Source organism: Mesorhizobium sp. P2_D1 (genome assembly GCF_056404455.1).
Window position 1 is genome coordinate 1 of record NZ_JBFUDZ010000049.1, and the last position, 44,146, is coordinate 44,146.

The 44,146-nt window shown below is 64.1% G+C and carries 40 protein-coding genes and 1 pseudogene; 22 read left to right on the plus strand and 19 right to left on the minus strand.

Features of this window, described 5'->3' with window-relative positions; all coding sequences use genetic code 11:
- From AC1D0I_RS26100 to AC1D0I_RS26120, 5 genes and pseudogenes are all read left to right on the plus strand, one after another.
- A pseudogene (locus AC1D0I_RS26100) lies at positions 1-349 on the plus strand (Gfo/Idh/MocA family protein); the annotation flags it as partial.
- Positions 346-1,245, plus strand: coding sequence for a myo-inosose-2 dehydratase (gene iolE / locus AC1D0I_RS26105; protein ID WP_477398722.1), 900 nt, complete (start codon positions 346-348; stop codon positions 1,243-1,245). The pseudogene AC1D0I_RS26100 and the gene iolE, both read left to right, overlap by 4 nt.
- 156 nt (positions 1,246-1,401) lie before the next feature.
- Entirely contained in the window at positions 1,402-2,358 is a 957-nt protein-coding gene (locus tag AC1D0I_RS26110; RefSeq protein WP_477398724.1) for a rhizopine catabolism ABC transporter substrate-binding protein, read from the plus strand.
- 55 nt (positions 2,359-2,413) lie between these two features.
- Positions 2,414-3,511, plus strand: coding sequence for an ABC transporter permease (locus tag AC1D0I_RS26115; RefSeq protein WP_095090981.1), 1,098 nt, complete (start codon positions 2,414-2,416; stop codon positions 3,509-3,511).
- Entirely contained in the window at positions 3,511-4,305 is a 795-nt protein-coding gene (locus tag AC1D0I_RS26120) for an ATP-binding cassette domain-containing protein (protein WP_477398725.1), read from the plus strand. The genes AC1D0I_RS26115 and AC1D0I_RS26120 overlap by 1 nt, the downstream gene beginning before the upstream one ends.
- A gap of 60 nt (positions 4,306-4,365) precedes the next feature.
- Here AC1D0I_RS26120 and AC1D0I_RS26125 read toward each other — a convergent pair whose 3' ends face one another.
- Positions 4,366-4,662 (minus strand): HlyU family transcriptional regulator, encoded by a 297-nt coding sequence (locus AC1D0I_RS26125; RefSeq protein WP_477300550.1) that lies wholly within the window; start codon positions 4,660-4,662, stop codon positions 4,366-4,368.
- A gap of 233 nt (positions 4,663-4,895) precedes the next feature.
- Positions 4,896-5,573 (minus strand): PadR family transcriptional regulator, encoded by a 678-nt coding sequence (locus AC1D0I_RS26130; protein WP_095090978.1) that lies wholly within the window; start codon positions 5,571-5,573, stop codon positions 4,896-4,898.
- A gap of 272 nt (positions 5,574-5,845) precedes the next feature.
- On the opposite strand from AC1D0I_RS26130, the gene AC1D0I_RS26135 reads away from it, so the two are divergent.
- A complete protein-coding gene (locus AC1D0I_RS26135; protein WP_477398727.1) occupies positions 5,846-6,103 on the plus strand; it encodes a DUF2798 domain-containing protein in 258 nt (85 codons plus the stop codon).
- 68 nt (positions 6,104-6,171) lie between these two features.
- Here the strand turns inward: AC1D0I_RS26135 and AC1D0I_RS26140 are convergent, their stop codons facing one another.
- From AC1D0I_RS26140 to AC1D0I_RS26150, 3 genes are all read right to left on the minus strand, one after another.
- Entirely contained in the window at positions 6,172-6,564 is a 393-nt protein-coding gene (locus AC1D0I_RS26140) for a thiol-disulfide oxidoreductase DCC family protein (RefSeq protein ID WP_477398729.1), read from the minus strand.
- 41 nt (positions 6,565-6,605) lie between these two features.
- Complete coding sequence (locus AC1D0I_RS26145; RefSeq protein WP_477398731.1) at positions 6,606-7,664, minus strand: DMT family transporter; 1,059 nt, start codon at positions 7,662-7,664, stop codon at positions 6,606-6,608.
- A 103-nt stretch (positions 7,665-7,767) separates the two neighbouring features.
- A complete protein-coding gene (locus AC1D0I_RS26150) occupies positions 7,768-8,061 on the minus strand; it encodes a GYD domain-containing protein (protein ID WP_095091717.1) in 294 nt (97 codons plus the stop codon).
- Between the two features lie 317 nt (positions 8,062-8,378).
- Between AC1D0I_RS26150 and AC1D0I_RS26155 the strand changes: the two genes are divergently transcribed.
- Positions 8,379-9,437, plus strand: coding sequence for a TauD/TfdA family dioxygenase (locus AC1D0I_RS26155; RefSeq protein WP_477398732.1), 1,059 nt, complete (start codon positions 8,379-8,381; stop codon positions 9,435-9,437).
- A 117-nt stretch (positions 9,438-9,554) separates the two neighbouring features.
- On the opposite strand, the gene rpoD is transcribed toward AC1D0I_RS26155, so the two are convergent.
- From rpoD to AC1D0I_RS26170, 3 genes are all read right to left on the minus strand, one after another.
- Entirely contained in the window at positions 9,555-11,576 is a 2,022-nt protein-coding gene (gene rpoD, locus AC1D0I_RS26160; RefSeq protein WP_095090975.1) for an RNA polymerase sigma factor RpoD, read from the minus strand.
- A 456-nt stretch (positions 11,577-12,032) separates the two neighbouring features.
- Entirely contained in the window at positions 12,033-13,970 is a 1,938-nt protein-coding gene (gene dnaG, locus AC1D0I_RS26165) for a DNA primase (protein WP_477398734.1), read from the minus strand.
- 149 nt (positions 13,971-14,119) lie between these two features.
- On the minus strand, positions 14,120-14,488 hold the full coding sequence (locus AC1D0I_RS26170) for an RcnB family protein (protein WP_477398735.1): 369 nt from the start codon (positions 14,486-14,488) through the stop codon (positions 14,120-14,122).
- Positions 14,489-14,866: 378 nt separating this feature from the next.
- On the opposite strand from AC1D0I_RS26170, the gene AC1D0I_RS26175 reads away from it, so the two are divergent.
- Positions 14,867-16,537, plus strand: a complete 1,671-nt coding sequence (locus tag AC1D0I_RS26175) for a Na/Pi cotransporter family protein (RefSeq protein WP_477228123.1) — start codon at positions 14,867-14,869, stop codon at positions 16,535-16,537.
- 140 nt (positions 16,538-16,677) lie between these two features.
- Positions 16,678-17,862 (plus strand): MFS transporter, encoded by a 1,185-nt coding sequence (locus AC1D0I_RS26180; RefSeq protein ID WP_477398737.1) that lies wholly within the window; start codon positions 16,678-16,680, stop codon positions 17,860-17,862.
- Between the two features lie 19 nt (positions 17,863-17,881).
- On the opposite strand, the gene AC1D0I_RS26185 is transcribed toward AC1D0I_RS26180, so the two are convergent.
- On the minus strand, positions 17,882-20,119 hold the full coding sequence (locus AC1D0I_RS26185) for a heavy metal translocating P-type ATPase (protein WP_477398739.1): 2,238 nt from the start codon (positions 20,117-20,119) through the stop codon (positions 17,882-17,884).
- A 108-nt stretch (positions 20,120-20,227) separates the two neighbouring features.
- Between AC1D0I_RS26185 and AC1D0I_RS26190 the strand changes: the two genes are divergently transcribed.
- Positions 20,228-20,644, plus strand: a complete 417-nt coding sequence (locus tag AC1D0I_RS26190) for a MerR family transcriptional regulator (RefSeq protein WP_477300529.1) — start codon at positions 20,228-20,230, stop codon at positions 20,642-20,644.
- Positions 20,645-20,662: 18 nt separating this feature from the next.
- On the opposite strand, the gene AC1D0I_RS26195 is transcribed toward AC1D0I_RS26190, so the two are convergent.
- A complete protein-coding gene (locus AC1D0I_RS26195; RefSeq protein ID WP_477282514.1) occupies positions 20,663-21,220 on the minus strand; it encodes a GNAT family N-acetyltransferase in 558 nt (185 codons plus the stop codon).
- Positions 21,221-21,411: 191 nt separating this feature from the next.
- On the minus strand, positions 21,412-23,607 hold the full coding sequence (gene katG, locus AC1D0I_RS26200) for a catalase/peroxidase HPI (protein ID WP_477398741.1): 2,196 nt from the start codon (positions 23,605-23,607) through the stop codon (positions 21,412-21,414).
- 264 nt (positions 23,608-23,871) lie between these two features.
- Here katG and AC1D0I_RS26205 point away from each other — a divergent pair, with 264 nt between their 5' ends.
- Together AC1D0I_RS26205 and AC1D0I_RS26210 are read left to right on the plus strand one after the other, a co-directional pair.
- Complete coding sequence (locus AC1D0I_RS26205; RefSeq protein ID WP_477228129.1) at positions 23,872-24,822, plus strand: hydrogen peroxide-inducible genes activator; 951 nt, start codon at positions 23,872-23,874, stop codon at positions 24,820-24,822.
- Positions 24,823-25,003: 181 nt separating this feature from the next.
- Positions 25,004-25,987 carry a hypothetical protein gene (locus AC1D0I_RS26210; RefSeq protein ID WP_477398743.1) on the plus strand — a complete coding sequence of 328 codons (984 nt, stop codon included), beginning with the start codon at positions 25,004-25,006 and terminating at the stop codon, positions 25,985-25,987.
- A 182-nt stretch (positions 25,988-26,169) separates the two neighbouring features.
- On the opposite strand, the gene AC1D0I_RS26215 is transcribed toward AC1D0I_RS26210, so the two are convergent.
- Positions 26,170-26,619, minus strand: coding sequence for a GatB/YqeY domain-containing protein (locus AC1D0I_RS26215; RefSeq protein WP_477398745.1), 450 nt, complete (start codon positions 26,617-26,619; stop codon positions 26,170-26,172).
- Between the two features lie 277 nt (positions 26,620-26,896).
- Between AC1D0I_RS26215 and carA the strand changes: the two genes are divergently transcribed.
- Positions 26,897-28,102, plus strand: a complete 1,206-nt coding sequence (gene carA, locus AC1D0I_RS26220) for a glutamine-hydrolyzing carbamoyl-phosphate synthase small subunit (protein WP_477228132.1) — start codon at positions 26,897-26,899, stop codon at positions 28,100-28,102.
- A gap of 36 nt (positions 28,103-28,138) precedes the next feature.
- Here carA and AC1D0I_RS26225 read toward each other — a convergent pair whose 3' ends face one another.
- Positions 28,139-29,404: a TCR/Tet family MFS transporter gene (locus AC1D0I_RS26225; protein ID WP_477398747.1), complete on the minus strand. Its 1,266-nt coding sequence runs from the start codon at positions 29,402-29,404 to the stop codon at positions 28,139-28,141.
- A gap of 155 nt (positions 29,405-29,559) precedes the next feature.
- Positions 29,560-30,486: a KPN_02809 family neutral zinc metallopeptidase gene (ypfJ, locus tag AC1D0I_RS26230; protein WP_477398749.1), complete on the minus strand. Its 927-nt coding sequence runs from the start codon at positions 30,484-30,486 to the stop codon at positions 29,560-29,562.
- A 193-nt stretch (positions 30,487-30,679) separates the two neighbouring features.
- Between ypfJ and AC1D0I_RS26235 the strand changes: the two genes are divergently transcribed.
- Positions 30,680-32,749: a hypothetical protein gene (locus AC1D0I_RS26235; RefSeq protein ID WP_477398751.1), complete on the plus strand. Its 2,070-nt coding sequence runs from the start codon at positions 30,680-30,682 to the stop codon at positions 32,747-32,749.
- Positions 32,750-32,764: 15 nt separating this feature from the next.
- Here the strand turns inward: AC1D0I_RS26235 and AC1D0I_RS26240 are convergent, their stop codons facing one another.
- Together AC1D0I_RS26240 and mntR are read right to left on the minus strand one after the other, a co-directional pair.
- Positions 32,765-32,953, minus strand: coding sequence for a hypothetical protein (locus AC1D0I_RS26240; protein ID WP_095090960.1), 189 nt, complete (start codon positions 32,951-32,953; stop codon positions 32,765-32,767).
- Positions 32,954-33,062: 109 nt separating this feature from the next.
- Positions 33,063-33,518, minus strand: a complete 456-nt coding sequence (gene mntR / locus AC1D0I_RS26245) for a manganese-binding transcriptional regulator MntR (protein WP_167392353.1) — start codon at positions 33,516-33,518, stop codon at positions 33,063-33,065.
- 231 nt (positions 33,519-33,749) lie between these two features.
- On the opposite strand from mntR, the gene AC1D0I_RS26250 reads away from it, so the two are divergent.
- The 3 genes from AC1D0I_RS26250 to AC1D0I_RS26260 all read left to right on the plus strand — a co-directional run bounded on the left by AC1D0I_RS26250 (position 33,750) and on the right by AC1D0I_RS26260 (position 36,803).
- Entirely contained in the window at positions 33,750-35,114 is a 1,365-nt protein-coding gene (locus tag AC1D0I_RS26250; protein ID WP_457153166.1) for an Nramp family divalent metal transporter, read from the plus strand.
- Positions 35,115-35,188: 74 nt separating this feature from the next.
- Entirely contained in the window at positions 35,189-36,031 is an 843-nt protein-coding gene (locus AC1D0I_RS26255) for a protein-L-isoaspartate O-methyltransferase family protein (RefSeq protein ID WP_477398753.1), read from the plus strand.
- Positions 36,032-36,149: 118 nt separating this feature from the next.
- Positions 36,150-36,803 (plus strand): dihydrofolate reductase family protein, encoded by a 654-nt coding sequence (locus AC1D0I_RS26260; protein WP_477398755.1) that lies wholly within the window; start codon positions 36,150-36,152, stop codon positions 36,801-36,803.
- A gap of 187 nt (positions 36,804-36,990) precedes the next feature.
- Here the strand turns inward: AC1D0I_RS26260 and AC1D0I_RS26265 are convergent, their stop codons facing one another.
- A complete protein-coding gene (locus AC1D0I_RS26265; protein WP_477398756.1) occupies positions 36,991-37,860 on the minus strand; it encodes a LysR family transcriptional regulator in 870 nt (289 codons plus the stop codon).
- Positions 37,861-38,038: 178 nt separating this feature from the next.
- Between AC1D0I_RS26265 and AC1D0I_RS26270 the strand changes: the two genes are divergently transcribed.
- Complete coding sequence (locus AC1D0I_RS26270) at positions 38,039-38,638, plus strand: LysE family translocator (RefSeq protein ID WP_477398758.1); 600 nt, start codon at positions 38,039-38,041, stop codon at positions 38,636-38,638.
- Between the two features lie 21 nt (positions 38,639-38,659).
- Here the strand turns inward: AC1D0I_RS26270 and AC1D0I_RS26275 are convergent, their stop codons facing one another.
- Complete coding sequence (locus AC1D0I_RS26275; RefSeq protein ID WP_477398759.1) at positions 38,660-39,454, minus strand: SDR family NAD(P)-dependent oxidoreductase; 795 nt, start codon at positions 39,452-39,454, stop codon at positions 38,660-38,662.
- Positions 39,455-39,672: 218 nt separating this feature from the next.
- On the opposite strand from AC1D0I_RS26275, the gene AC1D0I_RS26280 reads away from it, so the two are divergent.
- Positions 39,673-40,131 carry a MarR family winged helix-turn-helix transcriptional regulator gene (locus AC1D0I_RS26280; protein ID WP_477398761.1) on the plus strand — a complete coding sequence of 153 codons (459 nt, stop codon included), beginning with the start codon at positions 39,673-39,675 and terminating at the stop codon, positions 40,129-40,131.
- Positions 40,132-40,149: 18 nt separating this feature from the next.
- On the opposite strand, the gene AC1D0I_RS26285 is transcribed toward AC1D0I_RS26280, so the two are convergent.
- A complete protein-coding gene (locus tag AC1D0I_RS26285) occupies positions 40,150-41,328 on the minus strand; it encodes an MFS transporter (RefSeq protein ID WP_477398763.1) in 1,179 nt (392 codons plus the stop codon).
- Positions 41,329-41,534: 206 nt separating this feature from the next.
- Between AC1D0I_RS26285 and AC1D0I_RS26290 the strand changes: the two genes are divergently transcribed.
- The 3 genes from AC1D0I_RS26290 to AC1D0I_RS26300 all read left to right on the plus strand — a co-directional run bounded on the left by AC1D0I_RS26290 (position 41,535) and on the right by AC1D0I_RS26300 (position 43,941).
- Complete coding sequence (locus AC1D0I_RS26290; RefSeq protein ID WP_457152519.1) at positions 41,535-41,891, plus strand: ArsR/SmtB family transcription factor; 357 nt, start codon at positions 41,535-41,537, stop codon at positions 41,889-41,891.
- A gap of 78 nt (positions 41,892-41,969) precedes the next feature.
- Positions 41,970-42,728, plus strand: coding sequence for a metallophosphoesterase family protein (locus AC1D0I_RS26295; protein ID WP_477398765.1), 759 nt, complete (start codon positions 41,970-41,972; stop codon positions 42,726-42,728).
- A gap of 307 nt (positions 42,729-43,035) precedes the next feature.
- Positions 43,036-43,941 carry an SH3 domain-containing protein gene (locus AC1D0I_RS26300; RefSeq protein ID WP_477398767.1) on the plus strand — a complete coding sequence of 302 codons (906 nt, stop codon included), beginning with the start codon at positions 43,036-43,038 and terminating at the stop codon, positions 43,939-43,941.
- The last annotated feature ends 205 nt before the right edge of the window (positions 43,942-44,146 follow it).

Sequence of the window (44,146 nt, forward strand, 5' to 3'; positions counted from 1 at the left end):
GTGGAACATGGTGCATCTGGCCGTACCTGGGCTCGCCGACTACCGCGAACGCATAACGCTCTACTTCGACCAAGCCTCGCTCGAACTGGAATTCCCCTCACCCTATCTCAACCACCAACCGACACGGCTGACCCTGCGCACCAGCGACGGCCACACGCTTTCCAGCCGCGACATCCGCAGCGGATACGAAGAGGCGTTTGTCGAGGAATTGAAGGGTTTCTGGTCGGCGATCGTCGAAGGCACGCCGGTGCGTAACACCGCCGAGCAGGCGCGTCGCGACATGACGCTGCTGGCCGGGCTCACCCGGCGCCACCTTGCCCAGCTCAAGCAATCAGGAGCTCGCCCGTGACGGTTCGCATCGGCATAAACCCGATCACCTGGAGCAATGATGACGTGCCGGAACTCGGCGGCGATACGCCACTTGAGGTCTGTCTCGGCGAGACCAAACAGGCCGGCTATTCCGGCACTGAACTTGGCGGCAAGTTTCCGCGCCGGTCGGCCGAGCTGAAGCCGATCATGGAGCGCTATGGCCTTGCCGTGATTTCCGGCTGGTATGATGGCCGCTGCGACGAGAAGGAAGTCAGCGCGGAAATGGATGCGATCATGCCGCATCTCCAGCTGTTGAAGGATATGGGTGCGGCGCATGTCGTTTATGCCGACACCTCGCGCGGACGCCATGACGCCATCTGGGGACCGATCTCGCAACGCCCGGCACTGAGCCCGCAGGAATGGCCGGCCTACGGCCGCAAACTGACCGCGCTGGCCGAGCGGATGGCCGATTTCGGCGTGCGCATGGCCTTTCACCATCATATGGGGACCATCGTCGAGACCGATGCCGAGGTGGCCCTGCTGATGCGCCACACCGGCGAGGCGGTCGGCTTGCTCTACGACACCGGCCATTCGATATTCTCGGGCGGCGATCCGCTGGCTTTGATCAGGGCGCACGTCAAGCGCGTCGTGCACGTGCATTGCAAGGACGCGCGCAAGGCCGTGCTTGATCGGGCCCGCGCGCAAGACATGAGTTTCATGGGAGCGGTCATGGACGGGATATTCACCGTTCCCGGCGACGGGTTCATCGATTATCCCTCGATTTTGCGCGTGCTTGCCGACAACGGCTACAGCGGCTGGCTGGTCGTCGAGGCCGAGCAGGATCCCAGCAAGGCCAACCCGCTGACCTATGCGACAATGGGATTCCGGAATTTGTCGCGCACGGCTGGGGAAGCCGGATTTACTGTCAGGGAATGATCGAGGCCACTATTCGGCCTCCAGGGAACCAGTGCTGATGAATGAAACTGGACAGAGGTGTGCGAAGATTCAGGTCATGGAATAACAACGCACCTTGAAGGGGCAACTGGACTGYCGACCGTAACTGCGGCGGCGGAAAACAAACAGGAGGTTGTTATGTTTTCGCTTGCGAAATTAATAAAGCCTGCGCTCGGCCTGCTGGCCGGCGTTACGATGATGGCGGCGGCCACCAATCTTGCGGCCGCCGATGATACGCACGTGGTGTTTGTAACCCATGGCCAGAGCGGCGACCCCTACTGGTCGGTCGTGAAGAACGGCATGGACGATGCGGCCAAGACCCTGGGCGTCAAGGCCGAATATCTGGCGCCCGAAACATTCGACATGGCCAAGATGGCGCAAATGATCGACGCCATTACAGCCTCGAAGCCCGATGGGATGGTTGTTTCGATCCCCGACGCCGCGGCCCTTTCAGGTCCGGTCAAGAATGCCGTTGCCGCCGGCATCCCGGTCATCGTCATCGACTCTGGCGGTTCGAAGCTGACCCATGATCTTGGCGGCCTGCTGTTCATGGGACAGGACGAATTTCAGGCGGGCGTCATGGCCGGCGAGCGCATCAAGGCGCTCGGCCTCACCAAGGCGGTCTGCGCCAATCACGAGGTGGGCAATTCCAGCCTTGACGATCGCTGCGCGGGCTTTGCCAAGGGTCTGGGCGTCGATGTTCCGGTGATGAACGGCGTCATCGACCCGACTGAAATGAAGAACCGCATGATCGCCTATATGACCGCCCATGCCGATACGCAGTTCATTCTCGCTGTCGGCGCCAGCGGTGCCGAACCAACGCTGGCCGCGCTCGATGAAATGGGCCTTGCGGGTAAGGTGAAAACCGGCACGTTCGATCTGTCTCCCACCATCCTGCAGGCTGTTGTTGCCGGCAAGATGGAGTGGGGCATTGACGCCCAGCAATATGCCATGGGCTATATCCCGGTCGCGATGTTCGACCTTTGGAAGAAGTATAAGATCATGCCGATCGCCGACTATCCGACAGGCCCCGGTTTCGTCACCAAGGATACTGCCGCCTCGGTCATCGATCTGGCAAAACAGGGCAAGCGTTAACCGCTGGCGGCCGGGCCCCGGCCCGGCCGCTTTCACTGATGAAGGTAACGCATCCATGGCTGCAGAGGTTCGCGACGAGCGGATCCGGTCCGTCTCCCGCCTGAGCCGCCTGTTGAGCAGGCCGGAACTTGGYGCGGCGGCCGGGACCGTTCTGGTCTTTGTGTTCTTCGCCATCACGGCGGGAAATACGGGACTTTTCAGTGCCAAGGGGATCATCAATTTCCTTGAGGTCTCGGCCCAGCTTGGCATTCTCGCCGCACCCGTGGCCCTGTTGATGATCGCGGGCGAGTTCGACCTGTCGGTTGGCTCTATGATTGGCTTTGCCGGAATCCTGATCGCGATCCCATCCGTGTTCTGGGGCTGGCCCATCTGGCTTTCGCTGCTGTTTTCCTTCGCTGTTTGCGGCGGTATCGGTGCGCTCAACGGGCTCGCCGTCGTCAAGACCGGGCTGCCCTCATTCATCGTGACGCTCGGAAGCCTGTTCATGCTGCGCGGCCTGACACTCGGTCTCACCCGCGGCATATCCGGGCGGACCCAGGTTTCGGGCGTGCATGAACTGGCGTTGAATGATCCTCTCAACAGCCTGTTTTCGGGGCAGGTGTTTTCCGGCCTGATCGCCTGGCTTTCGGACATGGGCCTGGTCGGCAAGCGGGCGGACGGACTGCCGTCGATTTCCGGCATTCCGGTGTCGATCGTCTGGTGGATCGCATTGACCTTGATCTGCACCTGGTTGCTGACGCGCAGCCGCTTCGGCAACTGGATCTTCGCCGCCGGCGGTGAAGCCAACGCAGCGCGCAATCTCGGTGTACCGGTGGCGCGCACCAAGATCACGCTGTTCGTCATGACGGCCATGGCGGCCGCGCTCTTTGCGGCGATCCAGGTCCTGGTCACCGGCTCGGCCGACACGCTGCGCGGCACCCAAAAGGAATTCGAGGCCATCATAGCCGTCGTCATCGGCGGCACGCTGCTTACCGGCGGCTACGGATCGGCCGTCGGTGCCATGTTCGGCGCATTGATCTTCGGCGTGGTGCAGATGGGCATCTTCTACACCGGCATAGACACGGACTGGTTCAAGCTGTTCATGGGCGCCATGATGGTCATCGCCGTGCTGTTCAACAGCTATGTGCGCAACCGCGCCATGAGGAGCCGGTGATGGCCGAGCCCTATGTCGAACTTAAGTCGGTCAGCAAGTATTTCGGGTCGGTCGTTGCGCTGAAGGATGTGTCGTTCGACGTATGTCCCGGCGAGGTCCATTGCCTGCTTGGCGACAACGGCGCGGGCAAGTCGACGCTGATCAAGACGCTGTCCGGCGTCTACGCGCCAGACGAGGGTGAAATCCGCGTCCAGGGCAGGCCGACAAGGTTTGCGTCACCGGCCGATACCCGCAACAGCGGCATCGCGACGGTCTACCAAGACCTGGCTCTGGTGCCGCTCATGAGCGTGGCGCGAAACTTCTTTCTCGGGCGCGAGCCGATGCGCAAATTCGGCCCGATCAGCCAGTTTGACGCCGAGTTCGCCAACCGAACCGCCTATGACGAATTGTCGGCGATGGGCATCCAGCTGCGCGATCCGGAACAGCCCGTCGGCACGCTTTCGGGCGGGGAACGGCAATGCCTGGCCATCGCGCGCGCCGTTTATTTCGGCGCCAAGGTGCTGATCCTGGATGAGCCGACATCGGCACTGGGGGTCCATCAGGCATCCGTGGTCCTGAAGCTCATCGTCCAGTCCAAGGCGCGCGGCATCGGCGTCATCTTCATTTCCCACAACGTTCATCACGCTTATGTGGTCGGCGACCGCTTTACCTTATTGAAGCGCGGCAGATGCACCGGCACCTACGCGAAAAGCGAAATCGATCGCGACCAGTTGCTCAATCTGATGGCCGGAGGCAAGGAACTGGTCGATCTGGAACAAGAACTGAATAAAGCGGTCAAAGGCAGCCCCGCGTAAGGGAGCAAAGGTCAAGCAGGTGGCGCAAAGCAGACGGCCGTCGCCTCGACCGGTCCAGCCCTACCCGAAGATCCGCTCGCCCTGCTCGTCGACCAGCTGGATGCCCTTCTTGATCGAGATGTCGACGGCGTCGTCGAGCCCGGCGAAGCGGTCGGCGCGGATGAATTTGTGCTCCTTGATGACGCCATCGACCTCCTTGGAGACGACGCCGCAGGTCTGGTACTGGCCCTCGGCCTTGTAGGGCGTGGCGCTGATCAGGAACCCCTTGTGCTCGACCTGTTTGGCTGGCGCTGCGGTCTTCGGCTCGCCTGCCTCGGCTCCGCCACCACCGCCGAAAAGACGCTTTAGAAAAGACATCGCTCAAATCTCCCTGTTCGCCTTGCAATCGCGGCCTGCCCTGTTCGCGATTCACGACGGCTGTTGTTCCAGCATGCGCGAATGTGCCGCCGCATTCCAGCCCCCTGATGAAGGCGTCGGCTGGCAGATCGATCTCGTCAGCCTGCCGCGGCCCGTCAATCGAAATGACAAAAAGCCCGGGGGTTCCCGAGCTTTTGTCTGTTCTGGCTTTTGGCTGTACTGGACGGGCGGCTTCAGCCGCGCGACAGCGCTTCCAGCGCCTCGGCGGCGCCTTCGAGAATGGCGATCGCCTCAGCCTGCTTGTCCGCCGGGGCATCGACGAAGTCACCGAGTGCCGCACGCAGCCGGTGACGGACGGCGCGGAATTCGTCGCGCGCCTCCGAGCGGCCACCACGACCGCCACGACGACCGCCCTCTTCGCTCTCGTCGTTCCAACCGAACCAGTCGCGCGCCTTGGCCATCTTGCGGCCGAAGCGCTCGAGGTGGTCGAGCACGCCGTCAATCATCTCGCGGTTGTCGTTCAGATGCGCCTGCCCGGCTTCGGTGATCGAAAACACCTTCTTGTTGCCGTCGGCCGCGGAAGCGGCATAGCCGGCTTCTTCCAGGAAGGTCAGCGTTGGGTAGACCACGCCCGGGCTCGGGCTGTAGATGCCGCTGGTGCGCTCTTCCAGCGCCTTGATGATGTCGTAGCCGTGGCGAGGTGCCTCGGCCAGCAGCGACAGCGTGATCAGCTTGAGATCGCCGTCAGCCAGCATGCGCCCGGCGCGGAACATGTCGCCCGGGCCGCCGCGTCCGCCGCCGCGACCGCCATGCCCGAACGGGCCGAAACCACCGCCACGGCCGCCGAACTTGCCGGCCATGTGCATGAATATGCGCTCGCCGAAATGATTGTGCCCGAATTGCTTGTGCATTGATTGCTCCTTGAGTTCTATCTTACGATATATCTTAATTAGGCACACCAATCGCTGGAGTCAAGATATATCTTACGATGTATCTGAATGCCGCGCCAGAGGCTTGCTTTTGCCGGAACGCGCCGCTAGAAGGCCCGCGAGCGCCACGGCTGCTCCGTAAGCGTCTGACGTCAAGCAACGCATCCAACCCCGGTCTTTCCGGGCAATTGCGCCGAAAACCGGCGAATGGATGCCAAATGCGACGGACCGGACACTTCAGGGAACCTCCCAAAATGACTGCAAGAAATCGGCGCAGGAAGCTGCCTGCGCGCTATGCTGCCATCATCAGCCCGCTGGTGCTGTCGCTGTTGATGACCTTCATCGTCTCATTCATCTCGACGCTGAAAAGCCTCGGTTTCCACCCCGGACTGCCATTCATCTGGATGACCGCCTGGGGTCTGTCCTGGCTGGTGGCGTTTCCAACGCTGCTGCTGGTGCTGCCGATGGTGCGCCGCATCGTTGGCGCACTCTGCGAGTCGGCCGGCCGATAGGGCCTGGCAAAGGGAGGTCCGCAAATGGTTCGGGACCTCCATTCGCCCCGGTCACCGACGAGGAACCGCTACCAGCGGCCGTTGCGCCGGTTCCAGGCGTAGAGCAGGTCGGCGAACCGATCATAGGCAAAACGCGTCAGCGGCAAGGCGATCGGATTGCCGAACACGGTCGCCAGCCAGCCCTCGCCCGGCGTTATCAGCCACACGGCAATGGCGACATCGGCGCCGACCAGCAGTCGGCCGTCGGCGTCGGTCGCGTGCAGCCGGCGACGGATATCCTCAAGCGAAGCGCCAAATCCGGCAAGTGCCGCCGGTTCAAGGTTGATGTCGCGAAACACGATCCGTCCGGCCTTGACCGCTTCGATCAGCCGCCGCTTTTGCCGGCTGATGCCGGCATCGCAAACCGGGCAGCGTGTGTTGTACCAGACGGTCAGCAAAGGCTTGGTCCGTTGCTCGGGCATGGATCCTTCCAAAAACCGGCACCTGCTTTCTGGGGTCATGCTCAGCCGTGGCCATGCCTGTGGTGCAGGTCGGGATAATGCGGATGCCGGTGGCGCATGGGCGCATGCCGGTGCCAGTGCGAATGCGGCTCGCTCACCGGTCCGTCATGATGGTGCTGGTGGTGCTCGTCATGCACATGGCTGTGCTCGTGTTCCAGTGCCTCGTGGTCGTGCTCGTGCTCATGGCGTTCCGACAGATGCAGCCAGAGGCCGAAGGCCATCAGAAGCCCGGCGACCGCCAGCTTGAGCGTGACGGCGTCACCCAGGATGACGATTGCCAGCAGCGCGCCGATAAAGGGGGCGAGCGAGTAATACGCCCCTGTCCGTGCCGTGCCGAGATGACGCAGCGCAACGATGAACATCACCAGGCTGACCCCGATGACAAAGAAGCCGACGGCTGCGGTGACTGCGACGATCGACGCTGGCGGAAACGAAGCCCCGCCGGCGAGCGCCAGCCCGATATTGACAGCACCCGCCACCAGCCCTTTGAGCATGGCGATCACCACCGGGTCGGTGGCCGAGATCTTGCGTGTGAAATTGTTGTCCAGCCCCCACGCCAGGCACGCCGCGGCGACGAGCACGGCACCAAGGTTGAAGGCAACGCCCTCACCTTGCCACGACAGCAGAACGGCACCGGCAAGGATGGCGAAGGCGCCCAGGAGCAGGCGGCGGTCGACATTCTCGCGGTAGACGAGCCAGGCGATCGCCATCGTCGCCAACCCTTCGAGATTAAGCAGCAGCGCGGAACTGGATGCGGTGTTGAGGCCGAGGCCGAACATCAGCAGCACCGGTGCGACTATGCCGCCGGCGCCAATCGCCAGCACCAGCCATGGCATGTCCCTGGCGGTCAGTTGCGCCTCGCCAGCGCCGGTGCCGCGCAGCAGACGATAGAGGGCCAGCCCGGCGCCGGCGCCAAGATAGAGCAGACCGGCCAGCATGAAGGGATTGACGCTGTCGAGCAGCAGCTTGCACAGCGGCGGCGCCGCGCCGAACAGGATGGCGGAGCCAAGAGCAAGCGGCACGCCGGGCCACAGATGCGCATGTGAATTCGGTTCGGACATGGCCGCATCCTAGTGCATGTCGCCCAAACTGCGCAGCGGATTTGGGCGACATGCATTAAACAAGGACGTGAAGCGCTTCAGCCTCGGCGCTGTTCTGAGAGCACTACCCGAGCGAGGTGATGATCTCGCGATAGGCAAATTCGGGGAAGGCTTTCAGCGTCCGCGTCCTGATGTTGCCGGCCGCCGCCAGCATCAGCGAGAAGCGAGCCAGGACCGCGTCGTCGGGCGCTTCAACCACGGCCACCATGTCGTATTCACCCATGGTCAGGTAGAACGCCTTGAACGATCCGCCCATGTCTCCCAGCTGCTTCCTGGCGGCGTCGAGTCGCTTCGGTGAATCGCGCACATTTCTGGCGCCCTGTTCCGTCCAGTTCATCAGCACGATGTAGCTTGTCATGCACACCTCCCTCCGGGCCACGGAGCACGGCGGCTTCGCCGGGGCGGGCATCCGGGTTTGTCGCCCAGAAAATGCATCCGACGTCGAAATTATCCTCCCGCAGCGAATATCCTGCAAGGACTACCGCGCCGACGCCCGTCGCTGGGTAAAGGCGAGCCTCGCGAGGCGGCGGCAAAGCGACGGCCGTAAGACGGTCGGCGCCGACCAGAGAAAGCCGGTTTTAAAACCCGCCTGATTGCGGCAATCTCGGTCGTGGCCGTCGATCTGGCGGAAATCCCCGCCGGCAACCGAGACCGATCCAGCCGCCGGAGAGCTTCATGCGCGAAACCATCGACCTGCCGCCGGAATCGATCGAGAGTCCTGCCGCATGGACCGGCGAGGACATGGCGAAACATCCTGAGCGTTGGCTGGTCGAACTGGACGCGCGCGACGTCGCGGAACTGGAGTTGGCGGCAACCGGCTTTCTCGCCCGCTCGCAGGACATCGGCAACCTGACCAAGGCTGACTTCCCCTTGCCCCGGCTTGTCGGCCATCTTGCCGCCCTTCGCGAAAAACTGATCGCCGGCATTGGCTTCGAGGTGCTTCGCGGTCTCCCGGTCGAGAGATATTCAGCGGAAATGGCGGCAACGATTTTCTGCGGGATTGGCGCGCATCTGGAAAGCGCACGATCCCAGAATGCCCAGGGCCATATCCTCGGCCACGTCTGCGACATAGGCGCCGACGCCAGGGACGCCACGACGCGCATCTACCAGACCTCTGAGCGCCAGACGTTTCACACCGACTCCGCCGATGTCGTCGGTCTGCTCTGCCTGCGCGATGCCATGCAAGGCGGCGAGTCCCTGCTGGTGAGCACAGTGACGATCTACAACGAGATGCGCAAGAAACGGCCCGACCTCACCCGCCTGCTGTTTGATCCGATCGCCACCGACCGGCGCGGCGAAATACCGGAAGGGGAAAAGCCCTACTTCGAAATCCCGGTCCTCAACTGGCATGCGGGATTGCTGACCGGCATCTACCAGCGCCAGTACATCGACAGCGCGCAACGCTTTCCGGATGCCATGCGGCTCAGCGCCGCGCATGTCGAAGCGCTGGATCTCTTCGACAGCCTTGCCAATGATCCCAGACTAAACCTGTCGATGCGGCTGCGGCCCGGCGACATGCAGTTCGTCTACAATCATTCGCTGCTTCACGACCGCATGGGCTTTCGCGATTGGCCGGACCCGGACAAGCGCCGCCACATGCTGCGGCTGTGGTTGTCAGTGCCGGGCGACCGACCGCTGCCCGAGTGCTTCAGGCAGCGTTACGGCTCCATAGAGATCGGCAAGCGGGGCGGCATCATCGTCAAGGGGACGCGCCTGAACGTGCCGTTGTGGTAGATCGACAACGGGCGGACGCCCCAGGCCTTTGTGGCGTTGATGCCCTTCGAAGAGCACACCGCAGCAGGCATCGGTATCGGCGTCAATTGAGCTGGCCGGCGACGACGCCGTCCCTGCTCAGCTGTCCAAGAAGCTCCTGAGCTTCCGGCTACGGCTTGGATGCTTCAGTTTCCTGAGCGCCTTAGCTTCGATCTGGCGGATGCGCTCGCGGGTGACCGAGAACTGCTGGCCGACCTCTTCCAGCGTATGGTCGGTGTTCATGCCAATGCCGAAGCGCATTCTAAGCACGCGCTCCTCGCGCGGCGTCAGCGAGGCCAGCACGCGCGTGGTGGTCTCGCGCAGATTGGCCTGGATCGCGGCGTCGATCGGCAGGATCGCCATCTTGTCCTCGATGAAATCGCCCAGGTGCGAATCCTCCTCGTCGCCGACCGGCGTTTCGAGCGAGATCGGCTCCTTGGCAATCTTCAGCACCTTGCGCACTTTTTCGAGCGGCATGGCGAGCTTTTCGGCCAGTTCTTCCGGCGTCGGCTCGCGGCCGATCTCGTGCAGCATCTGGCGCGAGGTGCGCACGATCTTGTTGATCGTCTCGATCATGTGCACCGGAATACGGATGGTGCGCGCCTGGTCGGCGATCGAACGCGTGATCGCCTGCCGGATCCACCATGTCGCGTAGGTCGAGAACTTGTAGCCGCGGCGGTATTCGAATTTGTCGACCGCCTTCATCAGGCCGATATTGCCTTCCTGGATCAGGTCGAGGAACTGCAGGCCGCGATTGGTGTATTTCTTGGCGATGGAGATGACGAGACGCAGATTGGCCTCGACCATTTCCTTCTTGGCGATCGCGGCTTCGCGCTCGCCCTTCTGCACCTGGTTGACGATCTTGCGGAATTCCAGGATCGAGATCGCCGTTTCGGTGGCCAGATGCTGGATTTCGGCGCGCAGGTCGCGGATGGCGTCCTTCTCGTTCTTGGTGAATTCCTTCCAGCCGCGCGAGGTCAGGTTGCCGATCGCGCGCGTCCAGTTCGGGTCGAGCTCCGAGCCCTGATATTCCTTCAGGAATTCCTCGCGGCGCACGCCGTAGCTTTCGGCGAGCCGCAGCAGCTTGCCCTCGTTCTGCACCAGGCGCTTGTTGATGTCGTAGAGCTGTTCGACCAGCGCCTCGATGCGCGCCGTGTTGAGCGACAGCGACTTCACCGCCTTGATCAGCTGGTCCTTCAGCTCCTTCAGCCGGCGGTCCTGGCTGGGCGACAGCGTGCCGGCCGCGGCCAGCCGGTTCTCGACCTGCTGGTCCTGCAGCTTGCGCAGCTTCTTGTAGGTGTCGGCGATGACGTCGAGCGTCTCCATCACCTGGGGGCGGAGTTCCGCTTCCATCGCCGCCAGCGACAGGCTGGCCTCGTCCTCGTCTTCCTCGTCGTCATCGACCAGCCCGCGCGTGTCGGCGCCGACATTGGTGACGTCGTCTTCCTCGTCGCGCGAACGGCGCGGCTTGTCCTCGACCTTGGCTTCCTCGATGCGCTCCACCACCGGCGCCTGCTTGGCCTCGGGGCCGGCATAGGTGGCTTCGAGATCGATGATCTCGCGCAGCAGGATCTTGGATTCGTTGAGCTCATCGCGCCAGATGATGATGGCCTGGAAGGTCAGCGGGCTTTCGCACAGGCCCGCGATCATCGTCTCGCGGCCGGCCTCGATGCGCTTGGCGATGGCGATTTCGCCCTCGCGCGACAGAAGCTCGACCGAGCCCATCTCGCGCAGATACATGCGCACCGGATCGTCGGTGCGATCGGTCGGCTCTTTCTTGGTGGTGGTGGCGGCAACGGCGGTGCCAGTCTGCTCGGCCAGCTCGTTCGCGTCTTCCTCGGCATCGGCCGCGGTGTCTGCGGCCTCGGGCTCTTCGCCCTGCTCGTCGTCCTCGACCACGTTGATGCCCATGTCGGACAGCATCGCCATGGTGTCCTCGATCTGCTCCGAGGTCACTTCCTCGGAGGGCAGCACCGAATTCAGCTCGTCCATGGTGACATAGCCGCGCTTCTTGGCGGCCTTGATCATCTTCTTGACAGCATCATCGGAAAGGTCGAGCAGAGGGCCATCGGTGGCGCCTTCGCGTTCGGTTTCGACCTCTTCCTTTTCCTTTGTCGCCATAGTCTTTATCTTCTCCTAGCGGCCGAACATCAAAGCCGCGTAAGCTGTCGGACCAGTCAAATCGGATGCACTCGCTTATGAGTCGCGCTTCACCGGGCCAGTAACTGCATCTCTCGTTAAGTCCAGATTAACCCTGATATCTGTGGCAGGCAGCTTGCCTGTCCAGTGACCAGTACCTCACATCGTTTATTTCCCGTCGACGCGGGTGCGGGTTAACGTTTCGAATCGTCCTGATTCCGCCATTCTGCCGGAAGGTCAAGCGCCTCTCGCATGATTCGCATGAAAAAAGCGAATCAATTACCCGACTTAGCCCCGCCACGCGCCATTTGGACGCGCAACAGCGCTTTCACATTTCACTCTCTTGCCGAGCCCGTCCCTGCCCTATCGGCCGGCAAAGGCTCTGTCTTTCTTTTGGTGGAAGCACGAAAAACCGTTCCCACTTTTCGGGATCATGCTTTAAGCCCGCCCGGCCCTGCCCGAGGATACACCGAATCCTTCGATCAGCGCTTCCGTCGCTTGTACATCCTGAAATTGCGCCTGAATTTCGATCAGGTGCCGATAGTTTTCGTCTGTGGGATCGGTGGCGAGCGCCGCTTCCGCCTGTTTCAGCTCCTTATGTAAGGTGCGCGCGCTGCGCTGCAAGTGCAGGGCCTGGCTGAAAGCGTCGCGGGCATCCTCGAGGGCTGCGGTCTCCAGCGCCGGCCAATGCCGCATTCGCCGGATCAGCCCGACCGCCCGCTCCCAGATCTCGGCGCAGCCGGCGCGCTCGATCATTGCCACCACGGCCTGACGGTCATTGGCCATGTCATGCGCCATCGCGTCGAGGATGGCAGCGTGCAGCCGCCTCAGATCGGAGTTGGCGAGATCGAGAAACTCGATATGTGCGAAATTCTCGTCGATCAGCACCGGATGGTTGACCAGCGCGACGATGATCGTCGCCTCGCGCATCGACATCCCCTCGCTGCCGCGCTTGACCAGCGCCGAGCGGCCGAGGCTCTCGGTGATCGGTGTGCGTCCGCCGCCGGCCTTGGCGAATTGTCCGCCCGGCGGCGGCGGCGCCTTGCCCTGGCCCGGGCGCCCATCCTCGCGGCCTTGCCTTGTACCGCGCTGCGCGCCGAAGAAGCTCAGCACGCGCTCGCGCATTTCCTGTTGATAGTGATAGCGAAGGCTTTCGTCGCGGATGCGACTGGTCAGTTCGCGCAACGTCTTTTCGAGCTCGGCCCGCCGCTCCGGCGTGTCGAAGACGCCGCCGGCCGTTTCGCGCATCCACAGAAGGTCGGCCAGCGGCCGCGCATCGGCCAGCACGGAACGGAAAGCGTCCGGCCCTTCGGCCTTGACTAGGTCGTCGGGATCCTTGCCTTCCGGCAGCAGCGCAAAGCGCGCCGAGCGCCCTGCCTGCACCGCCGGCAGCGCCATGTCGGCGGCCCGCCAGGCAGCCTTCAGGCCGGCCTTGTCACCGTCGAAGCACAACACCGGCTCGCCGGCCATGCGCCACAACAGCTCGAGCTGGTTTTCGGTGAGCGCCGTGCCGAGCGGCGCCACGACATTCTCGAAGCCGGCCTGCGCCAGCGCGATCACGTCCATATAGCCTTCGACGGCAATGACCGTGCCGCCCTTGGCAAGCGCCTTGCGGGCGCGGGCGAAATTGTAGAGCACGTTGCCCTTGTGGAAGAGCTCGGTGTCGGGCGAGTTCATGTATTTGGCTAGCGCATCGGGCGCCAGCGCGCGGCCCCCGAAAGCAACGATCTTGCCACGCGAATCCGGGATCGGGAACATGATGCGGTCGCGGAACCAGTCATAGGAGACCGGAATGTCGTCGCCATGCCGCACCAGCCCGCAGGCCTCGATATCGGCCTTGGGAACACCCCTGGCGGCGAGATGCTCCTTCAGCGCATTGCGGCTATCGGGCGCGAAGCCGAGCCGGAACGATTGCTGCGTCGCCGGTGTCAGCCCACGATCGCGCAGATAGGCGCGGGCTTTCGCACCCTCCGGTCCCTGCAGGCGCTCCTGGAAGAAGGCGGTCGCCATCTCCATGACATCGGTCAGGCTGGCGCGTTCCTTTTCGCGCCGCTCCTCCTGCGCATCGCGAACCGGCATCGGCACGCCGGCCATGTCGGCGACCTTCTCGACCGCTTCGGGAAAGCTCATGCCGTCGAGTTCGGTGAGGAACTTGAAATGATCGCCCGACACCGAGCAGCCGAAACAATGGTAACGGCCCTTCTTGTCCTCGCAGTGGAAGGATGGGCTCTTCTCGCCATGGAACGGGCAGCAGGCCCAATAATCGCCGCGCGGCGCGTTGGTCTTCTTCCTGTCCCACACGACGCGCTGGCCGATCACCGATGAAATCGGCACGCGGTCGCGTATCTCGTCGAGGAAGGCGGGCGGAAAGCGCATCGGGAAACTCGTTTCCCCACCATATAATCATGCCCGCGGAATCCGACGACCCCTAATGCGGACGATGCCCGGTTTCCACAGGACAAAAAAGGCGGCCGTTGCGGGCCGCCTTTCTTTCACCTCCAACAGGGTGCTGGCCCAGACGGGATCTACTGCCCGGCAAGCGCGCCGAAAATGACGCCGGAGAGGACGCTGACCAGCACATAGTCGTTGCCGACGCGGATCCATTCCTGGCCGCGGCCGGGGCGATGCAGGCCATAGCGGCCATAGTCGCGGATCGGCCGGTGCTGCCTCCAACCGGAATATTTCTGGCCATTGCGCCAATGGCTGCGCTTCACGACGATCTTCTTCTTCACGACACGCTTCCTGACGTCGACGTGCTTACCGGGCTTTTGCCAGTCGACCTGGCTGTAGGTCGACCGCGGAGCGATCGGCGCATTCATCGGCGCGGCCTGGCCGGCGATCGACGTGGCGGCCAGCATCGAGAAAGCGAGAGCGGAAAGGACAATGCGTTTCATGGGAAGTCTCCTTGGTTGTCGATGCCCAAGGGATAGTGATTCACCGATGAACCGAAACTGAACACCTGCATTACAATTGTGTAATGAATTCCTTCGCTTATTTAGGAGAATTGAACATCCTCGCAAAGATCGCAGCCAAACGCGCGCGATCCACCGCGCCACAGCAGCCTCGCTATGCAACCATTTGCGCGTCCGTCCATTTTCCGACACCGCCTGTCGCGGCGCAACGGCCCTTGAAATCGACAAGATTTTATTACCCGGCTAATGTAATATCGTCATCCTGGTCACTGCCATGAATATGATTCGCACCCTCGTTTCCCCCACTGATCGCCGCGCTTGTCGCATCGCGCACCCCGTTGTCCGCATGCGGAAAGCGACATGAGCGGTTCCGTCGTCCTTCTGCATCTGGCCGGCGCCGTGGCGCTGATGCTGTTTGCCACCCGCATGGTGAAAACCGGCGTAGAGCGCGCCTATGGCGACGTGCTGCGCCATCGTCTGCGCGCCACCATGCGCAATCCGATCATGGCGGTGCTGGCCGGCACCGGCCTCGCCATCGCCCTCCAAAGCTCCACCGCTGTCACACTACTGGTCGGCTCCTTCGCCGGCTCCGGCATCGTCTCAGGCGCTGCCGGGCAGCTTGCCGTGCGCGGTGCGGAAATCGGCTCGGCGCTGGTGGTAAAGCTGCTGACCTTCGATCTCACCCTGCTGGTGCCGCTCTGCCTGATCACCGGCACGGTGATGTTCATGGCCACCGAGCGGCGCGACTGGCGCCAGTCCGGCCGCATCCTGGTCGGTATCGGCCTTTTGATCCTGTCGCTGGAAATGATCGGCCAGGCATCGGAGCCGCTGCGCAACAGCCAGCTCATGCCGGTCATCATCAATTACTTCTCCAGCGATTCCATCACCGCCTATCTGTTGGCGGCGCTGATCACCTGGCTGTTCCAGTCGAGTATCGCGGCGGTTCTGTTGATGGCGACGCTGGCCGGCCGTGGCCTGATCACGCCGGAACTCGGCGTCGTCCTCATCCTCGGCGTCAACCTCGGATCCTCGATCATCGCGCCGATGCTGACCCGTTCGGCCGGGCCCGCCGTGCGCGTCGTGCCGATCGGCAATCTCCTGATGCGCGGGCTTGGCTCGCTGGTCGTGCTGATCCTGTTCATGACCTTCAGGCCACACGTCGCCTTCCTTGGCGCGACGGCGGCGGACCAGATCGTCAACGCTCACATCCTGTTCAATGTGCTGATCCTGCTCGCCGGCCTGCCGCTGGCCGGGTTCGTCTACCGCGCCTCGGAGAAGATCGTGGCACTCGGCACCAAACCGGCGCCGGCCGCCACACTCGATGTGGTCGAGCTTTCCGCGCTCAACGAGAGCGCGCTGGACGTTCCAAGCCAGGCATTGGCCAATGCCACGCGCGAGGTGGTGCGGGTCTGCGAGACCGTCGAGATCATGCTCAAGCGCATCATCGAGCTGTACGAGAGCGCCGACGCCGACAAGATCAAGGCGCTGGCAGCACTCGACGACCGCGTCGACCGCAAGCACGCGGCGATCAAGCTCTATCTGGCCAAGCTTACCAGGAATCCGCTGACCGAGGACGAGGCGCTGCGTTGCCAGGAGTTGATCGGCGCCTGCGTCAAGCTGGAGCAGGTCGGCGACATCATCGTGCGCAACATGCTGGTGCATGTGAAGAAGAAGCTCGAGCGCGGGCTTGAGTTCACGCCCGAGGGCTGGCGCGAACTCTGCGCTTTTCACGCTTCGGTGCTGGCCAATGCTCGGCTCGCCTTCAACGTGCTGGTATCACGCGATCCCGAGACCGCCCGCCAGCTGGTGCTGGAAAAGGACCAGCTGCGCGACCGCGAGAAGGAAACCAGCGCCAGCCATTTCGTGCGGCTGCGCGACGGAACCGCCAAGAGCGTCGAGACCAGCTCGATCCACCTCGACACTATCCGCGACCTGAAGCAGATCAATTCGCTGTTGGCGTCGATGGCCTATCCGGTGCTGGAAGAGCGCGGCCTGCTCACTGGATCGCGGCTGAAGGCGAGCGGAGGTTGACCCTGCCGGTCTCCCCGCGAGGGAGATCGGCGTTCCACGCCCGCACGTCCACTCAAGAAAACCTAAAGTCGCGACAAAAATTTCTGGATTGCCCGCAACGCCCATCCGTGGTTTGAGGCCGTTCCAGCTAGGGCCTTCCCATGTCGCTTCCGCTCATCGCCCTGTTCATCGCCGCCTTCGCTTTCGGCACCACCGAATTCGTCATCGCCGGCGTGCTGCCGCAGGTGGCGGAGGGGCTCGGCGTCTCGGTTCCATCGGCCGGCTATCTCGTCTCGGGCTATGCCTGCGGCATCGCCATCGGCGGTCCGCTGCTGGCGCTCGCCACCAAGTCGCTGCCGCGCAAGAGCTTGCTGCTCGGCCTTGCCGTCGCCTTCACCATCGGCCAGGCGGCCTGCGCTCTGGCGCCCGATTTCACCTCGATGCTGTTGCTGCGCATTGCCGTGGCGATAGCGCATGGCGCCTATTTCGGCGTCGCCATGGTCGTGGCGGTCGGTCTCGTGCGCGAGGACCAGCGCGGCATGGCGGTCGCCGTCATCCTGTCCGGGCTCACCGTCTCCAATGTCATCGGCGTGCCGGCCGGCACCGCGATCGGCAACGTCTGGGGCTGGCGCGCGACCTTCTGGGTGATGGGTGCGCTGGGTGTCGCGGCAACGCTTGCCATGGCAGCCCTTTTGCCGCGCACCACCGGATATCAGGCCAAGCCCGCCGGCCTGGCGCGCGAGGTTCGCGTGCTGGCGCGCCAGCAGGTCTGGACTTCGCTGATCCTGATGCTGATGCTGATGATCGGCCAATTCGGCCTGTTCACCTACATCACGCCGACATTGCTCGAAATCACCGGGCTGGATGAAAGCCAGGTGCCGTGGGTACTGCTGCTCAACGGCGTCGGCGCCACGCTCGGCGTCTTCCTCGGCGGCAAGCTCTCCGACTGGAAGCTGATGCCGTCGCTGATCACCATGCTAGCCCTGCAGGCGGTGACGCTGGCGGTGATCTATGCCGTCAGCCCCTACCCCTTGCCGATGGTTGTGGCGATTGTCGTCTGGGGCGGTCTCAACTTCGCCATCGGCACGCCGATCCAGACCCGTATCCTGGCCTGGACCGCCGATGCGTCCAATCTCGCTTCGTCGCTCATTCCATCCGGCTTCAATGTCGGCATCGCGCTTGCCGCATCGCTGGGCTCGGCGATGCTGAATGCCGGCTACGGCTACCGCAGCCTGCCGCTGCTTGGCGCCATCGCCATGCTGGTCGCCATCGCGGTGGCGCTCGCGTCTTATGTCTGGGAAGGACGCAGCAACGCCACGCCGCCGCTCACGGCCCCAGCCGAGTAGAGCACAAGACAAAAGCGCGTCACCCGCGCCAGCGCAGCAGGCGCATGGCGTTGGCGGTGACCAGCACGGTGGCGCCGGTGTCGGCCAGGATCGCCGGCCACAGGCCGGTGATGCCGGCAATGGTGGTGACCAGGAACACCGCCTTCAGCCCGAGCGCCACGGTGATGTTCTGGCCGATGTTGGCCATCACCGCCCGCGACAGTCGCACCATCCGCACGACATCCATGACCCGGCCATGCAGGATCGCCGCATCGGCCGTTTCCAGCGCCACATCGGTGCCGCCGCCCATGGCGATGCCGATGTCCGCGGCGGCGAGCGCCGGTGCGTCGTTGATGCCGTCGCCAACCTTGGCCACCCTCAGCCCCCCGCGCTGCAATTCGCCGACGATGCGCAGCTTGTCCTGAGGCAAGAGCTCAGCCCGCGCCTCGATGCCGAGCGAAGCGGCGATGGCTTCGGCCGTGCGTCGGTTGTCGCCGGTCAGCATCACAGCGCGGATGCCTTCGGCCTTTAGCGCCGCAATGCCGGCCGCCGCATCCGGCCGCGGCTCGTCGCGCATGGCGATCAGCCCGGTCACCACGCCATCGGCCACCAGCACCGAGACGGTCTTGCCCTGGCCGTTGAGGCTGTCGATAGCAAGCCGCTGCGCCTCGGTCATCGCAGCACGTTCGCCCGCCGCCTGACCGGAGCCGAGGAAGACCGCGACGCCGCCGACGCTGCCCTCGACGCCCTTGCCTGAAATCGCCTTCGCGGCCAGGGCCGGCGGCACCGGCGCCTTGGCGGCCTTGGCCTTGTCCAGTATCGCCACCGCCAGGGGATGGCTGGAGCCCTGCTCAAGTGCTGCCGCCAGCGCCAGCACGGTGCGTTCGTCGAGCCCATAGGCCACGATGTCGGTAACCACCGGTTTGCCCGCGGTCAGCGTACCGGTCTTGTCGAAGGCGACGGCGGTGATCCGGCGAAAGCCTTCCAGCACGGCACCGCCCTTCATCAACAGGCCATGCCGCGCGCCGGTGGCCAGGCCCGCGGCGATCGCCGCCGGCGTCGAGATGACCAGTGCGCAGGGGCAGCCGATCAACAGGATCGCCAGGCCTTTGTAGATCCATTCATTCCAGTCGCCGCCGGCAACCAGCGGCGGCAGCAGCGCCACCAGCGCCCCAACCACCAACACAGCAGGCGTATAGTACCGTGAGAAGCGATCGATGAAGCGCTCGGTCGGCGCCTTGGCTTCCTGCGCTTCCTCCACCAGCCGCACCACCCGGGCGATGGTGTTGTCCGATGCTGCTGCCGTCACCCGAACCTTGAGCACACCGTCGGTGCTGATCGTGCCGGCGAAGACACCGTCCGAGACACCCTTGCGCTTCGGCGTGCTCTCGCCGGTCACAGGTGCTTCGTCGATAGCGCTCGCTCCCTCGACAATCGCGCCATCGGCCGGGATACGATCACCTGGCCGCACCACGATCACGTCGCCGACGACAAGGTCTTCGGCTGGGACTTCGACCGTGCCGCCTGCCCGCTCGACAAGTGCCGTCTTCGGCACCAGGTCGGCAAGGCCTTGGATGCTGGCCCGTGCCCGGCCGGCAGCGACGCCTTCCAGCATTTCGCCGATCAGGAACAGCACAACCACGGCGGCGGCTTCCTCGGTGGCGCCGATCATCACCGCACCGCTGGCGGCGATGGTCATCAGCATCTCAATCGAGAACGGCGTGCCGGCCAGTGCCGCCATCAGCGCGCGCCGGGCGATCGGCACCAGGCCAACCAACAGTGCGGCCAGGAAGACCCAGCGCTCGGCCGCCGGAAACAGATGACCGATGCCGTAGGTGGCAAGAAGCGCTGCAGCACAGGCCAGCGTCAGCGCCGCGCGGCGGCTGCGCCACCACGCCTGCCTCGACTCGGCATCGCCGTGGAGATGGGCGGAACCGACGGTCCGCTCGCCGACCGGCTCGCCGCCATGGTCGTGGCCTTCATGATCGTGATCAGCATGATCATCTGCCTTGGCCACTAAAGCACGCCCGTCGATCTTGGCTTCCGCCCTGGCGATGGCATAGCCAAGCCGCGTCACCTGCTGCAGCACCTTGTCTTCGGGCAGTACACCGCCGTGGCTGACCGTCATGCTGGCGCCGGTCACCGAAACCGAGACGTCGGCGACGCCATCGAGACGGCGCACCGCCGTCTCGATCTTGGCCGCGCAGGAGGCGCAGTCCATGCCGTCGATCTTGAACCGTGTCTGCCTGATACTTGGCTGCCTGAGGGGAGCCGTCATCGCATCACCTGTCTGGCTTGCCCGCGCGGCGTGCCGCCGCGTGAGTCTTGAACCCTGATGTCGGACACTGTAATTGCTCTAGTCACTAGAGCTTCAAGAGGCAAAATCATGTTTTCGATCGGCGATCTCTCCCGTCGCACCGGGGTCAAGGTGCCGACCATCCGCTACTACGAGCAGATGGGCCTGGTTGCCGCACCCGAGCGTTCGGAAGGCAACCAGCGCCGCTATGGCCGGCAGGAGCTCGAGCGGCTGGCCTTCATCCGTCACGCCCGCGACCTCGGCTTCGCCGTCGAGGATATCCGCTCGCTCATCGAATTGAGCGGCCACCCCGAGCAGCCATGCGGCCATGCCGACCGGATCGCCGGGGAGCAACTGATCTCGGTGCGGGAAAAGATTGCCCAGCTGCAGCGGCTGGAGGCCGAACTCGAACGCATCGCGTCTTGCTGCCACGGCAATACGGTCGGCGACTGCTACGTCATCCGCGCCTTGTCCGACCACGCGCTGTGCGCCGACGAGCACGGGTGAGGAGGACTCGCGCGCCCGCTACAGCTCGATCCGGAACCGCAGGCTTTCCGCTCCGCCATAGGCGGCATCCTCGAAGAAACGCTCGACCAGCTTGCCGCCATTGGTCAGGATCACCTTGTGCGACGCCGGATTGCCCGGCTTGGCGGTGATCTCGACATAAGGCAAGCCGACCGCCCTCGCCTCGTCCAGCATCAGCCGCAGCGCCTCGGTGGCGTAGCCACGCCGTCGCTTCCACGGCACCACCGCATAGCCGATATGGCCGAGCACATGCGGCGGCAGCGCAGCCGTACCTGGCTGCCAGCGAAAGCCGATCGAACCTGAAGCTTCGCCGTCCCAGATCCAGCGCCGAAAGCCCGGCAGGCGCGGCACCTTTCTGCCGTCGGGCAAGGTTATAGGGCCGCCCTTGGCCAGGGGGTCATCGAGGTCGGCGAGAAAGGCCACCGGATCCTTTTCGATGGCCGCAAGCTGCTCGCGCGTCGCTCGCTCGAGCCGCACATTGTCCGGCGACCAGCCGCGCTCGAGCGCCGCCTTGTAGGACGGTAGATGTTCAAGCGCGGGTTTGACGAGTTCGACCATTTTGCACCGGCGGAGTAGCTGCGCCGATAAAGTAGCAGCATTATCCGCGAAGGCACGGTCCACCAGGGCGCACCCTCTTGCGACAAGGCCGCATTCCCATCGCTGGAAACGCGGCCCTGGTCTTATCCCTTGGGAGGAACCGACGCTCTGGCGCAACCATTCCCAGGCCGCGCCAGTGCCTTCTGCCGAGCTCAGGCGATATCAAAACGGTCGGCGTTCATCACCTTGGTCCATGCCACCACGAAATCCCTGGCGAATTTCGCCTTGGCGTCTGCGGTCGCATAAACTTCGGCCAGCGCGCGCAGCTGCGAGTGCGAGCCGAAGATGAGGTCGGCACGGGTGCCGGTCCACTTGACTTCGCCGGTCTTGCGGTCGCGGCCTTCGAACACATCCTTGGCGTCCGAGGTCGCCTTCCACTCCGTGCCCATGTCGAGCAGGTTGACGAAGAAGTCGTTGCTCAGCGTTTCCGGCAGCTTGGTGAAGACACCGTGCTTCGACTGCCCGGCATTGGCGCCGAGAACGCGCAGGCCACCGACGAGAACCGTCATCTCCGGCGCCGTCAGCGTCAGCAGTTGCGCGCGGTCGACCAGCGCCTCCTCGACGGTCAGCCGCTGCTTGCCGCTGACATAGTTGCGGAAACCGTCAACGGTCGGTTCCAGCGGTGCGAAGGAGTGGATGTCCGTCTGCTCCTGCGAGGCATCCATGCGGCCCGGCCAGAAGGGAACGTCGACGCTGTGGCCACCGTCCTTCGCGGCCTTCTCGACGGCGGCGCCGCCGCCGAGAACGATCAGGTCGGCAAGCGAGACCTTCTTGTTGCCGGTCTGCGAAGCGTTGAACGCCTTGCGGATCGCTTCGAGCTTGTCGAGCACCTTGGCGAGTTCCGCCGGCTGGTTGACGGCCCAGTCCTTCTGCGGCGCAAGGCGGATGCGCGCGCCATTGGCGCCGCCGCGCTTGTCGGAGCCACGGAAGGTCGAGGCCGACGCCCACGCCGCCGACACCAGCTGCGACACCGACAGGCCGGACGCCAGGATCTCGGCTTTCAGTGCTGCAGCGTCCTCTTCGTCGATCAGCACATGATCGACCGCCGGAATGACGTCCTGCCAGGGCAGTTGCTCGTTCGGAACCAACGGACCGAGATAGCGCACGAGCGGGCCCATGTCGCGGTGGGTCAGCTTGTACCAGGCGCGCGCGAACGCGTCGGCGAACTGAGCCGGGTTTTCATGGAAGCGCCGCGAGATCGTCTCGTAGGAAGGATCGAACCGCAAAGCGAGGTCGGTGGTCAGCATGGAGGGAGCGTGGCGCTTGGCCGAATTGTGCGCATCCGGCACGCTGCCAGCACCCGCGCCGCCCTTCGGCGTCCACTGGTGCGCCCCGGCGGGGCTCTTGGTCAACTCCCATTCGAAGCCGAACAGATTGTCGAAGAAGTTGTTGCTCCACTTCGTCGGCGTCGTCGTCCAAGTCACTTCCAGGCCGCTGCCGATAGCGTCGCCGCCCTTGCCGGTGCCGAACGTGCTCGCCCAGCCAAGGCCCTGCTGCTCGATGTCGGCGCCTTCCGGCTCCACGCCGACCAGCGTCGCATCGCCGGCACCATGGGTCTTGCCGAAGGTGTGGCCGCCGGCGATCAGCGCGACGGTCTCCTCGTCATTCATCGCCATCCGCGCGAAGGTATCTCTGATATCGCGCGCGGAGGCCAGCGGATCAGGCTTGCCGTTCGGTCCTTCCGGGTTGACGTAGATCAGGCCCATCTGCACGGCACCGAGCGGATCCTGGAGATCGCGGTCGCCGCTGTAGCGCTCGTCGGCCAGCCACTTGCCTTCCGGACCCCAGTAGATGTCCTCCTCGGGCTCCCAGACGTCGGCGCGGCCGCCGGCGAAACCGAAGGTCTTGAAGCCCATCGATTCCAGCGCGACGTTGCCGGTCAGGATCAAAAGGTCGGCCCAGGAGATCTTGCGGCCGTACTTCTGCTTGATCGGCCACAACAGCCGGCGGGCCTTGTCGAGGTTGACGTTGTCCGGCCAGCTGTTCAGCGGCGCGAAGCGCTGCTGGCCTGCCCCGGCGCCGCCACGGCCGTCGGCGATGCGGTAGGTGCCGGCGCTGTGCCACGCCATACGGATGAACAGCGGCCCGTAATGGCCGAAATCGGCGGGCCACCACTCCTGCGAGTCCGTCATCAGCGCATGCAGGTCCTTGATCACGGCGTCGAGGTCGAGGCTCTTGAATTCCTCGGCATAGTCGAACGCCTCACCCATCGGATCGGACAGCGGCGACTGCTGATGGAGAATCTGGACATTGAGCTGATTCGGCCACCAGTCGCGGTTGACCCTGCCGACGGCTGTGTGCACGACCGGGCATTTGCCCGTGCTGGGGTCGTCAGTTTGTGCGTCCATGTTTTTCTCCGATCGTGGCTGTGTTGAGCTGTTTCAACTGCTGCGTGAACAAGGACAAAGGATGTCCCTGGAAGCGGTCCGTTTCGTGGCTGGCGCATGACCGTATGCCAGATACGCGACCGAATATCTTGGATGTTCCTGTCACTGCGGGCACGCCCCGGACGAAGCCGTCCCGGCTGCTCCTCATCTCCCTTGCAGCTCCTATAGCAAAGCTGCGCGATTAATTTAAGTTGGATTTCCTGATTACAGCGATAAGGTGACATTATGACAAACCTGACGCTGAAGCAGCTGCGCTATTTCGAGGCGTTGGCGCGGCACAACCACTTCGGGCGCGCGGCCGACGCCTGCGCGATCTCCCAGCCTGCCATTTCGGTGCAGATCAGGGAACTGGAGGAAACGCTGGGCACGGAGCTTTTCGAAAGAGGCGCTAGACAGGTCCGGCTGACCAATTTCGGCGAAGAATTCGCCTTGCGCGTCCGCGACATCCTGCGTTCGGTGGACGAGCTCGCCGATCTCGCGCGTTCCTCGCGCGACAGGCTGGTCGGCCGGCTGCGCATCGGCGTCATCCCCACGATCGCGCCCTACCTCCTGCCGACGATCATTGGCAACCTCTCGAGCATGCATGATGGCCTCGATATCCATGTGCGCGAGACGCAGACGCAGAAGCTGATCCAGGAACTGGCGGACGGTCGGCTCGATGCGGCCATCGTTGCCTTGCCGGTGTCCGAACCATCGCTGACGGAAATCGTGCTGTTCGCCGAGGCCTTCGTCCTGGTCCGGCCCGGCGAAGACGAGGGAAAGCCGGTGCCCAATCGCGAAATGCTGCGTGAAATGCGGCTGCTTCTGCTGGAAGAAGGCCATTGTTTCCGCGACCAGGCACTGTCCTTCTGCAACATGCATTCGGCACGGCCACGCGAGTTGCTGGACGGCAGCTCGCTGTCAACCCTGGTCCAGATGGTCAGCGCCGGCATCGGCGTCACCTTGATCCCGGAAATGGCCGTGCCGGTGGAGACGCGCTCGGCGTCGGTCTCCATCGCCCGCTTCAGGAGCCCTCAGCCGTCACGGACGATCGGCATGGTCTGGCGCAAGACCAGCCCGATCGCCAAACAGCTGCTGCGGATTTCGGAAGTCGTTCGGCAGTCGGCCGACGCACTGCGCGCACAGCACAATCCGACACCGATTGCGCACCTGCTGAACCTGACGGCAACCGCCTGACAAACACGCCTTGGTTTCCGGCTTCGCGTGGTTAGCTTGCGGATTGCCTGACCATTTTGAAAACACCGCTTGGGCGGCCTGCTAAACAAGATGTGTTTCGCCGATTGGCGCGAGGCGATTTATGATCGATTCGCGGCGGCAACACCGCAAGGAATTGCGAACGGGCGGGAGAATTGATCAGGTGCGGTTGAGATCTGTCCCTCTGGGTGTCGTCGCCAGCCTCCTCCTCGCCGTCATCGCTTTGACGGTGTCGGCGCGGTCGTTTGCCGCGCTTCCCGATGTTCCCGCCTGGTTGCAGGCCCATGTCGGCGACAGCGATGGTCAGATCTCGCAAGTGGTCCTGGAGCGGGCCCGCGCGCTTTACCTGAAAAAGGTGGCGCAAGGTGCGATCAGGAACCCCTGCTACTTTGCCATGGATGCCACGCGTCCCGGCGATCTGGGCAATGGCGTGCTCGGGCGCCGGTACTATGTCATCTGCGAAGCCAGCCAGTCGTTTCGCGCGATCTCATCGGGTCATGGCGCCGGCCGGAATCTGAAAGGCACTGTCGATTTTTCAAATGGCAGACGGTGCGCGAAGAACTTCGGCAACGCCATGGATTCTGAACTGACCGCCGGCGGGGCCTATATCACCCGCGAGGCGAAAACATCGTTCAAAGGCTTTTATCGCACCGGTGCGAAACAGGACGCGGCTTTCCTGCGCACCTTCATACAGTTCGACGGCGAAGGCGAAGCCGCCAATGCCAGGCAGCGGGTGATCGGCGGCCATGCGGCGCAGGTGCTGCGCGCCCAGTGCATGCGCAAAAATCCGAACAGCTCATATGCCGACCATGACGGTTTGGTGCCGTTCGGCAAGCTGGTGGACTATCCTGGCGGCCGCAGCAACGGATGCACCAGCTGGTCGCCGGTGGATGCGCGGCAGATCATCTCGATGGTGAAGGACAACCCGACGACGCTCTACATCTATCCGGAATCACGCGACATTGCCGCGGTAGTGGCACACCGTTCGCAGTCGGGCGGTGTGCCCTACTGGAACGCATCCTGCCTGAAGGAAATCGGCGCGCCGAAATTCTGGCCGAGAAAAACCCTCGAGCCGATCATCGCCCAATACAAGACGGATCATCCGGCACCACCGCCCCAGCCACTGCCGATCTGCAAGGGGTCTTGAAGTCCGCACCCGGATAGGCTGCCGCCCAGCCAGGCGATGCTTTCGGCGCTCTCGGGAGAGCCTTTCAGGCAAGACGAGATCAGGCACCTGATCCGCATCGTTGTCGAAGACATTGGTGAACGGTCAGGCCGAATTGGCAACCGCTGACGGTCGCAAGCCCCGGTCAGCGATGGGCGGCAAGCCTACTGCAGCAGGCCCTTGACGATGCCGCTTGCCTTGCCGAAATCCATCTGGCCGGCATATTTTTGCTTCAGCGCGGCGATCACCTTGCCCATGTCCTTCTGGCTGGCCGCACCTGTCGCCGCGATCGCCTCGCGCGCGGCCACGGCCACCGCGGCCTCGTCCAGCTGCGTCGGCAGGAAGGCGCGGATGATCTCCATCTCGCCACGCTCCTGCGCCGCCAGTTCCGGTCGCTTGCCGTCGTCGAAGGCCTTGGCCGATTCCTCGCGCTGCTTCACCATCTTGGCCAGGATCTGCAGGATTTCCTCATCGCTGGCAGGGTCCTTGGCCGAACCACGATTGGCGATGTCGCGGTCGTGGATGGCCGCCTGGATCAGCCGCAATGTCGGCAGCMGGTGCTTGTCCTGCGCCTTCATCGCGCTCTTCAGGGATTCGGCGATTTTGCCACGCATGGTGCTTTCTCCTTCGATGGGCGCGGACAATAGCGCCGGGGACAGGCCAACGCAAACCCTGATATTGCCAGGCAAGCCACTGATATTGCTTGACGAAATAAATCGGAGCCCGATTGCTCATGATCATTGACCGCTTTGCGCCCTTCCCCTATGTACTGGGCCTTGCATGAACTGAAGCTTGACTGCGTGGAAGCCGCGAAATCGCCGCTTCGCGCTATTTGCCGCGCAGATGGTCCGCCAGGCCGATTGCAGCGTGCAGACTGATAGGAGCGCCGCCATGGCCGAGATGACCCCCGCTTGGGCAACCGAAAGGCCGACCGCCCTTCTGGTGCTGGCCGACGGCACCGTCATCGAGGGTCGCGGCCTGGGCGCCACCGGCTCCGCCGTCGCCGAAGTCTGCTTCAACACGGCGCTGACCGGCTACCAGGAAATCCTCACCGACCCATCCTATGCCGGCCAGATCGTCACTTTCACCTTCCCGCATATCGGCAACATCGGCACCAATGAAGAGGACATCGAGGATCTCAATCCGGTTGCACGCGCCGGCGCTGTCGGTGCCGTGTTCAAGGCCGATGTCACCAACCCGTCCAACTACCGCGCCGGTACCGGTCTCGACCAGTGGCTGAAGAAGCGCGGCATCGTCGCCCTTTCGGGCATCGACACCCGCGCGCTCACCGCGCTGATCCGTGAAAAGGGGATGCCCAACGCAGTCATTGCGCATGCGCCCGACGGCGTCTTCGACCTCGACGACCTGAAGCAGCGCGCCGCCGCATGGTCGGGCCTGATCGGGCTCGATCTCGCCAAGGAAGTCACGTCAGGTCAGTCCTCGGTCTGGCGCGAGACGCCATGGGTCTGGAACGAAGGCTTTGGCGAACAGGCCGATCCTTCGATGCATGTCGTTGCCATCGACTACGGCGTCAAGCGCAACATCTTGCGCCTGCTCGCCGGCCTCGGCGCCAAGGTCACCGTGGTGCCGGCCAAGACCGGCGCTGAAGAAATCCTTGCCATGCAGCCGGACGGCATCTTCCTCTCCAACGGCCCCGGCGATCCCGAAGCCACCGGCGACTATGCCGTGCCGGTCATCCAGGACCTGCTGAAGACCGACATCCCGGTGTTCGGCATCTGCCTTGGCCACCAGATGCTGGCGCTGGCGCTCGGCGGCAAGACCGCAAAGATGCATCAGGGCCACCACGGCGCCAACCATCCGGTAAAGGACCACACCACCGGCAAGGTCGAGATCGTCTCCATGAACCACGGCTTTGCCGTCGATGCGGACTCGCTGCCATCAGGCGTCGAGGAAACCCATGTCTCGCTGTTCGACGGCTCGAATTGCGGCATCACGCTGACCGGCCGTCCGGTGTTCTCGGTCCAGCATCATCCCGAGGCCTCGCCCGGCCCGCAGGATTCGCACTATCTGTTCCGCCGCTTCGTCAATCTGATCCGCGAAAAGCGCGGCGAAGAATTGCTGGCGGAGCGGGCTTAACCGGAAGCGGCGCGCGCCTCACGCGCCCGTCATCGCTCATATCTGCGCTCCATCTTCCGCCACGCTGGTGGTGACGTTTCTGACCGCCACCGGCTTTGCCACCTTGGTGACGAAGACGATCAGCGCCAGCGTCAGGAAAAACGCGCCAACCAGATAGGGCGCGCCACCGAAGGTCACGGGCGCTCTCGGCCCGGTGAACCAGGAAAAGATCGCCGTATAGAGCAGCGGAGTGATGATCGAGGTGATCGAAAAGATCGAGGTCATCGCGCCTTGCAGTTCGCCTTGCGCTGAAGGCGGCACCTTGGCGGCGGCGAGGCTCCTCAGCGGCGGATCGGCCAGCGCTTCCAGGCAGCCGACGACGATCACCGCATAGATCATCCAGCCTTGCGACGCGAAGGCGTAACCGAAGGCGCTGAGCGCCGTGAAGGCAAGGCCGATGGCTGCCGTCTTCCACTCGCCAAGCCTGGGGATCACGCGCGGCAGCACCGTCGCCATGACGATCGCCCCGCACAGGCCGAAGGCGCCGAGCGAAAAGCCGATCTGCTGCTCGCTCCAGCCGTAGCGGTAATTGGAGACGAACGACCACACCGCCGGATACATCATGTGCCCGAGCGTCATCAGGAAGAAAACAAGCCCGATCCAGCCGATGCCTTTGTATTGGCGCATCTGCAGGAGCGTCCCAACCGGGTTCGCGCGTTTCCACTCGAAGCGGCGGCGATGCTTGTCGTCGAGCGTTTCCGGCAACAGGAACAGCGCAATCAGGAAGTTCACGAAAGCCAGCCCGGCGGCGAAATAGAACGGTACGCGCGGCCCGAACGTACCGAGCAGTCCGCCCAGAACCGGCCCGATGACGAAGCCGACGCCAAAAGCGATGCCGAGCAAGCCGAAATTCTTCGCCCGGTTCTCATCGTTGGAGATGTCGGCGATGAAGGCGGATGTCGTCGAATAGCTGGCGCCGGAAATGCCGGCCAGCACGCGCCCGATGAACAACATCGGGAAGGACCAGGCGACGGCGCAGATCAGGTTATCGATGGAAAAGGTCAGCACCGAGGCAAGCAGGATCGGCCGCCGTCCGAAACGGTCGCTCAAGCCACCCATGATGGGCCCAAAGAAGAACTGCATCGCCGCATAGACGAAGAACAGCCAACCGCCCTCGATCGCCGCTCCGCTGATGCTGACGCCAGTCAACTCCCTGAGATAGGCCGGCAACACCGGCATGATCATGCCGAAGCCGATGATATCGAGCAGCAGCGTCGTGAAGACGAGCGCAAGGCCCCGTCTGGCGGTTTTGGGGTCGATCATAAAGGGTCAAGCTCCTCTGCTCGCCCTGGGGCGCAGGCGGACGCACCTTATAGGCGAGCTTGTCGCCCGGAACAATAAGGGAACACGCTTGATATTTTCATCCTGACATCCCCTGACGGCGGTTCGCCGTCAGGTCGATCTCGGAAAACGGTCTCTCAGATCGGGCCGCTCAGCGTGTTGCAATCCGAAAGCTTGCCGCTCTTGTAGCCGCGCGCCAGCCAGGTTTGCCGCTGCTGCGAGGTGCCGTGGTTGAAGCTTTCTGGCACGACATAGCCTTGCGTCTTCTTCTGCAGCGTGTCGTCGCCGATCTGCTTGGCGGCGTTCAGCGCGCTTTCTATGTCGCCCTGCTCCAATATGCCTTTCTGCGCCGTGTAATGTGCCCACACGCCGGCAAAGCAGTCAGCCTGAAGCTCTATGCGCACCGACAGCTGGTTGGCATCGGCTTCGCTCATGCCTTGCCGCATCTGGTTGAACTTGCCCATGATGCCGGTCAGGTTCTGCACATGGTGGCCGACCTCATGCGCGACCACATAAGCCCGGGCGAACTCGCCCGAGGCGCCGAATTGCTGGTCGAGCTGCTGGAAGAAGGTCATGTCGAGATAGACCTTGTGGTCGCCGGGGCAATAGAACGGTCCGGCTGCTGCGGAGGCAAAGCCGCAGGCCGAGCGGACCTGGCCGCTGAACAGCACCAGCTTCGGGTCTTCGTAGGTCAGGCCCTGCGATTTGAAGATGCCGGTCCAGGTGTCTTCGGTCTCGGCCAGCACGGTGGCGACGAACTGCTTCATCTCGTCGTTGGCGGGCGCACCCGCGCCGCTGTCCTGGCCGCCGCTGTCGTCGGTGATCTGCCCGCCGCCGCCCGGCAGCAGGCCGCCGTCGCCGCCGCCCAGGATCGTCGACGGATCGAAGCCGAAATACCATCCGGCCAGCACCACCAGGATGACGAGGAAGATGCTGCCGCCGCCCCCGGCACGACCGCCAATCGGAATGCGGAACTGACCGGGGCTGCCGCCGCCGAGCCCGCCGCCGCTGTCGCTGCGGTCGTCCTCGATATTGTCACTCTGACGACGGCCTCTCCAGAGCATGGCAACTCCTCGCGCTGCGAACTTCCCCATTGTTCCGGCATGGCCGGTTCAACCCAACAAACAATTATCCCAATGGTTGCACCAAGTCACAGCATTTTTCGATACTGGACCCCTGCCGAATGGCGGCCTCGCCGCTCTGGCCGAGACCACCGAAGGCCTGTAGCATCGCCGCAAACGGAGGGGTGCGCGCGGTTTGAAGACGATCGGTGAATTCGTGTCGCTGCTCGCGGCCCTGCTTTGCCTTGGTCTCGCAAGTGCCGGCGCGGTGACGCTTGATTCCAGTGTCGCCGTCACCGATCCTGCCACTTTGCAGGCACTGGAGCGTGGCGGCCTGTCGATCAGCCGCCTGCTCGGTCCGGCACTCGGCCTCACCCGCGAGGTCGACAATCGCGGCCTGTTTTCGGTGCCGGCGCTGGCCACCGTCCGCGACACCGTCAAGCTTGAGATCGCCGACGAACCGAAGACCAGTCCCGACCCCTATGTCGCGGCCATGGCCAAGTCGACCGACATCAGCCAGAAATTCAATCCGAAATACATCGACGACGACGGCTCGACGCTCGACCTGACCGGCGTCGTCAACCGCATGGATCGCGGCTATCTCGGCCATACCGAATGCGGCGAGATCCGGCTGATCTATCGCTTCCACTATTCGGTCGCGGAAAAGCCGGTGAAGGGAAAGGCGGGCCAGCGCATTTCCTCGCGCCTGCCGCTGACCATGAGCCTGGTGTTCAACGCCAAGCCCACGCGGGCCCAGGCCCGTGCTTCAAGGGATTTGCCGAGCGCAATCGATGTATCCTGCGCCGAAATCGCCAAGCGCTGGCTTGCCGCCGGGCAGAAGGATCTGCCGCCAGACCAGTTGGCGGCTTGGCTGCGCTCCGACGAAGGGCCGCTCTCCGGCGCCATGCTGAACTCGTCGCAGATCATGCGGCTCGAACTCAACATGCAGGTGCTCAGGCTATCGGCCTCGACGCGTCGCGATTTCGGCGGCCACGCCGAATATCTGCTGAAGATCTTCAAATGGAATCCGGCCACCTCGAGCTTCTACGAATCGAAAATGGAGAACCAGATCGACCGGGCGATCGTGCTGACCGACAAGCCGTCCTTCGCCAAGTGGCTGCTCACCGACCGCAACATCTACGACCTCGATCATGGGCGGCTGGTCATCGACGAAAAGTTCCTGGCCAAGAGCGCCGTCTCCGTAGCACCCGGCGGCCTGAGCCGGTCGCAGAACAACATCGCCTATGGGCTGGTCGACGACGCCGATATCGACAAGGCGCTGAAGGACTACGTTGCCAGGGGCAATACCCTCTCCTCCGTCAAGTCGGTGGCCGGCTTCGAACTGCGGCTCAATGAGATGACCTGCACCGGCTGTCACCAGACGCATGGCATTGCCGGCTTCCACTATACCGGCGCCGACCCGGCCAGCGAGCCACGCCGCAACGCTGTCTTCGTGCCGGGCTCGGCCGTGTTCTTTGCCGACCTGCCGCGTCGACGCGCCATCGTCGAGCAGTTCGCCGCCGGCGGCCATCCGGATTTCACGCGTGGCTTTGCCGCCCGTCCGGACCAGAAATATGCCAAGGCGCTGAAGGGCACCGACCTCTACAATGGCTGGGGCTCGATCTGCTATCGCGGCGAGGATTTGAGCTTCAAGGACTGGAGCTGCGGCGAAGGCCTGCGCTGCGCCGGCGTCCATGAAAGCGCCATCCATCCGGGGTTCGGCACCTGCGTCAGCGAGGCCGGGACGGCGGTGGGCGACCCCGTCGAGTTCGGCGAGATAAAAATGTCGACATGGGGCAACGACCGGTATTGCCGGCTGTCACCGGCCACCGCCAAGGCATGCGCCATCGATCCGGCGCGGGACAAGAAGCCGCCGGTCAAGCTCGCCGGCTATGGCGCCGCACGCCAGCGCTATGACAATCCGCAGCAGAAAACCGGCGGCTTTCCCGGCGGCATGCTGCGCAAAGCAAGCTGCGACAAGCTTCCCGACGAGGCGACGTGCGGACGGTTGGCCAAAACCGGTTTCAACGACTGTATCGCGTCGGGCAAGGATCACAAATTCTGCACCAAGGAATTCACCAAGACCGCCGGCCTGCGTGCCTGCGACAAGGCGCATCCCTGCCGCGAGGACTATATCTGCACCGCCGGCTATGATGACCTGCCCCAGGCCAAGCCTGGTGAAGGCACCTGCATCCCGCCTTATTTCATCTTCCAGTTCCGCGTCGACGGCCACCCCAGAAGCTGGGTGCAAGATGTCAGGGAGTGAGAGCCCGGCAGGCGACTAATCCCTCTGCTTGGCGCCGGCGCTCTTGCCGTCGGAACTTTTAGAGCGCTCCTCGAAACGCGCGGCGCCCTTCTTCAGCGGGTGACCGGTCTCGGCTTCGGTCTTGCGCTCGTCCTTGGCCGCCGCCTGTTTCAATCCCTTGGCCGCCTGCTTGCCCTTAGCGGTCGGTGCCTGTTCAACGCCCATCACTTCCTCCCTTGGCGCGCGCCAATCGCGCGGTGTCAGGAGCAACGTGCGTAACATCAGGCGGTTCCCGCGCGGCTTCGTCGTTCGGGAAACGCGGCGCTGACGCAGCTCAGCGTGCCGCCGTCATCGCCTTGCGGAATGCCTCGAGCGTCTCGGCGCTGACATGGTGCTCGATGCCCTCGGCATCGATGCGCGCAGTCTCGGCGCTGACACCGAGCGAGCGCAGGAAGGCTTCCACCGTCTGGTGGCGGATGCGGCTCTCCACCGCGACCTTGCGGCCGGCATCGGTCAGGAACACGCCGCGATAGGGTTTTCTGGACACCAGGCCGTCGGCGCACAGCCTGGTCAGCATCTTGGCCACCGTCGGCTGGGCGACGCCGAGCCGTGCGGCGATATCGACCTGGCGCGCCTCGTTGCCGTCTTCGATCAGGTCGGCGATCAGCTCGACATAATCCTCGACCAACGCGCTGCGGCGCGCTTCGCGCGTGTGCCTAAACCCCTCCGAATGGACGTCGGCGTCAGGCAGCGGCTTTTCGCGCGGGACCGGTCTGTTCTTCAGCGCCAATGCGCGCCCCTCCTGGGAGTTTAGCCGTCCATGCATTCATAGCACGGGCTCTGATTCTTCAGGCCGTTTATTTGCATTCCGCCACAGGCGCAACCTGCGTTGTCGGCGACCGTTCCCGCGCCAGGTCACGGCTCGATCAAAAAGCACCGACAATGAAATATAGCTTATTGCATAATGTTGAGCCATGGCATAGCTTAGGGTACCATCGACACGTCTCGCGGAAAGCCCCTCATGTCTGAAGTCGAAGCCACAGCCTCCCAATCCACTTGGCGGTTCGCCAGGCCCGAGGAGGACGACCAGCCCAGCCTGCGCGAGGTCAATTCTTCCATCGCCGTGCCGAACTCGGGCGTTTGGTTCCGCCGGCTGTTCGCCTTCATGGGCCCCGGCTACATGGTCTCGGTCGGCTATATGGATCCGGGCAACTGGGCGACCGACCTCGCCGGTGGCGCGCAGTTTGGCTACACGCTGCTCTTCATCATCATGCTCTCTAACCTGATGGCGATCCTGCTGCAGGCGCTGGCTGCCCGCCTCGGCATCGCCACCGGCCGCGACCTCGCCCAGGCCTGCCGCGCCTACTATCCGCGCCCCGTCAATTTCATGCTGTGGATCGCGTGCGAACTGGCCATCATTGCTTGCGACCTGGCCGAAGTCATCGGCACCGCGATCGCGCTGCAGCTTCTGTTCGGCATTCCGCTGATCGGCGGCGCCGTGCTCACGGCGCTCGATGCCTTTCTCGTGCTTCTGTTGATGAACAAGGGTTTTCGCTATCTCGAAGCCTTCGTCATCGCGCTCCTGATCATCATCTTCAGCTGCTTTGCCATCCAGATCTTTGTCGCCGCCCCGCCGGCCGGCTCGATCCTACATGCCATGTTCATTCCGTCGTCCGAGATCGTCACCAATCCGGCAATGCTCTACATCGCCATCGGCATCATCGGCGCCACCGTCATGCCGCACAATCTCTATCTGCACTCCTCGATCGTGCAGACCCGCGCCTATGAGCGCACCGACAAGGGCAAGCGCGACGCCATCAAATGGGCGACGACGGACTCGACCATCGCCCTGATGCTCGCCTTGTTCGTCAACGCCTCGATCCTGATCGTGTCGGCGGTCGCCTTCCACGACACTGGCCACCAGGATGTCGCCGAGATCGGCCAGGCCTTCGAGCTGCTGTCGCCGCTGCTGGGCCTCGGCATCGCCTCGATCCTGTTCGCCGTCGCGCTGCTGGCTTCCGGCCTGAACTCGACTGTGACGGCGACGCTGGCCGGCCAGATCGTCATGGAAGGTTTCCTGCGCCTGCGCATCCCCAACTGGGCACGCCGCCTGTTGACGCGCGGGCTCGCCATCATCCCGGTGGTGATCGTCACCGCGCTCTATGGCGAAAAAGGCACCGGCCAGTTGCTGGTGTTCAGCCAGGTGATCCTGTCGATGCAGCTGCCCTTCGCGGTTGTCCCGCTGGTGCAGTTCGTCTCCGACAGGAAGAAGATGGGCAACCTCGCCATTCCGCGCGGCGTCGCGGCACTGGCCTGGGTGGTCGCCGCGATCATCCTGGTGCTCAACTTCAAGCTGCTCTACGACACCATGTTCGGGGTCGGCTGAGACGCGACATCGACTGCTCTGCTGAGAGATAGTCCGGCGACAAATCGGCAATCCGCGCTATCTTCTCCCGCGTCATGACCGGGATCGAAGACGCCAGGAAGTTCTACGCGAGGCTGATGGCCGCTAATGCCGGCTCGCCCGATCCGCGCCTGGAGGCGGTCTTCGCCGAGGTGCCGCGCGAAGCCTTCCTCGGTCCTGGGCCGTGGACGATCATCGCCGGCAACGGCAAGATCACGACGCCGAGCGCGGATCCGGCTCACATCTACCAGAACGTGCTGGTGGCGCTCGACAGCGACAAGGGCATCAACAATGGCGAGCCGTTCCTGCACGCCATGTGGATCGGCAAACTTGCGCCCAAACCCGGCGAAGCCGTTTGCCACATCGGCGCCGGCACCGGCTACTACACTGCGGCGCTGGCCAAACTGGTTTCGCCCGGCGGCACCGTCACCGCTTTCGAACTCGACAAAAACCTGGCCGAGCTCGCACGACAAAATCTCGAAACCTATGGCAATGTAACCGTCGTCCATGGCGATGCCGTGACGTCGCCCTTGCCGCCATCCGACATCATCTACGTCAATGCCGGCGTCGCCGCGCCACCGGTGGGATGGCTGAAGGCGTTGCGGGCGGGCGGTCGCATGATCTTTCCCTGGCGCCCGGCCGAGCGCGTCCCGCTGGCAGTGATGGTGACCCGCACAGAAAAAGGCTTCGCCTGCGACCCCTTCATGCGCTCATGGTTCATTCCATGTGTCGGCGCCTCGGTTGCAGACCCCGCGGCGAAGATCCCGACGCGCGACCAGGCCGCGCGCAGCCGCTCGATCTGGCTGACGTCGGACAAGCTGCCGGACCGCACCGCCACGGCGATCTTCGGTGAGGTCTGGTTCTCCTCGCGCGTCCTCGATGCAAGGCCTCGCAGGTGACGCATCGACGGCGGGGCTGCCAAAATCTTGCCAGCGGTGTCGGACGGGCGGCGATCCGCGCGTCCTTGGGCTGAAGTCCAGCCGCGACGGCGTGGATTGAAGAAACCGGAGCATTGGAATGAGAAAGATCATCGCCGCGACATTCGTCAGCCTCGATGGCGTCATGCAAGCCCCAGGCGGTCCGGAAGAGGATCCGGCCGGCGGCTTCAAATTCGGCGGCTGGACGTTCCACTACTGGGACGACGCCATGGGCGCGTTCATGGGCGAGACCTTCACCAAGCCCTTCGACCTGCTGCTCGGCCGCAAGACCTACGACATCTTCGCCGCGCACTGGCCGGACCAGGACAACGATCCGATCGCCGAAAGCTTCAACGCCGTCACCAAATATGTGGCTACGCACAGGCACGACACGCTGACCTGGAACAACAGCCAGTCGCTGGGCGACGACGTCGTGGCAACGCTGCGCAATCTGAAGCGGGAAGACGGCCCGGACCTGCTCATCCAGGGTTCGAGCGACCTGATCCAGACCTTGCTCGCCAATGACCTGATCGACGAGATCAGCCTGCTGATCTTCCCGCTGGTGCTGGGCAAGGGCAAGCGGCTGTTCGGCAACGGCACCATGCCTTCCGCCTTGAAGCTGACCCGCTCGCAGGCCTCCAGCACCGGCGTCATCATGGCGACCTATGAGCCTGGCGGCGAGATCAAGACCGGATCGTTCGCACCGGAAAAGCCATCCGAGGCAGAGATCGAGCGGCGCAAGAATTGGAAGTAGCGAGACCTGGGTTCCTCGCCCCCGCCAGAGCGTGGGAGAGGTGGCCGCGAAGCGGACGAAGAGGGGATTCGTAGAGCGAATGCCCATTGGAACTGGGCACCGTCGCGCAGGCCCCCTCTCCGTCTCGGCTTTGCCGAGCCACCTCTCCCCCACTTTCGTGGGGGCGAGGAACCCTGGTCCTGTCTGGTCAAGCCGCCTGCGCTCGTCTGGCCAGCCCTTCGCGGATATGCCGCGCGAACTCCTGTGCCGCCGGCCCGACACCATGCCTCGGCAGATGCAGGTTGATGGCAAAATTCGGCAGTGGCGGCAGGCCTGAATCGAACGGCAATATGTCGAGATCGGCCGGCACGGTGGAGGCCAGCCATGTCGTGACCGCAAGATCCGAGCGCACCGTTGCTGTCGTCGCGTCGATGTTGCCGTTCTCGAACACGGTGCGCCATTCCAGCCCATGCTCACCTAGCGCCGACAGCACCGCCGGCCGGAAGGCGCAGGTGTCGGCAACGATCGAAACCGGCAGCGGCCGCTTGGCACGGGCAACGCCGCCCTTGGCGCCGACCCAGACCAGCCGGTCTATGGCCAGGCACTCGCCGGCCGACGGGCCGACCCGTTCCTCGATCACCGCAAGGTCGATGGTGCCGGCCGCGAGGGCAGCGGCGAGCTCCGGTGACGAGGCGCAGACCAGCGATATCTCGACCTGCGGATAGGTCTCGGCATAGCGCTTCAGCACCGGCGCCAGCAAGGTGCCGACAAGATCGTAGGGCACGCCGAGCCGCACCTGGCCGGCCACCGCGGTGCCCGCCATGTCGGTCCAGATCTCGTCATTCAATGCCAGCAGGCGCTTGCCCTTGGTGAAGAGCCGCTCACCGGCGCGCGTCAGTCTGAGGCCGCGCCGGTCGCGCTCGAACAGGCTGGAGCCGAGCGCCTCCTCCAACCGCTTGACCTGCTGGCTGACCGCGCCTTGCGTCAGGTGCAGCGCATTGGCAGCCGCCGTCATGCTGGCCTTGTCAGCGACGGTGATGAAGGTGCGGATCAGTGCCATGTCGAGATTTCGGTTCATGCTTGCATTATGGCTGCTAATGCCGGCCATAGCAAACATTGCATTTACTGAAGTTCATGCGCGGCTAGGATGGCGGTGTCCGACAATGCATGTCGCCCAAAAGTGCGCAGCGGTTTTGGGAGAACGACATGCAGAAACAAGAACTTGAAGCGTGTCGACACGCTTCAAAGGAAGCCGCATGCTCGAGCCGATCATCCCCCTCGTCCTGTTTGCGATCGTTGCCACCACCACGCCCGGCATTGCTACGACCTTGTCGACGGCGTCCGGCGCGCAATTCGGCTTTCGCCGTTCGGTCCCTTTGCTGGTCGGCAGCGCCGCCGGCCTCGCCACGGTGACGGGAGCGGCCGCTGCAGGGCTCGCCGGCCTGCTGCTTGCGGTGCCCTCGCTGCAACTGGCGATGAAGGTCGTCGGCTCGCTCTATCTCGTCTGGCTGGCGATCAAGATCGGCCGCAGCGGACCGCCCAACCTGGACGTCACCATGGCCAATCCGAACAGCTTTCTCGGCGGCGCCGGCATTCAATGGATGAACCCCAAGGGTTGGGCGATGGGGCTCGGCGCGGCGGCCTCGTTCGCGGCTTTGGCCACCGGCCCGCTGCAGCTTGCGCTGCTGCTCGGCGCCACATTCGGCCTGGCAGCGGCTGCCTCGCTGTCGCTGTGGTGCGTGGCCGGCATGCTGCTTGCCCGGCTGCTGAAAACCGAGTGGCAATGGCGCGCACTCAACATCGTGCTGGCGCTGGTGCTTGCCGCCTCGATCATTCCAATGTGGCGGTCGGCCTGAACGCCAACCGCCACGCAGGGATCAAGCCGCGTAGCGTGCCGCCGGCTTGTTGGCATGCAGGCTGCCGTAGAAGGCTTGGCGCGCGCCGAGGAAAGTGTCCAGCTTGCTGGCGTCGGCAAGCCCCGGCACCGTAACCGTTTCGCCCTTGGCCAGGCCGACAAGTGCGGCATCAACCAGATCATCCGCCGTCATGACGATCTCCTTCGGAAGGCTATCGATATCGCTGCCGGCAATTTCCCAGAAATCGGTCCGGGTCGCCCCTGGCAGCACCACCTGCGCCTTCACCTGCGTACCCGCGACTTCGCGCTGCAGGGCTTCGGTGAAGTTGACGACATAGGCCTTGGTGCCGCTGTAGATGCCGCCGAACGAGGTGTCGAAGGCAAGCACCGAGGCGATGTTGACGATGGCGCCACGGTTGCGCGCCACCAGACCTGGCAGCACCGCGCGGGTCAGCCGCGTCAAGGCGATGACATTGACCTTGATCATGCGCTCGACGGCGTCGGCATCGGCTGTCGCTACCACCTGCTGGCCGCCAATGCCGGCATTGTTGACCAGCACCGTCACGCTGTCGTCGGCGGCGATCGCCTGCTCGACGCGGCGGACGTCATTGTCGTCGGCGAGATCCGCGCTGATCACGCTGACCTTGCGGCCGTAGGCATAGCGCAGCTTCTCCGCCAGTTCCTCGAGCCGGTCGGCGCGACGCGCCACCAGCAGCAGGTCATAGCCCTGCCCTGCCAGCCTGTCCGCATAGACCGCACCTATGCCCGCTGAAGCTCCGGTGACCACCGCCGTGCCCTTGTTGCTCTGTCCACTCATTGTCCTGTTCCTTCTTCGACTGATTGCTTCGTTTCGACTTTTGCCGCCGGCACCATGGGCAACTGCCCTTGCCTTGCCGCCAAAGCCATCTGATTTCATTTAGTGGCATATACCACTATTCAAGAAATAGGCATATGCCACTATCTTGTCAATGATCGGAACGGGGATTATTTAAGGGTCAGCGATCGGGCGTGATGCAGCCGTCGCCGAGAGAAAAAATGTCAAAAGATGCCCTACCCGGCCTAACACTGTGCAACAACGCCATGCTGCGTCGCGCGGCACGCAAGCTCGGCCAGTATTATGATGATGTGCTTGCGCCTTCGGGCCTCAAGGCCACGCAGCAGGGCCTGCTTTACCAGATCCATATCGGCAACGAACCGGCGATGGGCGCCATTGCCGCGTCCCTGATCATGGACCTGTCGGCGCTTGGCCACACGCTGAAGCCACTGATCCGCGACGGCTATGTCGAGACTTTCGCCGATCCGGACGACCGCCGCATCAAGCGCGTGCGGCTGACGCCGCAGGGTCTGGTCAAACTCGATGAGGCGATGAAGCTGTGGCACGTCGCCCAGCAGCGTTTCGAGGACGTGGTCGGCAAGGATCAGGCGGCAAAACTGCGCGCGGCGCTGGATGACATCGCCGCGCTGGATTTCGAGCTGCCGCAGGCCACTCCCTGAAGCGTTAGGCGACAGACTCTACTCAGCCGGCATGGCAACCGGCCGCGCCGCCCAGCGCCCGGCCAGCACGATGCCGAGCCCGATGATCGGGAAGGCCGCCGCGACCAGGCCGAGATCGGCCGGCGCGCCATAGCGCAGCACTGCGCCCCCGACCACGGCGCCCAGCGCCACGCCGAGATAGAGTGCCGAACCGTTGAGCGACAGCACGATCGGCGCGGCGTCGGGCGCCAGCTTGATGATGCGGCTGGCCTGCGCCGGCGGGAACGCCCAGCCGACAATGCCCCACGGCACCATCATCGCCATCAGCGCCGGCCCGGCAATATGGGGCGGCAGGAAGGTCGGGATGACCGACAGCATGACCAGCATGGCCGCACTCAGCGTCAGCGACCAGCCGACGGTGCGCGTGGCGCCGAACCGGTCGGCTGCCTGGCCGCCGGCGATGTTGCCGATGACGGCGCCGACRCCGAAGGCGAGCAGCATGCCGGGCAGCGCGATCTGGCTGAGCCCGCCGCCCTCGATGGCGAGCGGCGCGACATAGGCAAAGACGGTGAAGGCGCCGGTCAGCGCCAGAAGCGTCGTCAGGAGGATCGGCATCACGCCGGGCCGCAGCGCAGCTGCCAGCCTGCGCTTCAGGGGCAGCCTGGTGCCGACGATGCCGCGTGGCAGCCGGTACCACAGGATCGCGCCGGCAAGCGCGCCAAGGCCGGCAATGGCGTAGAACGTGCCGCGCCAGCCGGCGAATGCAGCGACCAGAGCGCCAAGCGGCGCGCCGACCGCGACAGCCACCGTGGTGCCACCGACGACGACGGCAATGGCGCGGGCCCGGTGATGGTCATCAACCAGCGCCACCGCCGTGCCTTGCGCGGTCGCAGCGAACAGGCCTGACGACATCGCCATGACGATGCGCGCGATCAACAGCAGTTCGAAGGAGGAGCTCAAGGCGGCGGCAATGTTGCCGATGACGAAGAACACCAGCGTCCACAGGATGACGCGGCGCCGGTCCCATTCGCCGGTCAGCGTCGCCAGGATCGGCGTGCCCACCGCATAGGCGAGCGCGAAGGCGGTGATCAGCGTGCCGGCCAGCGGAATGGAGATGCCCGCGTCCGCCGCGATGTCCGGCAAAAGGCTGGAGATGACGAAGCCTTCGGTCGAGATCGTGAACGATCCGAGCGCAAGCCAGAAGAGGCGCTTGTCCATGGGGCGTGTCCTTAGTTCAAAAGTTATTGAACAATTGGACATGGCAAGGCATGATGTCAATGAAGCCAGGGAAAAATAGCAGCACCCTCCTGACAGCCCTGTGTCAGCACAGTCGGTCAGCACGGATCGCAACGGAAGAACGGCGCGTATGCGCAGAGCAGGATGGATGCGTTGAAATCGGCCCGAACTGTGCTTAGTTTCCAGCCATGACCTTGCCACACCCCAATACCGACCAGATCAGCCTGCCGATCGTGCTCGGCGTGCTCGGTGACCCGACGCGGCTCGCCATCGTGCGCTATCTCGCCAGCAAGGAAGGCGTGGCGCTGAACTGCAGCCAGTTCCTCGACCTCGGCTCCAAGACCAATCTGAGCTATCATCTGGCCAAACTGCGCGAGGCCGGGGTCACCCGCGCCGAAGTCGTTGGCACCAACCGCATGATCACGCTGCGTCGCGCCGACCTCGACGCCCGCTTCCCCGGCCTGCTCGACAGCGTCATCGCCGCCGCCGGAGACGATCCCGCGCTGCCCGCGGTCGGTGGCCACGATCTTGAAGTTTCCGCCTGACCCTTGCAGGAATTGGGTTCCTCGCCCCGCATAGCGGGGGAAAGAGAAAACGCTGCCCCACGTTCGGAGCCACCCAAGATGCGCATCGCCGTCCTCGCAGATATCCATGGCAATGTGCTGGCGCTGGACGCCGTGCTTGACGATCTGAAGCAGCGCGGCGGCGCCGACCTGACCGTCAATCTCGGCGACAGCGTTTCCGGCCCGCTATGGCCGCGCGAGACGTTTGCGCGGCTGGAAGCGCTCAACCTGCCGACGGTGCGCGGCAACCACGACCGTCGCGTCGCCGCCGATCCGGCCAGTGACGAGATGTGGCCTTCCGACGCCTATGCGCAGGAGCGGCTGACGCAGGCGCAGCGCGAGGCGCTGTTCGCGCAGCCGCTGACGCTCGAGATCGCGCCCGGCATCATCGCCTTCCACGCCCGGCCCGACCATGACGAGAAATATCTGCTCGATGCGATCACCGATGGCCAGCTGGTGCGCGCGCCATTGGCGGCGATCCGACGGCGGCTGAAGGCGCTCGACCCCGTCTGCCGCATCGCTCTGTGCGGCCACAGCCACCGGCCTGAGCTGATCCGCATTCCCGATGGTCCGGTCGTCTTCAATCCCGGCAGCATCGGCTGCCCCGCCTATGACGATGCGACGCCACCGGCGCATGTCTCGGAGCAGGGCTCGCCGCATGCGCGCTACGGCATTGTCACCTTGGGCAGCGCCGGCCAGCCCGACCGCTTCGAGGCCATCGCCGTCGACTACGACCACGAAGCCGCGGCCAGACAGGCCGAAGATGCGGGACGCCCGGAATGGGCCCACGCGCTCAGGACGGGGTTCATGCCAGGCTGAGCTTGCTCATGCCAGGCTAAACGCAACTGCGTTTATGCCGCCCGGCTAAACGCAAATGCGTTTATGCCGAGGCTGAACGCCCTTGCGTTCATGCCACCAAGGTCAAATTTTCGGGCTTACATGGCGGCGCGCCGTCGCTTATAAAACCGGCCGGGCATGCGACGGGCTCGATCCGCAGCGTGCACGGTGTCTTAGAGTATCAGCGCACGGTCGAATGATGAGGCGCACAGTTACGCTCCGAACAACCCTGCATGCGCTGATTGCCGCTCCGCTTCTGATGGCGGCTTGGCCCGCTGTTGGCCCCGCCATGGCCGAAGAATCGCCGGATCTCGTCATCTCCATCGTCACCGGCCTTGCGCCGGATGACCTTCTCAATATCCGCACAGCAGCGTCGCCGGTCGCCACGGTCGAAGCGCGTCTGGCCGGAGGCGCCAGCGTCACCAATCTCGGCTGCAACGACGTCAACGGCAACAAATGGTGCAAGGTCGAGAGTACCGGCAAGGACAAGCTGAGCGGATGGGCGCCGGCGCGCTACCTCATCCCACTCAATCCGGCCCCCTATGTCGAAGGCCAGGCAAGACCGGCCGACGCACCGACGGTCGCCTCCACTGGCAATGAGGCCGATCAGGCATCGGCGCCGGACAAACCACAAACCGGCGACCCCGCCAAGCCACAGCCGCCGATCGCACCGCCGTCCGACCTGGCGGCGCGTCTGGATGGCGCGGGTCCGGAGGCTGGCGCCGAAAGCACCCAGAGATCAGCCGTCGAAATCGGCCAAACGGCCATGCGGGATGCGTACGGCCTGGCCTTCGCGGTGCAGGAAAACCCGACGAGCGGCGAGATCGAAGAGCCAACGGCCGCGGCATCCATTGCCCCGCCGCCTGACTCGCAAGCCGTGGCGCGGCTGGAACCGCCAGCCGGCCATGCCACCCCATCTGACCACGTCACCAAAGAAATTCCCTGCGCCCGCTATGTCGGCGAGCCGATGACCCGCTGCCCGGTCAGCGTCGTGCGCGCCGGCACGGACAAGGCCGATGTCACCGTCACCTGGCCAGACGGCGGCACCCGCGTCATCTCCTTCGTCGCCGGCAAGCCGGCCGGCTCCGATGGGCAGAGCGACTTCCGCTTCACCCGCGAAGGCACCCTCAACATGATCCGCATCGGCGTCTCCGAACGCTTCGAGATCACGGATCGGCTGGCGCTGGGGGATTAGTCACGCACGCCGGCGGGACAGCGCCCCCCTCTGTCCTACCGGACATCTCCCCCTCCAGGGGGGAGATTGGATTGCATAGCCGCTTTCGCCAATTTTCAACGTTCAAAGAAGAGGCAGTGAAATCGAAGCTGCCAATCTCCCCCCTGGAGGGGAGATGCCCGGCAGGGCAGAGGGGGGCGCGACGGAACGAGACGCTTGTCTGCTC

Bases quoted from the DNA above. Each gene is read 5' to 3' on its own strand.
- AC1D0I_RS26145 (WP_477398731.1), bottom strand. From the start codon at position 7,664: ATGTCCGAACCGAATTCACATGCGCATCTGTGGCCCGGCGTGCCGCTT.
- dnaG (WP_477398734.1), bottom strand. From the start codon at position 13,970: ATGCGCTTTCCGCCCGCCTTCCTCGACGAGATACGCGACCGCGTGCCG.
- carA (WP_477228132.1), top strand. From the start codon at position 26,897: ATGGCCGAGATGACCCCCGCTTGGGCAACCGAAAGGCCGACCGCCCTT.
- ypfJ (WP_477398749.1), bottom strand. From the start codon at position 30,486: ATGCTCTGGAGAGGCCGTCGTCAGAGTGACAATATCGAGGACGACCGC.
- AC1D0I_RS26280 (WP_477398761.1), top strand. From the start codon at position 39,673: ATGTCAAAAGATGCCCTACCCGGCCTAACACTGTGCAACAACGCCATG.
- AC1D0I_RS26185 (WP_477398739.1), bottom strand. From the start codon at position 20,119: ATGACGGCTCCCCTCAGGCAGCCAAGTATCAGGCAGACACGGTTCAAG.
- AC1D0I_RS26155 (WP_477398732.1), top strand. From the start codon at position 8,379: ATGCGCGAAACCATCGACCTGCCGCCGGAATCGATCGAGAGTCCTGCC.
- AC1D0I_RS26170 (WP_477398735.1), bottom strand. From the start codon at position 14,488: ATGAAACGCATTGTCCTTTCCGCTCTCGCTTTCTCGATGCTGGCCGCC.
- AC1D0I_RS26255 (WP_477398753.1), top strand. From the start codon at position 35,189: ATGACCGGGATCGAAGACGCCAGGAAGTTCTACGCGAGGCTGATGGCC.
- AC1D0I_RS26260 (WP_477398755.1), top strand. From the start codon at position 36,150: ATGAGAAAGATCATCGCCGCGACATTCGTCAGCCTCGATGGCGTCATG.
- AC1D0I_RS26120 (WP_477398725.1), top strand. From the start codon at position 3,511: ATGGCCGAGCCCTATGTCGAACTTAAGTCGGTCAGCAAGTATTTCGGG.
- AC1D0I_RS26190 (WP_477300529.1), top strand. From the start codon at position 20,228: ATGTTTTCGATCGGCGATCTCTCCCGTCGCACCGGGGTCAAGGTGCCG.
- AC1D0I_RS26240 (WP_095090960.1), bottom strand. From the start codon at position 32,953: ATGGGCGTTGAACAGGCACCGACCGCTAAGGGCAAGCAGGCGGCCAAG.
- AC1D0I_RS26130 (WP_095090978.1), bottom strand. From the start codon at position 5,573: ATGCACAAGCAATTCGGGCACAATCATTTCGGCGAGCGCATATTCATG.
- AC1D0I_RS26270 (WP_477398758.1), top strand. From the start codon at position 38,039: ATGCTCGAGCCGATCATCCCCCTCGTCCTGTTTGCGATCGTTGCCACC.
- AC1D0I_RS26175 (WP_477228123.1), top strand. From the start codon at position 14,867: ATGAGCGGTTCCGTCGTCCTTCTGCATCTGGCCGGCGCCGTGGCGCTG.
- AC1D0I_RS26275 (WP_477398759.1), bottom strand. From the start codon at position 39,454: ATGAGTGGACAGAGCAACAAGGGCACGGCGGTGGTCACCGGAGCTTCA.
- AC1D0I_RS26295 (WP_477398765.1), top strand. From the start codon at position 41,970: ATGCGCATCGCCGTCCTCGCAGATATCCATGGCAATGTGCTGGCGCTG.
- katG (WP_477398741.1), bottom strand. From the start codon at position 23,607: ATGGACGCACAAACTGACGACCCCAGCACGGGCAAATGCCCGGTCGTG.
- AC1D0I_RS26150 (WP_095091717.1), bottom strand. From the start codon at position 8,061: ATGACAAGCTACATCGTGCTGATGAACTGGACGGAACAGGGCGCCAGA.
- rpoD (WP_095090975.1), bottom strand. From the start codon at position 11,576: ATGGCGACAAAGGAAAAGGAAGAGGTCGAAACCGAACGCGAAGGCGCC.
- AC1D0I_RS26125 (WP_477300550.1), bottom strand. From the start codon at position 4,662: ATGTCTTTTCTAAAGCGTCTTTTCGGCGGTGGTGGCGGAGCCGAGGCA.
- AC1D0I_RS26225 (WP_477398747.1), bottom strand. From the start codon at position 29,404: ATGATCGACCCCAAAACCGCCAGACGGGGCCTTGCGCTCGTCTTCACG.
- AC1D0I_RS26265 (WP_477398756.1), bottom strand. From the start codon at position 37,860: ATGAACCGAAATCTCGACATGGCACTGATCCGCACCTTCATCACCGTC.
- AC1D0I_RS26140 (WP_477398729.1), bottom strand. From the start codon at position 6,564: ATGCCCGAGCAACGGACCAAGCCTTTGCTGACCGTCTGGTACAACACA.
- AC1D0I_RS26195 (WP_477282514.1), bottom strand. From the start codon at position 21,220: ATGGTCGAACTCGTCAAACCCGCGCTTGAACATCTACCGTCCTACAAG.
- AC1D0I_RS26135 (WP_477398727.1), top strand. From the start codon at position 5,846: ATGACTGCAAGAAATCGGCGCAGGAAGCTGCCTGCGCGCTATGCTGCC.
- AC1D0I_RS26205 (WP_477228129.1), top strand. From the start codon at position 23,872: ATGACAAACCTGACGCTGAAGCAGCTGCGCTATTTCGAGGCGTTGGCG.
- AC1D0I_RS26290 (WP_457152519.1), top strand. From the start codon at position 41,535: ATGACCTTGCCACACCCCAATACCGACCAGATCAGCCTGCCGATCGTG.
- AC1D0I_RS26180 (WP_477398737.1), top strand. From the start codon at position 16,678: ATGTCGCTTCCGCTCATCGCCCTGTTCATCGCCGCCTTCGCTTTCGGC.
- AC1D0I_RS26110 (WP_477398724.1), top strand. From the start codon at position 1,402: ATGTTTTCGCTTGCGAAATTAATAAAGCCTGCGCTCGGCCTGCTGGCC.
- AC1D0I_RS26300 (WP_477398767.1), top strand. From the start codon at position 43,036: ATGGCCGAAGAATCGCCGGATCTCGTCATCTCCATCGTCACCGGCCTT.
- AC1D0I_RS26250 (WP_457153166.1), top strand. From the start codon at position 33,750: ATGTCTGAAGTCGAAGCCACAGCCTCCCAATCCACTTGGCGGTTCGCC.